At 62.6% G+C, this 57,671-nt stretch carries 52 protein-coding genes, 1 pseudogene and 1 riboswitch; of the genes and pseudogenes, 21 read left to right on the top strand and 32 right to left on the bottom strand.

Annotated features, from left to right (window positions below):
• Positions 1-179: 179 nt before the first annotated feature.
• Positions 180-971 carry a glucose 1-dehydrogenase gene (locus F4Z81_07490; GenBank protein ID MXW04896.1) on the bottom strand — a complete coding sequence of 264 codons (792 nt, stop codon included), beginning with the start codon at positions 969-971 and terminating at the stop codon, positions 180-182.
• 171 nt (positions 972-1,142) lie between these two features.
• Between F4Z81_07490 and F4Z81_07485 the strand changes: the two genes are divergently transcribed.
• Positions 1,143-2,267, top strand: coding sequence for an HNH endonuclease (locus tag F4Z81_07485; protein ID MXW04895.1), 1,125 nt, complete (start codon positions 1,143-1,145; stop codon positions 2,265-2,267).
• 26 nt (positions 2,268-2,293) lie between these two features.
• Here the strand turns inward: F4Z81_07485 and F4Z81_07480 are convergent, their stop codons facing one another.
• The 19 genes from F4Z81_07480 to F4Z81_07390 all read right to left on the bottom strand — a co-directional run bounded on the left by F4Z81_07480 (position 2,294) and on the right by F4Z81_07390 (position 24,806).
• Entirely contained in the window at positions 2,294-3,280 is a 987-nt protein-coding gene (locus F4Z81_07480) for a cyclase family protein (protein MXW04894.1), read from the bottom strand.
• A 91-nt stretch (positions 3,281-3,371) separates the two neighbouring features.
• The gene (locus F4Z81_07475; protein MXW04893.1) at positions 3,372-4,175 is read right to left on the bottom strand and encodes a phytanoyl-CoA dioxygenase family protein; all 804 of its coding nucleotides are present in this window, start codon (positions 4,173-4,175) and stop codon (positions 3,372-3,374) included.
• 11 nt (positions 4,176-4,186) lie between these two features.
• A complete protein-coding gene (locus tag F4Z81_07470; GenBank protein ID MXW04892.1) occupies positions 4,187-4,837 on the bottom strand; it encodes a type I restriction enzyme HsdR N-terminal domain-containing protein in 651 nt (216 codons plus the stop codon).
• Positions 4,671-5,624 carry a Gfo/Idh/MocA family oxidoreductase gene (locus tag F4Z81_07465; GenBank protein MXW04891.1) on the bottom strand — a complete coding sequence of 318 codons (954 nt, stop codon included), beginning with the start codon at positions 5,622-5,624 and terminating at the stop codon, positions 4,671-4,673. Before F4Z81_07465 ends, F4Z81_07470 begins: the two co-directional genes overlap by 167 nt.
• Positions 5,625-5,709: 85 nt before the next feature.
• Positions 5,710-7,227 carry a choline-sulfatase gene (betC, locus tag F4Z81_07460; GenBank protein MXW04890.1) on the bottom strand — a complete coding sequence of 506 codons (1,518 nt, stop codon included), beginning with the start codon at positions 7,225-7,227 and terminating at the stop codon, positions 5,710-5,712.
• 50 nt (positions 7,228-7,277) lie between these two features.
• Positions 7,278-8,129, bottom strand: coding sequence for a hypothetical protein (locus tag F4Z81_07455; protein MXW04889.1), 852 nt, complete (start codon positions 8,127-8,129; stop codon positions 7,278-7,280).
• Positions 8,126-9,763 (bottom strand): hypothetical protein, encoded by a 1,638-nt coding sequence (locus F4Z81_07450; protein MXW04888.1) that lies wholly within the window; start codon positions 9,761-9,763, stop codon positions 8,126-8,128. Before F4Z81_07450 ends, F4Z81_07455 begins: the two co-directional genes overlap by 4 nt.
• A 74-nt stretch (positions 9,764-9,837) precedes the next feature.
• The gene (locus F4Z81_07445) at positions 9,838-10,596 is read right to left on the bottom strand and encodes a pyridoxine 5'-phosphate synthase (protein MXW04887.1); all 759 of its coding nucleotides are present in this window, start codon (positions 10,594-10,596) and stop codon (positions 9,838-9,840) included.
• A gap of 15 nt (positions 10,597-10,611) precedes the next feature.
• A complete protein-coding gene (locus F4Z81_07440) occupies positions 10,612-11,868 on the bottom strand; it encodes a hypothetical protein (protein MXW04886.1) in 1,257 nt (418 codons plus the stop codon).
• An 11-nt stretch (positions 11,869-11,879) separates the two neighbouring features.
• Entirely contained in the window at positions 11,880-12,752 is an 873-nt protein-coding gene (rsmA, locus tag F4Z81_07435; protein ID MXW04885.1) for a ribosomal RNA small subunit methyltransferase A, read from the bottom strand.
• The gene (locus F4Z81_07430) at positions 12,749-13,663 is read right to left on the bottom strand and encodes a TatD family deoxyribonuclease (GenBank protein ID MXW04884.1); all 915 of its coding nucleotides are present in this window, start codon (positions 13,661-13,663) and stop codon (positions 12,749-12,751) included. The genes rsmA and F4Z81_07430 overlap by 4 nt, the downstream gene beginning before the upstream one ends.
• Complete coding sequence (gene metG, locus F4Z81_07425) at positions 13,567-15,630, bottom strand: methionine--tRNA ligase (protein ID MXW04883.1); 2,064 nt, start codon at positions 15,628-15,630, stop codon at positions 13,567-13,569. Before metG ends, F4Z81_07430 begins: the two co-directional genes overlap by 97 nt.
• Positions 15,631-15,720: 90 nt before the next feature.
• Positions 15,721-16,962: a hypothetical protein gene (locus F4Z81_07420; protein MXW04882.1), complete on the bottom strand. Its 1,242-nt coding sequence runs from the start codon at positions 16,960-16,962 to the stop codon at positions 15,721-15,723.
• A gap of 12 nt (positions 16,963-16,974) precedes the next feature.
• Positions 16,975-17,751, bottom strand: coding sequence for a class I SAM-dependent methyltransferase (locus F4Z81_07415; GenBank protein ID MXW04881.1), 777 nt, complete (start codon positions 17,749-17,751; stop codon positions 16,975-16,977).
• 33 nt (positions 17,752-17,784) lie between these two features.
• Positions 17,785-18,072 carry an RNA-binding S4 domain-containing protein gene (locus F4Z81_07410; GenBank protein ID MXW04880.1) on the bottom strand — a complete coding sequence of 96 codons (288 nt, stop codon included), beginning with the start codon at positions 18,070-18,072 and terminating at the stop codon, positions 17,785-17,787.
• Between the two features lie 68 nt (positions 18,073-18,140).
• The gene (locus tag F4Z81_07405; GenBank protein ID MXW04879.1) at positions 18,141-19,454 is read right to left on the bottom strand and encodes a hypothetical protein; all 1,314 of its coding nucleotides are present in this window, start codon (positions 19,452-19,454) and stop codon (positions 18,141-18,143) included.
• Positions 19,455-19,499: 45 nt separating this feature from the next.
• Positions 19,500-20,366: a hypothetical protein gene (locus F4Z81_07400; protein MXW04878.1), complete on the bottom strand. Its 867-nt coding sequence runs from the start codon at positions 20,364-20,366 to the stop codon at positions 19,500-19,502.
• 63 nt (positions 20,367-20,429) lie between these two features.
• Positions 20,430-23,831, bottom strand: coding sequence for a transcription-repair coupling factor (gene mfd / locus F4Z81_07395; GenBank protein MXW04877.1), 3,402 nt, complete (start codon positions 23,829-23,831; stop codon positions 20,430-20,432).
• 15 nt (positions 23,832-23,846) lie between these two features.
• The gene (locus tag F4Z81_07390) at positions 23,847-24,806 is read right to left on the bottom strand and encodes a phosphoribosylaminoimidazolesuccinocarboxamide synthase (protein ID MXW04876.1); all 960 of its coding nucleotides are present in this window, start codon (positions 24,804-24,806) and stop codon (positions 23,847-23,849) included.
• 354 nt (positions 24,807-25,160) lie between these two features.
• Between F4Z81_07390 and F4Z81_07385 the strand changes: the two genes are divergently transcribed.
• The 5 genes from F4Z81_07385 to F4Z81_07365 all read left to right on the top strand — a co-directional run bounded on the left by F4Z81_07385 (position 25,161) and on the right by F4Z81_07365 (position 28,809).
• Positions 25,161-25,703, top strand: coding sequence for a DUF4398 domain-containing protein (locus F4Z81_07385; protein MXW04875.1), 543 nt, complete (start codon positions 25,161-25,163; stop codon positions 25,701-25,703).
• Positions 25,704-25,902: 199 nt separating this feature from the next.
• A complete protein-coding gene (locus F4Z81_07380; GenBank protein MXW04874.1) occupies positions 25,903-26,364 on the top strand; it encodes a PTS sugar transporter subunit IIA in 462 nt (153 codons plus the stop codon).
• Positions 26,365-26,445: 81 nt separating this feature from the next.
• Positions 26,446-27,168 carry a ribonuclease PH gene (gene rph / locus F4Z81_07375; protein MXW04873.1) on the top strand — a complete coding sequence of 241 codons (723 nt, stop codon included), beginning with the start codon at positions 26,446-26,448 and terminating at the stop codon, positions 27,166-27,168.
• Positions 27,169-27,177: 9 nt separating this feature from the next.
• Positions 27,178-27,774 carry an XTP/dITP diphosphatase gene (locus F4Z81_07370; GenBank protein MXW04872.1) on the top strand — a complete coding sequence of 199 codons (597 nt, stop codon included), beginning with the start codon at positions 27,178-27,180 and terminating at the stop codon, positions 27,772-27,774.
• Positions 27,775-27,816: 42 nt separating this feature from the next.
• Positions 27,817-28,809 carry a glycoside hydrolase family 5 protein gene (locus F4Z81_07365; GenBank protein MXW04871.1) on the top strand — a complete coding sequence of 331 codons (993 nt, stop codon included), beginning with the start codon at positions 27,817-27,819 and terminating at the stop codon, positions 28,807-28,809.
• Between the two features lie 4 nt (positions 28,810-28,813).
• On the opposite strand, the gene F4Z81_07360 is transcribed toward F4Z81_07365, so the two are convergent.
• Positions 28,814-30,745: a hypothetical protein gene (locus F4Z81_07360; GenBank protein MXW04870.1), complete on the bottom strand. Its 1,932-nt coding sequence runs from the start codon at positions 30,743-30,745 to the stop codon at positions 28,814-28,816.
• 126 nt (positions 30,746-30,871) lie between these two features.
• The gene (locus tag F4Z81_07355; protein MXW04869.1) at positions 30,872-31,267 is read right to left on the bottom strand and encodes a hypothetical protein; all 396 of its coding nucleotides are present in this window, start codon (positions 31,265-31,267) and stop codon (positions 30,872-30,874) included.
• Between the two features lie 25 nt (positions 31,268-31,292).
• On the opposite strand from F4Z81_07355, the pseudogene F4Z81_07350 reads away from it, so the two are divergent.
• A pseudogene (locus tag F4Z81_07350) lies at positions 31,293-31,376 on the top strand (50S ribosomal protein L25).
• A gap of 125 nt (positions 31,377-31,501) precedes the next feature.
• On the opposite strand, the gene F4Z81_07345 reads toward F4Z81_07350, so the two are convergent.
• Both F4Z81_07345 and F4Z81_07340 read right to left on the bottom strand, forming a co-directional pair.
• On the bottom strand, positions 31,502-32,236 hold the full coding sequence (locus F4Z81_07345; GenBank protein MXW04868.1) for an HAD family hydrolase: 735 nt from the start codon (positions 32,234-32,236) through the stop codon (positions 31,502-31,504).
• Positions 32,212-32,931, bottom strand: coding sequence for a 1-acyl-sn-glycerol-3-phosphate acyltransferase (locus tag F4Z81_07340; protein MXW04867.1), 720 nt, complete (start codon positions 32,929-32,931; stop codon positions 32,212-32,214). The genes F4Z81_07345 and F4Z81_07340 overlap by 25 nt, the downstream gene beginning before the upstream one ends.
• A gap of 192 nt (positions 32,932-33,123) precedes the next feature.
• Here F4Z81_07340 and F4Z81_07335 point away from each other — a divergent pair, with 192 nt between their 5' ends.
• From F4Z81_07335 to F4Z81_07325, 3 genes are all read left to right on the top strand, one after another.
• The gene (locus F4Z81_07335; protein MXW04866.1) at positions 33,124-34,608 is read left to right on the top strand and encodes a DUF2851 family protein; all 1,485 of its coding nucleotides are present in this window, start codon (positions 33,124-33,126) and stop codon (positions 34,606-34,608) included.
• A gap of 6 nt (positions 34,609-34,614) precedes the next feature.
• Positions 34,615-34,890: a hypothetical protein gene (locus F4Z81_07330; GenBank protein ID MXW04865.1), complete on the top strand. Its 276-nt coding sequence runs from the start codon at positions 34,615-34,617 to the stop codon at positions 34,888-34,890.
• 81 nt (positions 34,891-34,971) lie between these two features.
• Entirely contained in the window at positions 34,972-35,757 is a 786-nt protein-coding gene (locus F4Z81_07325) for a hypothetical protein (GenBank protein ID MXW04864.1), read from the top strand.
• 8 nt (positions 35,758-35,765) lie between these two features.
• Here F4Z81_07325 and F4Z81_07320 read toward each other — a convergent pair whose 3' ends face one another.
• From F4Z81_07320 to F4Z81_07285, 8 genes are all read right to left on the bottom strand, one after another.
• Positions 35,766-36,794, bottom strand: coding sequence for a DUF993 family protein (locus tag F4Z81_07320; protein ID MXW04863.1), 1,029 nt, complete (start codon positions 36,792-36,794; stop codon positions 35,766-35,768).
• Positions 36,791-37,450, bottom strand: a complete 660-nt coding sequence (locus tag F4Z81_07315; protein ID MXW04862.1) for an endonuclease III — start codon at positions 37,448-37,450, stop codon at positions 36,791-36,793. Before F4Z81_07315 ends, F4Z81_07320 begins: the two co-directional genes overlap by 4 nt.
• Positions 37,447-38,070, bottom strand: coding sequence for a UbiX family flavin prenyltransferase (locus tag F4Z81_07310; protein MXW04861.1), 624 nt, complete (start codon positions 38,068-38,070; stop codon positions 37,447-37,449). The genes F4Z81_07315 and F4Z81_07310 overlap by 4 nt, the downstream gene beginning before the upstream one ends.
• Entirely contained in the window at positions 38,067-38,780 is a 714-nt protein-coding gene (locus tag F4Z81_07305) for a ubiquinone/menaquinone biosynthesis methyltransferase (GenBank protein MXW04860.1), read from the bottom strand. Before F4Z81_07305 ends, F4Z81_07310 begins: the two co-directional genes overlap by 4 nt.
• Positions 38,777-39,667 (bottom strand): 4-hydroxybenzoate octaprenyltransferase, encoded by an 891-nt coding sequence (locus F4Z81_07300; protein MXW04859.1) that lies wholly within the window; start codon positions 39,665-39,667, stop codon positions 38,777-38,779. The genes F4Z81_07305 and F4Z81_07300 overlap by 4 nt, the downstream gene beginning before the upstream one ends.
• A gap of 28 nt (positions 39,668-39,695) precedes the next feature.
• Positions 39,696-42,560, bottom strand: coding sequence for a hypothetical protein (locus F4Z81_07295; GenBank protein MXW04858.1), 2,865 nt, complete (start codon positions 42,558-42,560; stop codon positions 39,696-39,698).
• Between the two features lie 112 nt (positions 42,561-42,672).
• Entirely contained in the window at positions 42,673-43,554 is an 882-nt protein-coding gene (locus F4Z81_07290; GenBank protein ID MXW04857.1) for a DUF4249 family protein, read from the bottom strand.
• 2 nt (positions 43,555-43,556) lie between these two features.
• Positions 43,557-45,866: a TonB-dependent receptor gene (locus tag F4Z81_07285; GenBank protein MXW04856.1), complete on the bottom strand. Its 2,310-nt coding sequence runs from the start codon at positions 45,864-45,866 to the stop codon at positions 43,557-43,559.
• Here F4Z81_07285 and F4Z81_07280 point away from each other — a divergent pair.
• The 11 genes from F4Z81_07280 (at position 45,791) to thiE (ending at position 57,345) form a co-directional block, all read left to right on the top strand.
• Positions 45,791-46,810, top strand: a complete 1,020-nt coding sequence (locus F4Z81_07280) for a hypothetical protein (protein ID MXW04855.1) — start codon at positions 45,791-45,793, stop codon at positions 46,808-46,810. The two genes, F4Z81_07285 and F4Z81_07280, sit on opposite strands and share 76 nt — an antisense overlap.
• Positions 46,811-47,126: 316 nt before the next feature.
• Complete coding sequence (locus tag F4Z81_07275) at positions 47,127-48,101, top strand: tetratricopeptide repeat protein (protein MXW04854.1); 975 nt, start codon at positions 47,127-47,129, stop codon at positions 48,099-48,101.
• Between the two features lie 119 nt (positions 48,102-48,220).
• Positions 48,221-48,892 carry a sigma-70 family RNA polymerase sigma factor gene (locus tag F4Z81_07270; GenBank protein MXW04853.1) on the top strand — a complete coding sequence of 224 codons (672 nt, stop codon included), beginning with the start codon at positions 48,221-48,223 and terminating at the stop codon, positions 48,890-48,892.
• A gap of 9 nt (positions 48,893-48,901) precedes the next feature.
• On the top strand, positions 48,902-49,393 hold the full coding sequence (locus tag F4Z81_07265; protein ID MXW04852.1) for a hypothetical protein: 492 nt from the start codon (positions 48,902-48,904) through the stop codon (positions 49,391-49,393).
• A 10-nt stretch (positions 49,394-49,403) separates the two neighbouring features.
• The gene (locus F4Z81_07260) at positions 49,404-50,543 is read left to right on the top strand and encodes a hypothetical protein (protein MXW04851.1); all 1,140 of its coding nucleotides are present in this window, start codon (positions 49,404-49,406) and stop codon (positions 50,541-50,543) included.
• 170 nt (positions 50,544-50,713) lie between these two features.
• Complete coding sequence (locus F4Z81_07255; protein ID MXW04850.1) at positions 50,714-52,075, top strand: TolC family protein; 1,362 nt, start codon at positions 50,714-50,716, stop codon at positions 52,073-52,075.
• Between the two features lie 32 nt (positions 52,076-52,107).
• On the top strand, positions 52,108-54,297 hold the full coding sequence (locus F4Z81_07250; protein MXW04849.1) for a hypothetical protein: 2,190 nt from the start codon (positions 52,108-52,110) through the stop codon (positions 54,295-54,297).
• Between the two features lie 99 nt (positions 54,298-54,396).
• Positions 54,397-54,493: riboswitch (TPP riboswitch) on the top strand.
• A gap of 25 nt (positions 54,494-54,518) precedes the next feature.
• Positions 54,519-55,700, top strand: a complete 1,182-nt coding sequence (thiO, locus tag F4Z81_07245) for a glycine oxidase ThiO (GenBank protein ID MXW04848.1) — start codon at positions 54,519-54,521, stop codon at positions 55,698-55,700.
• A complete protein-coding gene (gene thiS, locus F4Z81_07240; GenBank protein MXW04847.1) occupies positions 55,684-55,884 on the top strand; it encodes a sulfur carrier protein ThiS in 201 nt (66 codons plus the stop codon). The genes thiO and thiS overlap by 17 nt, the downstream gene beginning before the upstream one ends.
• Before the next feature lie 49 nt (positions 55,885-55,933).
• Positions 55,934-56,713 (top strand): thiazole synthase, encoded by a 780-nt coding sequence (locus F4Z81_07235; protein ID MXW04846.1) that lies wholly within the window; start codon positions 55,934-55,936, stop codon positions 56,711-56,713.
• A gap of 8 nt (positions 56,714-56,721) precedes the next feature.
• A complete protein-coding gene (thiE, locus tag F4Z81_07230) occupies positions 56,722-57,345 on the top strand; it encodes a thiamine phosphate synthase (GenBank protein ID MXW04845.1) in 624 nt (207 codons plus the stop codon).
• Positions 57,346-57,671 lie beyond the last annotated feature (326 nt).

Raw genomic sequence — 57,671 nt, 5'->3', positions numbered from 1 at the left:
TCCTCCCGGCGTTCAGGTGTGTAAATCATACGGTCGAAACGATCACGACGCTCAGGTCGTGACTTCACGTCCGCATCTGAAACAACTACATCAATTTCAATAGTCGCTGTCATTTGCGGGTTTCTCGTATGAAATAAACAGACCTGATTAGAGATCGAGATTCAGTCTGCGACGCCCACCTAGGCCCACGCTCCCCGGGCCATCAAACCTCCATCCACGTTCACGAACTCACCCGTGATGAAGGAAGCCCGGTCGCTCGCGAGAAAGAGCACCGCGTTGGCGATATCTTCCGGACTGCCCAGGCGGTTCACGGCGTGCCGGGAAGCCATGTCCGTTCGGATTTCACCCTCGTCGCCGCCGATCGAATCGATGGCTTCCTGCAGGAGCGGCGTTTCGATGGTGCCCGGATTGACCGCCACGACGCGGATGTTGTCCTCCGCGTAATCCAGGGCCAGCTGGCGCACCAGCGACAGGTCGCCTCCCTTGCTCGCCGCGTAGGCCGAGATGCCTTTGGCCGACTGCAGACCCTGCACGCTGGCCGTGTTGATGATTACGCCGCCTCCCCGCGCCTTCATCACGGGCACGCAGTACTTCACCATCAGAAACCGGCTCTTGAGGTTCACGTCGATGATTCGGTCCCACTGCTCCTCTGAGAGCTCATGGGCGGGCAGATAGCTCGAGGTGGGCTGGATCCCCACGTTGTTGCACAGGATGTCCACCCCGCTCCAGGAATCCGTCGCTGTCTCCACCAGGGACCGGCACACCTCGCTCGTGGTTACGTCCGCATGGACGTAGCGGATGTTGTCGTTCTCGGCGGCGATTTCAGCGCCGGCGGCATCGTCGATGTCGGCGCAAAGAACATGGGCTCCCTCACCGGCAAAGGCGCGGACGATGCCCCCTCCTATGCCCTTTGCGCCGCCGGTGATGATGACCACTTTCCCTTCGAATGCTGCTTCAGATTTACTCACCATGACCTACCTCCATTCGTGATCCATACCGCATCCCGTTCACGTGTTTCACTCCTTCGGTTACGTAAGGTAACGCGCCTTAGCACAAGGTGAACAGTTTAAAACGTCGTTAACTGTTGGTGAAGTGGAATAAGTACTTGACGGGGTAAAATGTAACGATAGTGTAACTGTTCGATTTGTAAACATGTAGTACAGAGTGTGTACCAATGGCACGGGTTCTCTCAAGCCGCTGGAGGTGTAAAATTGGTGAGAGTATCAGTTTTATCGATTTGTGCGGTAATCCTGGCATGCACTGGTGATTCCAACCCCATAGCCGACTCAGTTACCGTACCCCTGGAACGTACGGTGCAAACCTTACATCCCGTACTTGGCGTCCGTATCGCTGCAGAGGTCGATGACGGTTCCTATGACAGAGATGAATACGATTACCCGAATTCAATTGAGGCTGATATCGTAAATCGACAGGGAGGGTTGTATTCTCCCTACTCGCTCAACTGCTTCGATTCCGCTTCCGAAACGGATATAGAGCATATCGTCGCAACCGCCGAGGCACATGCCAGCGGCATGTATGCCAGGACCGAGGAAGATCGCAGTGCCTACGGCAAGGACCTGGACAACCTCACCCTGGCTGCGCCGAGTGTAAACAGAAACCAGAAATCCGACAAGGATCCGGCAGAATGGATGCCGGATAACAACAGATGCTGGTATGTGGGCAAGTGGGTGGAAATCAAGAAGAAGTACAATTTGACCATGGATCAGGCCGAAGCAGATTCCGTTGTTGCAGTCTATCAGGAATGCGATTCCTTCGAAATGATTGTGCCTGTCTGTGCATCGGGTCTGGCCGAGTCTGACTACTATGATTTCAGATGGAGCAGGTGGAGCGACAGCAAGGAGGAAGTACAATCGACGGAACTCGACACCCTGACATACAGCCAGGTAGATTCCACGCAGGAAACCGGATCGGTCAGGGGAGTGTTGCAGTTCAGTGATGAGATATCCGACACCGTAACCGTATCGTACGTGTTTACGGACAACGCCCTCAGTTCAGGATCGTATGCGTTTGAGACGGATGTGCCATCCAGCAGGCTGGACTCCATTAAAACCGTTCTCGACGAACGTTACGGTGTCAGTGAAGAGTCAGAGGGATATACCGTTTGGAGGCGAAATGAACGCACGTGGGTACGCTTATATGCCGCAACACAAGACGACCCCATGCGAATCGACTATATAGAACGGTCAACAGGCAGCGATTCCAAATATAGCGATCTTCCGTTGCGCGTTGTTATACCTGATATATAGACAGTTAGACTAAACACCCTCTTAATCTACCTGATGGCGATCGGCCGCGCCGGCGATCCCGTCGCCCCCTTGAAGCGGATGGGCGTGTGGATGAAGAGGAACTCGTAGACACCGTCCCCTGAAAGTTCGTCGAAGTTCATGTTCTCGAGGTTCCAGACACCGTTCCGGGTGATGAGTTCCTGGTGTACGGGAAAGGCTTTGCCGATGTCCGGATTGGGTACGACCTCGGTGGTCCACTGGTCCGAGCCGATCATGGAAGCCTGCTTTTCGACTACCCAGCGGGCGACGGCCATTCCGATACCCGGCGGACTGGCGTTGTACGTACCTGGGTCGTTCCAGTGCCGGGCCCATCCGTATCGGAAGAAGTAGGCGTCGCCCGGCTCGAGACTGTCCATCTCGATGCCCTGCCATTCCAGCGCGCCTTCCACGTCCTCCACGGTGACCTCGTAACCGTGATCGAGGGATTCCACGCCCTTGTATGCGGCCACGTCGACCAGGATGCCGCGGGTGATGAAGGGTCCCACGTGCTCGACGCCCAGCTTCACGAGGCCGTAAGGTCCCTTGATCTCCTCATTGGTGTATCCGTTGTAGAAGACGTCCTTCTCCGTTCCGTCCGCCATGGTCATCCGCTCACCGATATGGCCCGGTCCGTCGAACTGCGTGCCGACCTGGCCGATTTCGGCCACCAGGAACTCGTCGTAATAGATCAGGTTGTTCGTCCCCATAGGCTCGCCCGTGGGAGAACCGGGCAGCACCAGGGAATAAGTCCGCTGGCCGAAGAGGGGCATGTCGGCGCTGTACACCTGGCCGATTTCGTAGATCTGTCCCGTCTTCACCAGGCTCAGGGCCTTCAGCACCTTCTCCGGCGTAATCCAGTTGGAACCGCCCGACTGGTCGTCCTTGCCCCAGATGGGATGGGGCCACCACGGGCCTTCTTCCCGCGTCTGGGCGGCAGCCGGAAGAACGTAAAGAATGGTAAGCACCATAACGAGGGTAAACCTGGCGAATATCATTTTAGGTCCTCCTTAATGGGAGCGTTGATTTGTGTTTCGTCGTTGGGCATGCCGTCCTGACGGGCTCGCGTTTCCGCGGGTCCGTGCGGAACTAGTCGTAATTACTCGGTTCATGATCGCCCAACAGCCGGCGCTGGCGGTCCGTGGCGCAGGAGAGTATATCAGGTTCGAACTGGAACCGGTTCAGATAGGGCGGAAACTTCTGCGTGATCATCCGCTGTGCGTAGTGGACCTGGAGCAGGTAGCGCACCCGGTCGCTCGTGTTCGCCGTCCCGCGGTGCCAGACTTCGCAGCGGAACAGGATGGCGTCACCGGCCGAACACATTATGCTCCGCGGTTCGACTCCGCGCCAGGTGGATTCGCCATTGGACGGACAGCGGCCCGCGCGGTGGCTGCCCGGAATGAACTGCGTGGGGCCAAGTTCCTCGTAGATATCGTCGAGATAAAAGTGGGCCGTGGTGATGTAAACCGGCACATGGACACGGGGATCGTCCATAACGTCTTCCGGCAGCTCCAGCGGCTGCCAGTCCACGTGGATGCCCTGGTCCGGCCGGCCCGGTCCCGTCATCCACGCCGTCATGCCGATAACGTGACAGTCCGGTCCATGGGCGGCTTCGACCACGTCGATGACCTCCGGGCGGTCCAGATAGGACAGAAACAGCGGGTCCCGGTTAAATACGTTGTTGATGGACTTGTTGAGAAAACCGTGGGAATCTGGATTTGTGTGCCGGTCGAACTCTTCGGGACGCGCTTCCAGCCGGTCCATGGCATCGCGCAGTTCGACAACTTCATCATCTGCAAGCGCACTTGGAAAATAGGCGTAGCCGTCCTGGTCCAGGGCTTCCAACCGCTGTTCCAGCGTTTCTTTCGCGACGAGTTCCAGTCCTTCCGGCATACTTGAACTCCTCAGGCTTCTCCGTCACGCTCGAATTCGGGCAGTTCCGGCAGAAAGGCATATCCTCCACCGGCCTTGTGCTCGCAGCAAAAGTGCGACTTGCCGTTGGTGGCCACCAGGAACCGGGCGTTGATGACCGAATTGTACCGTGCCAGCTGCTCGAACACCGCTTCGGTCACCCGGACGTCCGGCGCCTTGCATTCGCCCATGAGCACCGGCCGTCCCTTCAGGTCGTGCATGATCACGTCGGCGCGAACGGCCGTTCCGGCGTACTGAAATCCCTTTTCCACGGCGGCAAAACCCGCGGGAAAGCCCCGGTCCTCCACCAGGTACCTCACCAGATGCTGCCGGACCCACTCCTCGGGCGTCAGCCGGACGAACCTGCGCCGGATCGGGTCGAAAATGATCCTGCGGCCCGATTCATCCGAATCGATTTCGAATCCGTATTCCGGGAAATTGAGCCGTTCCATGATGTAGACGTAGACGGTCTGGCGGCTAGTCGGGGCACTGTCCCGTTTCGATCCAGTCCACGAGCCGGATGGTATGTATGACGTCCCGAAGATCGCTGACGGGGATGGTCCGGTTGCGTACGGATTCCACGAAATGCTCGTGCATGGCGAGCGCACCCTCGTAACGGGGCGTATCTTCCGGGTCGTCGCCATTGATCTCCCAGCCCTGCAGTACGGTCTGCCGATCGTCCTCCCGGATGTCGATTTCCTCGGGCAGCTTCATGTAGCAACCGATGCCCACGCCGTGCAGCTCCGCACTCAACACACGGCCGCCGGAGGCCCGGTTTCCGAAGACGACGCCCGTGGACCCGCTGGCAAAACGGACGAGCGCCGTGTAGTGGTTCCAGTCGACCGAATCGAACTTGTCGCGGTAGCGGGTTACCTCGACGGGCTCGCTCCCCACCATGTACCGCAACAGGTCCACGACATGGGTCACGTCGTTCCACAGCGTCGTCGTGTACTCCGGGCGGTCGAGCAGCATTTTCTTGTTGAAGGTGGTCACGGCATGGGAGACCGGTCCCCTCGCGCGTATGCGGCGCATGGCCTCGCGGACCACCGTGGTGTACCGTCGTTGGTAGCCCACCATGGCGTACACGTCCCGCTCTACGGCCGCGTCCAGCAGTTGGCGCGTTTCAGCGCTGTTCTTCCCCGGAGGTTTCTCGATGAAGATGTGCTTGCCTGCGCGCAGACTGTCCAAGGCGGGTTGGAGCAGCCACTTCTCGTGCATGACACAGTAGACTACGTCCAGTTCCACTTCCGCCAGCATGGCGCGATGGTCGTTATAGACATGAGGGAAGTCGTAGCGGTCGATGACCTGGGCCAGGCGCGTCTCGTCCAGTTCGCACACGGCGGTCATCTCCACGTCCGGCAAACGGGCGACCGCCGGATAGTGGGCGCTCTGGGAACGGCCCCCGGCACCGATAAAACCTGCGCGCAGCATGGACTTTCCTCCCTGGGTAAGCCCGCCCGTTACGACGGGCCGGTTACGGGTTCTTCTATTGTCCGGACGGTGGCACGTACTGGTTTCACGGTTGTCCGGACGGCGGCACGTACTGGTTCATGGCGCCCCGTCGGTGATCGAATTCCGGATCGTGGCTCCACGTCCGTCCGTGACGCGCCATGGTGTCCCGGATCAGACGCCGCCGGTACAGGCTGGACAGGTTTGCGTCCGCGATGGCATCCGGATCGAAGCGATCGAGGATCCGCCCGCGAAGCCGGGATTCCACCTGGTGGTGCGCGTCGTCGCCCGCGAGATCATGCCATTCCCCCGGATCGTCGTCCAGATCGAAAAGACGGGGCGCGTACCCATGGATGTACTGGTACTTGTACCGTCCCTGCCGCGCCATGATGCAGGGCATGCCCACGGCCTCGTGGGCCTGGGCGAAGACCACGCGGTCCGCTTCGTCCGGGGAGGATGATACCAGGCTCTCGCCGTCGTGGGACAGCCGGTCCTCCACGCCCGCGAGATCGCAGAAGGTCGGCAGCAGATCGATCAGGGACACGGGATGGGCACAGGTCGTCCCCGCCCGCCAGCCGTCCGGATAGCGGACGATGAGCGGCACCCGGCAGGACCACTCGTAGAAACACCGCTTCTGCACCATGCCTCGTTCGCACAGCATGTCGCCGTGATCGCTGGCGAATACCACCACCGTGTTCTCCGCCAGGCCGGTCTCGTCCAGGGTATCCAGCAGGCCGCCGACCTTGTCGTCCATGTAACTTACAAGCGCGTAGTAGGCGCGGCGAAGCCGGTAGAGACCCTCTTCGTCCCGCAGGTCGTAACGGCCGGTACCATGATAGGCGTTCAGGTTCCGGTCCATCATGGAATGGCGTTCTTCCAGGTCGGCCGGAAACCCGGGCAGCTCGATCTCCGCATCTTCGTACCGGGCCCAATAGGACTCGGGCGGCCAGAACGGTTCGTGGGGATGGTGATAGGACGCGCATAGCAGGAACGGTTCTCCTCCCCCGCCCGGCTTCCTGGACCGCAGGTACTCGACCGCGCGGAAATGCGTTTCCTCATCGTAGCTGAGGGCGTTGTGCCAGACGCCTATGCGCACGCCGTCGCCCGTGTATCCCGCCGCGTTGTAGGCCGGCCGGTCGGCCATCACCCGCTCGCAGTCCTCGCCTCCGGTCTCCTTCAGTCGGATCCACTCCGGCTTGACCCAGTCAAAATCCGAAGAATAGATGTCGGTCGTCAGCCGCATCCTGAACCCGTGCAGCTGGTCCGGACCGATGAAGTGCATCTTGCCGGACAGCACGGTATCGTAACCCGCGCAGGCCAGATAGTGGGCAAAGGTCGGCTGGTCGGCGGCCAGCAATGCGCCGTTGTCCCATGCGCCGATTTCCGATGCATGCCGTCCCGTCATCAGGCAGGCCCGGCCGGGCGCGCAGAGGGGAAAAGGGGTGTAGGCGGCGTCGTACCGCACGCCGGATTCCACCATGCGGTCCAGGTTGGGGGTCCGTACGACGGGATGACCATAGGCTCCGGTCAAAGCGGCGACCATCTGGTCGGAAATGATAAGGAGGATGTTGGGCTGGTCGGCCATGGTACTCCAGGCGGCCTGGGGAAATTGTCCGGTGGGCCATTTACGGGCGCCTACCGCTGCCGGCGGCCCCCGCGCCGTGCGGTTGGGCCGGCCTCGAACTGAACGTTCCGGGTCATCGCGGCGAGCGGAATCGCGGACATCAATGCGGCGCAAGCGCCGATCGGACCGCCGACCATCAGGTACATGCCGAAATCACGCAAGGGACCGTCCGTGACGACGGCCAGCGGGGCGGCAATCAACAGCACGGCCAGGCCGGCCAGCACCAGAAAGGGCATGGCCTGCACCATGCCGGTACGCACGGAATGGCTGACCGGTTCCCGACGAGCGGATTCAATCCGGCTTCTGACCAGGCTGTAACCGAGAAAGGACAATACCACCGCCAGGGTCCCCACGGCCGTAAGCGCCAGTATGCCCGGCACCGTAATCCGATCTGCCAGGCCAAGGGTTATCCCCGCCGTGACGAACATGGTGTAGAGCGCGCAACCCATGGCCGTCACGGCGAATCGGGCGCCTATGCGGAGCGAAAGATAGAGGGTGATGATGATGATGCCGATCATGACCCCGTTCCATTCCGCCAGCCAGCCGATAGAAAGGGCAAAGGGGAGCAGCATCCGCACGATACTTCCGGCCGCCAGTACACCGAGGGTCAGCGCGATGCACTTGCCCGGCCGGTCGTCGATCCGGGCGCCGACAATGACCAGTACGATCAGCATGGTTACGAACAGGCCGAAGAGCATGTCGCCGGACAATAACAGCGCCACCAGGCCATCGTCGACGGCGTGTTCCGTCTTCATCGCCGTTCCGGCAATCCCCGCCGCGGCCAGTATGGCGGCGAAGGCATATACGACACCCGGTCGGTCGATCAGATTACCATACAGTGCGGTGAGTCCGTTTCCCATCATACACTCAACTTCCTGATCTGCCAGTCCGCCACCAGGGAGGACAGCAGCATGTTCGTCCAGCACATACAGGTGAGCAGGCTGCCGGCTGTACCGGAAAATAGCACAAGGCCGAAATTGACGACGGCGTCGGTGCCGACTACGACCAGGCTCACCGATACGAGCAGCAGCATGACATGGGTCCAGACCAGGACCGGCCTGATCTTCTCGAGCGAGCCCATGACGTCCTGGCGGACCGATGATTCCGTTCCGGACTCCGCCCGAAGGTATTCGAAGATCCAGAGATGCACGGAGGCGAAGACGAGGACCGCTCCGAGCAAACCCACCGCGCCGGCGAGCGTGAAATACGGCGCAATCCCGGCGATGTTCCACAGCCTCAGCACCGCTCCGGTCATGATCAGGTAGTGCAGCATCCCGGTAACGAAAAGCAGGCCGGCGGCCCGGTACCGAATAACGAACAATGCGCAAAGCAGTCCGAGACCGATCGCGCCGGCGCCGGCCGCGCTTACCGCGGCCCCTTCACCGAGCGGCGAGGGCGCATCCTTTGCCTGATCCAGGAGCGCCACGTCCAGCGGCGGCGACTCGGATTCCAGGATGACCGCCAGGGCGCGGGCCTCTTCCAGCGAGTCTCCGCCGGGTACTTCTATACGTCCGTCGGGTATTCTGCCCTGTATATTCAACGTTACGTACACCTGGCCGTTCATCTTGATGGCCACGCGGTTGCCCGCGTTGGCGCTGGACAGGTTGGCCAGACTCTCCCTGCCCTCGTCCTGCAGGAACAGGCGTACCGCGTATGCGCCCCGGTTCGCCGTTACCGAAGCGTCGCTGACCACGGCCGACGCCACCGGCTGCACGTTGAGGTCGATATCCTGGTTGATGAAGTAAAGTGGATGGAACAGCCTGCCTCCGCGTTCCACCGGTACGGAAGCCCATGAGAAGGCGCCGGCGGGCGGATTGGCCAGGTTGAAGGCCCGAATTCCGGCCTGAACCGTCGAATCGGCCAGAATGGCCCTTACGGCATCCAGGTTGTCTTCCCGGACCGCGATGTCCCCGATCCCTTCCTCCGCCGTAATGCTTGCAAGCAGCGCGCTGAATTCCCCTGGTCCGGCCGATTCCGGTCCTCCTGGAATCGCCGATTCCTGGCCGTCATCTCCGGCGGACGCGGTCGCGGCTGTAAGGGCTGAGGTCCGCTCACGAAGCGCATCGTCAATGCGTTGCCGCAACGCCTGCACTTCCGCGCCGTCCTTGAACAAATGCAGTGTGATCTCGCCCGATTCCCGGATAATCCTGCTTACGAGACCGGTGTCCGCGCCCAGGGGAACGACGATCTCGAACGTGTCGTTCTCCCGCGCGGTAATGACAGGTTCGGTGATCCCGAAGGCGTTCAGGCGCCGTCGCCAGTTCTCGACCAGGGCTTCCACCGCCCGGACCCTGCCCCGTTCCGTGAACCGGGACAGGTCCATGCTTACGGCGAGACGGTAACCGCCGGCCAGATCGAAGCCCGGTACCGTGGACTGGCTGTAAAGCGCTTTCCTTTCTTCGGGCGCAAGCGCTTCGATGGACTCGGGAGACGAAAACCACAGCCTGATGGTCGGGGAGACCAGGACCGCGCCTAACAGGGTGACGGCGAGAAACACCAGGAATGAAATGCGCTTGTGAATGGTACTGTTCCTTTCGGGACCGCTTCTTTAGTGCGGCGCGGTTGGTCGCGTTACCAGTCTGCCTGGGACCTCGGCGCGTGGCGGATGATGCCGACCAGGTCGCGGACGGCTTGCTCGAACCCGATGGTCATCGCCCGCACGGCCACGGCGTAGCCCACCACCATTTCCTCCACCTCGGCGATACCCGCCAGATCCGCCGCCGTCCGGTAATCGACGCCCCGTCCCAGGGAAACGCCCATGTTCAACCGGGCCGCGGTCCTGGCCGTACCGGCGATTTCCTGGAACATCCGGCCCTTCTCTTCGGGGTCGGCGGCCTGTACGAACCGGCTTGCGTCAAGGTGGACGTAGTCTGCCTTGAATTCGGCGCACTGCCGGACGTGCGAAGCGGTGGGCGTGATCAATATGCTCGTCAGGATCCCTTCTTCCTGCAGGGCCTTCAGCATGCGTTCCACCGGCCGTTCCAGGGAGTCGACTTCGGGCCATGGCGAATCGGACCAGTCGTTATTCAGGCCGGCGTGCCCGTAGCCCTCGGGAACAAGGGTAACCATATCGGGCGAAATCGTCAAGATACTACGCAGGACTTCCAGGTCCGGCGGCGCGATCAGGTTAAGGTGCGTGTGCACGAGCTGCCTGATGATGGCATATTCCCCGCCCAGGTAGAGCGAATCGTCGGCAGCCCACGAAATCGTTACGGCGTCCGCCCCGCTCACCTGGGACATCATGACCGCGGTCATTGGATCGGGTTCCCCCCGTTTCACGATATTTCGCAGGGCGGCGACCTGGTCTACGCATACACTCAGTTTTACCATGGGTAATCTCCGGTGTCAGTTGTCCACGAGGTCGGAAACCCGAACGAACTCAATCCCTCTGATTTCAAGATACCTCATCCGGTCCATCAGCACCTGAAGGGAGTGGGGCCTGGCATCGGTGACGACGACGGCGCGGGTGTCGTCCAGGGCGGATAGCGACGCGCGGTCCAGGTTCATGGATATGATAACGGGGTTGTACAATGGGTCGAGCACGCCCCAGGCCCGAAGCCGGCCGCTTCCCCCGCCCTGATCCTCCGAGCTGCGTGGCCCGTCCAGCGTGCCTGGACCACTTGACCCACCCGGTCCGCCCGGGTTGTCCAGGTAGTACAGGTTCCGCTTGACCAGTTCGTCCAGTACGGGGGCCAGCACCTCGGCTTCATTTCCCATGCGGCCGGCAGGATAACGCAGGACGCCCTGGGCCTCGGGCAGGGTGGCGAGGGCGTCTTCCACGACCCGGCGGTTGGTCAGCTCCGAGTGCGTGGACGACACGGATCTCCTCCAGGGCCGACCGGCGGCGTCAGATGCCGGTTGAACGGGCAGCAGTGCCATCACCTCGTGATCGCCGCGCGTAAGTTCGGCAGCCATTACGTTTGCGCCGTCTGCCCAGGGAAACAGGGCGAAAGTGAGGGGCCGGGTGAATTCGGAGAGTTCCTCGACCACACCCCGCTGATCGCCGTCCGTATAGGCGATCACGACGGCAAGCCGACCGGTTTTACGGTGCACAGCCGGATCGCGGGTTATATTGAGGCGATGGGTTACGTCGCCATCGAAGGAGATTTCGAGCATCAACTCCCCGGTCCTGGTCCGTTCCTCCGCGCGGGAGACCCTTCCGCCCGCCCGGACGACGGCCCTGGCGATCTCGAGATTGCATTCGGTAATCGAATAGGTACCCGAAACGATGATCCTTCGTTCCAAGGGCCTCCAACGGCCCGTGGCCGTCGCAGTGCGCGGCGCGGTGTCCCGTATTCGGTCCGGTGTGACCTGCAGATTCATGAACGCACCGTACAGTGCCGCTTCCATCGCGTGAAACGCCTGCTGGTCCGTTTTCCAGGCGGACGTTCGTTCGAACTCGGGCACGGCAACCGGAATGGGCCGGTCCAGCAACCAGTCCACGACCTTCCTGGCCTGGTTTTGATACAGCATGATCCACACGGCGAGGACCAGCAGCACGACCGCGGCCGTTCCGAGGAGGGCGTTCCGGGCGTAAGTCCGGCGCTGGCTCTTTGTGATCGCCATCCGGGTTCTGGCCGAATGTGAAAAGCGAAAGCGCATAGTGCGGTCCGTCAGCAGTCGTCCTGGTGGTGGTCCCGGAACGCCCGAAGCGCGTCGGCAAGCACCGCGAACTCGTTCAGGTCCAGGGTTTCACCGCGGCGTTTCAGGTCGATGCCGGTATGATCCGAAAGATAGCCGGCGGAACCGGGTACCAGGCGATTCATCGCGTGGTGGAGCATCTTGCGCCGATGTTGAAAGGCCGCCTTGATCACGTCGTTCAACAGGCCAGCGTCCCTGACCGAAACGGGCGGCCGTTCATGGGGCGTCAACCGGAGGACGACCGAATCCACAGCCGGACGGGGAACGAACCGGTCGCCGCCCACCCGGAACAGCGATTCCACGGCGTAGTGGTACGCCATGATAGCGGTGATCGCGCCGTAGGCCTTCGTACCCGTCCGTGCCGTCAGGCGTCCGCCCACTTCGTGCTGAACCATGATGACCGCGCACCTGATCATTCCACGATGGGCGATCAGCCGGTTAAGGACGGGACCCGTAATCCCGTAGGGCAGATTGGCCACGAGCACGAACCCGGGCTCGCCATACTTCCCCATCAGATCGGGAAGGTCCAGATCGAGCACGTCCCCGTTCACGATGGTCAGGTGGTCGTATCGACCGTAGGCTTCCTGGAGGACTTCTGCCAGCCTTGAATCGATTTCCACGGCGGTCACGGCGCCGGCCAGGGTGACGAGGTGGCGTGTCAACGCGCCGGCCCCCGGACCTATTTCGAGTACGGCCGTATCCTTCGTTACCCCCGCCGATTCGATGATGCGTCGGGCGATGGACGTATCGTTCAGGAAGTGCTGACCCTTCGACCTGGATGGGCGAAAATCCGATCGTCGCAGGCTGGCCAGCAGGTCTTCAGGAGGATCGAGCACCGTACTCAATGGATTCGAAACACCTTGTTCGCGTTCTGGGTTGTGGTCCGCGCCAGCTCATCCACGGAAACGGCCCGGTGACGGGCGACCGCTTCGGCCGTGTTCACGAGGTATGATGGTTCGTTCCGTCGTCCACGATGGGGTACGGGCGCGAGATAGGGTGCGTCTGTTTCGACAAGGATGCACTCCGCCGGCAACCCGGAGACCACCTCGCCCACCGTCGAGTTCTTGAACGTCGCGATACCGCCGAACCCCAGGAAGCATCCCATGGAAACAGCCCTCTCGGCCATGGCGACGTCCCCGGTAAAGCAGTGCAGGATCGCGGTCGTTTCGTCGCCGGGAAACTCGTCCAGCATGGCCATGACCTCGGCGTGGGCGTCCCGGTCGTGCACGATAACCGGCAGTCCCGTGCTTCCGCCCCACTCCATGTGTCTTCTGAACGATGTCTCCTGCCGAGGGTAGGTGGACCGGTCGTAATGCAGGTCGATGCCCGTTTCGCCCACGGCGATGACGGTCGGATGTTCCAGCAGTTTCTCGATTTCCCCATAGTCCTCTTCTCGCGCTTCGTGGACATGGCAGGGGTGGATGCCCGCGGCGGCGTACACGGAATCCCGGTTTTCGGCGAGCGCCACGGCGGCCCTGCTGCTCTCCAGATCGTACCCTACCGCGACCATGCGCTCCACGCCCGCGTCCAGCGCCCGTTGGATCACGTCGGCGCGGTCGTCGTCGAATGCTTCGTCCGTGAGATGGGTATGCGTATCGAACAGCAAGGCAGTGATTGGTTGCAGGTTATTGTATGACGTACGTTCCGTGTGGCCGGATTTCAGGTAACCGATGAACCGGATTGGACGCGGACGTCCGGACCGAGGAGGATGGGGGCGCCGTCGTCGTCTTCGGCCGCGAGCAGCATGCCCCTGGATTCCACGCCGCGGATTTTTGCGGGCTCCAGGTTCGCCACCACCACGATCTGCCGGCCGACCAGTTTCTCCGGCGTATACCCGGGGGCAATCCCGGACACGATCTGCCGCTCCTCCGCGCCGATGCGCAGCTGCAGCCTGAGCAGCCGGTCCGTTCCGGGTACCGGTTCCGCCGCCACGATGTCCGCGATGCGCAAATCGATCTCACGGAACGCGTCGATCGATACGAGTTCGTTTCGTTCCGCCCCGGCGGATTCCGCTTCGACGGATTTCGTTCCGTCGTCCTTTCGAGCATCGGACCGGCCCAGCCTTGCGATCTGCGCGTCGATCGTATCGTCCTCGATCTTGTGGAACAGGATTTCGATTTCGCCGATGGGTCGGCCGGACAGCGACGCATCGATCTCGATTTCGTCCCACATCTGCGCATCGACGCGTCCTTCCAGGCCCGCCATCTTCCACAGCCGCTCTGCGCTGAACGGCAGGATGGGAGACATGACCACGGCGAGGACTCTCACCGCCTGCATGCACACGTGGAGCGTGGCGGCGCAACGCGCCCGGTCGGTCTTGCGCGTGTTCCAGGGCGCCTGGTCGTTGAAGTACCGGTTGCACTGATTTCCCAGGGCGATCAGCTCCCGTACGGCACCCCGCACCTGGAACGATTCGAAACAGGCGCCCACACGGTCCGGGGCGCCGGCCACCGACGCCAGCATCTCCCGGTCCTCCGGCGAAAAGGTCCCCGGTTCCGGGATCACGCCATCGAAATACCGGTTGATGAAGGTCAGCGTCCGGTTCACGAAATTTCCGAAGATATCGGCCAGTTCGTTGTTGTTGCGCGCCTGAAAGTCCTTCCAGGTAAAGTCGGAGTCCTTGGTCTCGGGCGAAATAGACGCCAGGCAGTAACGCATCGGATCGGGCGGGAAGTCCTCGAGGTACTCGTCCAGCCATACCGCCCAGTTCCGGCTCGTGGACAGCTTCTGGCCCTCGATGTTGAGAAACTCGTTAGCCGGGATCTCCGAAGGCAGGACGAAATCACCGTGCTCCATGATCATGGCCGGCCAGAGGATCGCGTGGAAGACGATGTTGTCCTTGCCGAGGAAGTTGACGAGCTTGCAGTCCGGGTTCAGCCAGTAGTCCTTCCACCGGTCGGGGTCGCCCTGCGCCACCGCCCATTCCCGGGTGGACGACACGTAGCCCAGCGTGTTCTCGAACCAGACGTACATGACCTTGCCCACCGCGTCTTCTATCGGCAGCGCCACGCCCCAGTCCAGATCGCGGGAGATGGGCCGGTCGGACAGCCCCTCGTTGAACCAGCCCTGGCAGTAATTGCGCACGTTGACCTTCCAGTGCGTCTTCGTATCGATCCAGGCCTGCAGCCGGTCGGACATGCGGGCGAGCTTGAAATACCAGTGGTTGGCCGGTCTTACCTCGAGGGATCCCTTGCAGACATCGCTGTGGGGATCGATAAGCTGCGTGGCGTCCAGGATGGTGCCGCAGGCCTCGCACTGGTCTCCCCGGGCCCGGTCGGAACCGCAGTGGGGACAGGTGCCCTCCACGTAGCGGTCGGGTAGAAAGCGTCCATTTGCCGGACAGTAGATCTGGTCGACCTCGCGCACGTCGAAACAGCCCTTCTCCTCCAAGCGGCGGAAATAGTCCCGGGCCGTCTCGTGGTGGATCGGGCGGGAGGTCTGGGAGAAATTGTCGTAGACGATGCCGAAGTCTTCGAGCGCGCCCCGGATGACGGGATAGTACTTGTCCACCAGTTCCTTGGGCGTGATCCCCTGCTTCTCGGCCGCCAGGGTGATGGCCACGCCGTGGTCGTCCGATCCGCTGACGTGCACGACGTCCCGGCCCTTCAGCCGCTGGTAGCGAACATAGATGTTGCCGGGCAGATGGACGCCTGCGATATGGCCGATGTGCAGCTTGCCGTTCGCGTAGGGCAACGCGTCTGTAACAAGTATTTTCTCTGCCACGACAGCCTCTCGGACGCGGGTAGATCATTCCTGGCGGACCGGTTTTGTTCCAGCATCAGAATAGGGGGTGGAAGGGGGTTTGTCAACGGATCAATCGGCGGCGGGCAGAGCATGGGACGATGTTTCACCGGATGGTCTCTTGCGGGATGGCGCCTGGGTGGCAGGCGACTGCTGGGGACCTGCGTATCTACGGTTCATTCTGAGTCTGAGGACGAGTACGAGGAGGGCAAGCTGGACGTGGGCGTTGCGCGCGATGTCCCGCCTGGCTTCCTCGACGGTGGCGATGCCCTTTTCGATTTCCTCCGCTTCCATCCCGGATGCCCGTTCCCGCAGCGGCTCCGCGCGGTCCGCGTTCGAAAGCGTCTGGGACCCACCTGCCGAGGAGAGGACGAACAGGTCGCGGTACAGCGAAAGCAGGTGGTCGAGTATCTTCTCCACGACCGGTTCTTCGCGGTGAGACGCGGCGAGGGATTCTACCTGCTCGAACAGGCTCAGCGGTGTCTCGTCGTATATACATTCAAGCAAGGCGAAGGCGTCTTCACGGATCTTCGAACCCCGCTCCGAACTGGCCGTCAGCGCTTCGGAAAGGCGGCCTTCGGACCTGCGCGCGAGTTCCCAGGCTGCTTCCGGGGCAACGTCATATCGCTCGATCAGCGCCGATTTCACCTCGTCTTCCCGCAGGCGCGAAAGAAAAACGGGTTGGCAACGGGACAAGATGGTCGGCAGCAGCCTGCCGGTCCGGGACGCCGTCAAAATGAGCATCAGGGAACCCGGAGGCTCTTCGAGCGTCTTGAGCAGCGCGTTCGAGGCCGCGGCGTTCATGCGGTCCGCCGCGACGATGACCGCCACCTTCCTCCGTCCTTCGTAAGGTTTGGCCGATGCCTCCCTTCGCAGCGACCGGACGTCTTCCACGGAAAGCATATCGTTCATGCCGAAGGGCGGGGCGCCGTAGGGGTCTTCGGCCAACCGGTCGGCCAGGCCCTGCCTGCGTTTATCCCTGGCGTTCGCGCGGCCGGACGAGCCCTCGCCGCGGCCGGAAGACCGATCCGGTGGCGGGGCGGATGAAGAGGGGATCAGGAGGTGCAGGTCGGGGTGCTGGAGCGCGCGAATCCGCCGGCAATGGCGGCATGGGACGCGCGGGCCATGCTGAGCACAGGGCTCCCCGGGGCCGTATTCGCAATTGACCGCGCAGGCGAGCTCAATGGCCAGTGCCTCGGCGCCCACGCCGGGCGGACCGGAGAACAGGTACCCGTGGGCAAGACGGTCCTGCTTTACGGCCTCCATGAGCCGTTGCCGCTGCTTCTCGTGACCTATAACGCAATCGAAAGCCATAGTGACGGTCCGTCAGGCGGGGCGGACCACGTAGTGGACCCTGTTGGATCGCTCCGACGCTTCCTGGAAACCGAAGCCGTCGAACGCGCCGAGTACGTGATAGCCGGATTGCCGGCAGATCTCCGCCAGCCGGGCCACGGGATAGATCCGCTGTTCGTGGCGTTCCCGGGTGGAAAACCGCTTCCCGCCGCGGTGGAAGGTTAACTGGAATTCATTGACCTGCACGCGCGACTCGGGGACATACTCACAGCGCCGGACATAGGAGTAATCCCCGTTGCTTTCCTGGTCGACCTGGTTATGGAAGTACCTGCGCGAGTTGATTTCAGTGCAGACGTCGAATACGAAAAGGCCGCCGGCGTTCAGCAACCCGCGCAAACCATTCATCATGGCGGCGATGTCCGCTTCATCCATGATATAGTTGATGCTGTCGTACAGGCACAATACCGCGTCATAGCTTCCCGAAACGGGCATGTCTACCATGTCGCCGGCCTGAAACGCGATGGACCGGCGGCCGTCCAGGGCTTTCTGCCTGGCGACGGCGATCATGCTCTCCGACCGGTCCATGCCCGTCATCCGGTATCCACGGTCATCCAGGATACACGCCATTACGCCGGTACCGCAGGCCAGTTCAAGGATGTCCTTCGGCGTCGCCCCGAACCGTTCGAATATCGACTGGATGTAGTCGGCCCACCGATCGTAGTCCACGTGACGCATCACGTGATCGTATATCGGGGCCAACTGGTTATAGGGAAGCTCCGGATCAGCCGGGTGGGTTTTCCTGTGGCGCATGCTCAAGGGATCTCGCGTCCGGGCGGGCGTTCATCAACAGGCTTCGAAGCCTGAAACGTCATCGTTCAGGCGTTCGTCGCTGAGGACGTGATACATGGATTGCGCCCGGTCTTTCGAAACGTTGCCTTCCGGGACGTTCAACACTTCGAATTCCAGCCTTCTGTCGGGCCAGGCCACGACGACGATGTCCTTCGCCGCGACCTGGTGGCCGGGTTTCGCGGACCTTCCGGAAATGGTGACCATACCCCGGTCGCAGGCCTTCTTGGCGGCGTCCCGCTGTTTGATGATGCGGGACCGTTTCAGAAAGAGATCTACTCTCATCTCACGGGATGTCGCAGGTTGGTCACGCGCTAGACGCGCGTTGCGGATCTCGGTTCAGGGCAGGGCATTCAGGGCAGGGTGTCCAGGCCGCGCTCGTCGATGTACAACTCGCGGCGAAGATCCTTGAGCCACCGTTCCCTCTCCTCGCTCCACTTGGCGAATTTGGCCAGATTCGTGATTTCCTGAAAGTGGTCGTCCAGGGTGAACTTGTCGCCCCCGGTCCTGTCGTTCAGCCGCATGATGTGATAGGAGACGGCGCCCTGGTCCACCACTTTGATGGGTTCGGTCATTTCGTCGATGGAGACGGCGTTGAGGGCGGTCTGGTACTGGGGCAGCAACTGGTCGAGCATGAACTCCCCGATGTGGCCGCCTTCGGAAGCGGAGGCCAGGTCTTCCGAGTACTTCGCCGCGGCATCGGAAAAAGTCTCGTCGCCGTCGAGAATCCGCTGCCGCAGCATGGAAATCGTCTCCAGCGCCCGGTGATCGTCTTCATCCGTCTTCGGGATCTGGACCAGTATGTGCCGCACGCGGATCTGGTCGTCTCTCCGATCCTCCAGCTTGATGATATGAAGGCCCACGTCCGTCTGCACCGTGGGGCTGACGCTGCCCGTCTCCAGGGCGAAAGCCGCCTCTTCGAAATCGGCCATGAACGTGCCGCGGGTGAAGAATCCCAGGTCTCCGCCGTTTCTGGCGCTGTTCAGGTCTTCCGAATACCGCCGCGCCATCTCGCCGAAATCCTCGCCGTCGGCTATGCGGCGCCGTATCTCCTCGATCCGCGCGTTCATGGCGGTCACGACTTCCGGGTCCGGGCGTGACGTGATCATGATATGGCTCAGGTCAAGCTGGATGGGATTCGACGGTATGCTGTCATAATGTGTCTCATAGTACCGGGCTACTTCCAGGCCGGTAACGCGGACTTCGCCGAAGCGGTCTTCCTCGAGCCTGCGCTGCAGCAGTTCCTCCTCCTTCTGGCGCCGGAGTAGCCGGTTCCAGTCCCGCATGGTCATGCCCGAACTGGCCACCAGTTGTTCCAGGGCGTCCTCGGAACCGAGCCGTTCCGTGTACTGGTCGATGATCTGGCGCACCGCGCCGTTTACCTGTTCAGCGGGTACCCTCACGCTGTCCCTGCGCGCGTACGCGAGCACGACGCGCGTGTCGATCATGTCCTTTAACAACTGGTTCGGGAGGTCTTCCGGCTCCTGCTCCGTCTCCTGCATGCGGTACATCTTCACCGCTTCGAGGACGTCGGAGTAGAGGATGATCTCGTTGTCCACGACGGCGACGACGTAGTCCACCAGTTGCTGGCCCTGGGCCGGGCGTCCCGCCAGAACCAGGGCAAGTAACAGCAGCGGGAAATACCGGGGGATCGATCGGAAGGTCATGCTCCTCCTGTGCCGGTCTGCGGCGCTTGTTCTACGGCGCCGGTTCTACGGCGCGCCGGGTTCCGGCCGCATCAGGTTCCCGTCATGGATTTCCACGTCGGCCGATTGCCGCAACGCATCGACGTACCGCCTGACCAGTTCGCGGCGCTTGTCCCGCAGTACCCGGTTGACGATCTCGCCGCGGACCTCGTCCAGCGGCGGCAGCGTGCCGGCTTCGCGACGCTCCGCGACCCTGAATATAAACGAACCGTTTTCCGAAAGTACGGGCCGCGAAACCTGGCCGGCACTCAGGGAAAAGACGATTTCCTGCACCGAAACGTCGCTGATATCCGCCCTTTTCAGGAAACCCAGGTCCCCGCCATCGACCGAAGACGCGTGAATGGACCGCGTCCGCGCCAGTTCCTCGAAGGTAGCGCTCCGGCGCGACAACTGGTTACGGACCTGCCGGGCCGTGGTCTCGTCCGGTAGAACGATCACCGAGACCCTGAGTTCCGGTACGAGGTAAACGAACTCCTGTCGATTGGTCTCGAAATAGGCCTCGACCTCTTCGTCGGACACCACGATCGCCGAATCGGCGGCCATGTGTTCCAGCATGACGTTGGCCAGGTGCTCCCGGCGCATCCTGTCCAGGTCCCGGACCGTCTTGACGTCGCTGTCCAGATTCAGCCGCAGGGCTTCCTGGTAGAGCAGCTCGGTCCGGATCCAGTCGGACACCCGGTCCTTTCTCATCTGGGGCGTAGCGGCGAACAACGCCGTGGCTTCCAGTTCGGCATCCAGTTCATCGACTGTCAGCGTGGACTGGTTCACCCTCGCGACAACCGAATCGGGGTCTTCCGGAATCGAGCTGCACTGGCACTGTGTCAAGACAAGCGCCACGTTCAGCATAACGGTACAACAGACCGCGGATTTCATGCTGATATTCTTACTCCAACGGGCAGGTCAAACTTCGGCAATCGGGCATGTATCATTAACCAATTACAGGAGTTTGAGCAACAGGTTTTTGGCCAGATCGACCCGTTCGGCTTCCGTTTCGCCGGTCAGTCCGGCCCTGATCCGGAAACCGTCTCCATGGGGGAATTCGATGTCCAGCGCGGGATCGTCCGTCACCCGGGCGATACGGTCGCGCGATGGATAGAGACCGTCCCGGTAGGCCACGGTCATCTCGCTCCCGCGCACCCTGAGCTGCTGCAATCCGATCCTCGCCGCGATCTGCCGAATGGAAACCAGGTCGAAGAGGACGCGCACCGGATCGGGCAACCGGCCGAACCGGTCCTGCATCTCTTCACGCAGCGAGGCGACCTCCTGCTCGTCTTCCACCCGGGAAAGCCGCTGGTAGAAGCCAACCTTGAGCTTCCGGTCCGCGATATAGTCATCGGGGATGAAAGCACCTACCTGCAGTTCGACTTCGGCTTCCGGCGCTTCTTCCCGCGTCTCGCCCTTTAGGTCCTGCATCGCCTCTTTCAACAGACGGCAGTACAGATCGAAACCGATGGAGGAGATGAACCCGTGCTGCTCCGTGCCCAGCAGGTTGCCGGCGCCCCGGATCTCCAGGTCCCGCATGGCGATGTGGAACCCCGATCCGAGCGCGGTATACTCGGCGATCACGGCCAGCCGCTTGCGGGCGTCGGGGGTCACCGTGCCGGCGGCGGGTATCATCAGGTAGGCGTAGGCCCGGTGATTGGACCGCCCTACGCGTCCCCGGAGCTGGTACAGCTGGGCCAGTCCGAACCGGTCCGCGCGGTTTACCAGGATGGTATTCACGCTGGGGATGTCCAGTCCGGATTCGATGATCATGGTGGACACGAGGCAGTCGTACTTGCGGTCCAGGAAATCGATCATGACCTGTTCCAGTTCCCTTTCCTGCATCTGTCCGTGGCCCACGACGAAAGACACCTGGGGCAGAAGGCGCCGGAGAAACTCGGCGACCGCCTCGATGGACTGGACCCGGTTGTGGACGAAGAAGACCTGTCCGCCGCGGTCCACCTCCCGCATGATCGCCTCGCAGATCACCTCCTCGTTGAAACGCACCACCTCGGTGTGTACCGGCAGCCGGTCCCTGGGCGGGGTGGTGATGAGGGACATGTCGCGGGCGGAGACCAGCGACATGTGGAGCGTCCGCGGGATGGGCGTAGCGGTCATGGTCATGACGTCCACGGAGGTCTTCAGCTGCTTGAGCCGTTCCTTGTGGACCACGCCGAATCGCTGTTCCTCGTCGACCACGAGCAGGCCCATGTCGCTGAAGTCGATGTCGCCGGAAATGAGCCGATGGGTGCCGATGACGATATCCACATCGCCCTTCCTGAGCCCCGCGACAACGGCTTTCTGCTCATTCGGCGGGACGAACCGGCTCAGCATGCGGATGTTCACCGGGTAGTCCGCGAGCCGTTCGGTGAAGGTGGTCAGGTGCTGTTGCGCCAGGATGGTGGTCGGCGCCAGCACCGCGACCTGTTTCCCGTCCTGCACCGCCTTGAACGCGGCGCGGATCGCCACTTCGGTCTTCCCGTAGCCCACGTCGCCGCAGATCAGCCGGTCCATGGGCACCGCCTGCTCCATGTCCGACTTCACGTCCGTGGAGGCCTGCTCCTGGTCCGGCGTATCCACGTAGATGAAGGAGTCTTCCATTTCCCGCTGCCAGGGGGTGTCGGCCGAGAAGGCGAACCCGGGACTGGCCTGCCGGGCTGCATAGAGCTTGACCAGGTCTTCGGCGATCACCCGGACCGCCTTGCGCGTACGCTTCTTGGCCTGTTCCCAGGCTCTCCCGCCCAGTTTCGACAGCGAGGGCGCCTCGCCGTCGGATCCGACGTACTTCTGGACCCGGTGCAACTGCTCGATGGGGATGAAGACCCGGTCGTCCCCGGCGTAGATCAGGGTCAGGCAGTCCCTTTCCCGTTCATCCACGTTAATGCGCTTCAGCCCGACGTACCGGCCGATACCGTGGTCGATATGGACGACGAAGTCTCCCTCTCTGAGGCTGGTGAAATCCTCGATCACCACGCCTTCCTTGAAGACCTTGCGGCGGCGTCTCCGGTACCGGTTGAAGATCTCCGCGTCGGTCAGCACGACCAGCGGCAGGTCCGGCAGAATGAACCCGGCGTGCATCGGCCCGACCGGCATGTCGATATCGGGGGCGTCCGGGCCCAGGATCTCGCGCAGCCTCTCCGCCTGTCCTTCGTTGTCGCAGACCACCACGACCCGGGCGCCAGCCGCCTTCCATTCCTTAAGCCGGGACTTCAGTACGTCCATCGCTCCCTGGTACACGCCGGAGGCCTCGGCGCCGACCGCGAGCCACCCATCGGCCGCCCGCGTGCCGCGCACCATGTCCATCGTCCCGTAGTAGGCCGATTCCTCCATTATACCGGGCCAGTGCAGGATCGCATGTTCCGGCCCGGGGACCAGGTCGTCCGCCTCGGTTCTTCGCTGGTGGGTTTCTTCGTATTCCGCCTCGAACGACTCGGCTTCGCGCGCCAGCTCATCGGGTTCGCAGCGGACGATCAACGTACGGTCCGGGAGGTAGTTCATGATGGTGGCGGCGGAGGGATGGAAGTAGGGCAGGTAGCGTTCGCTGCCTTCGAACAGGCCGCCGTCCTCGATATGGGACACCAGTTCGGACGCGTCGATCGAATGCGATGCTCCGGCCAACTTTACCCTTTGTATCACGTCGTCGCGCGTTTCCGGGTCGTCGATCATTTCCCGGTTAGGAAGCACCGTCATCTCGCCGATGTTCCGCGACGACCGCTGGGTGTATATATCGAACAGGCGAATCGATTCCACCTCGTCGCCGAAGAACTCGATTCTGCACGGCTGTTCCATCCCGTGGGGATAGACGTCGACGATACCTCCCCGCACGCTGAAGTGGCCCGGCGCCTGCACCATGTCCGTCCGTTCGTAACCGAGCCGGTTGCACCGCGCCGTAAGTTCGTACAAGGGGATGGTGGCGCCCGCTACGACCTGGAGGACGGCGCCGGCGAGCACGGACGGCGGCATGGTGCGCTGCATGACGGCCCGGACCGTCGCGACGACGAACAGCGGCCGGTTGTTCATCAGGGCGTGCAGCGCGCCCAGGCGCCTTCCCGACAGGTCCCCCGGCGGCGATACCTGGTCGTAGGGCAACACCTCCCAGGGAGGAAACAACGCCACGTCATCGGGGTCCAGCAGGCTGGAGACATCCTCGTACATCTCCTCGGCGGCGTCCGTGTCCTCCACGATGACTAGCGTCGCGCCGCCCCGTTTCCGGTGCGCGTGGGCGAGCAGCAGAGACCGCGAAGAGCCGGCGAGCCCCGACACCCGCGCGGTGCGGGCGTCATCGGCGGCCAGCGTGAGATACCGCTGTACGACGGGGGATGCTTCCGTGATGTCCAGGAGGGTTGGCAGGCGCATACGAGAGCGGTTCGGCTACATGGGGTTCCGCAGCCGGTGGGTGATCCGCTGCAACACATCCTCGTTCCGGGCTTCGAAAGCCCTGGCGGTGATCATCTCGTAGGCTGTAATGTAACGGCGGGCGGCTTCGATCCTGATCTCGTCCGGTATATGCGGTATGGGACCGTCGCCGCGAAAACCGCGGTCGGCGAGCCATCCGCGGACGTATTCCTTGTCCATCTTCTCCGGTTCCTCGCCGCGGCGGAATCGATCTTCATAGGTATCCTTGATCCAGAACCTGGAAGAGTCGGGGGTGTGAATCTCGTCGATCAACACGACCCGGTCCTCGAAGAGGCCGAATTCGTACTTGGTGTCCACCAGGATCAGGTTGTTGGCGGCCGCCCGTTCGGTCCCGAAGGCGAAAAGCGCCAGGGCCGCCCTTTCCATCTCGCGGTACGCGCCTTCGTCCACGAGGCCCCTGCGAAGCACCTCTTCCGCCGAGATGGACTCGTCGTGCGCACCTTTCTCCGGCTTCGTCGAAGGGGTAATGATGGGCCGGTCGAAGGCCTGGTTCTTTTTCATGCCGTCCGGCAGCGCGTTGCCGCAGAAGTCGCGGCTCCCCCGGGAATAGTGGTACCAGGCCGACGTCGTGGTGACGCCGGTCAGATACCCCCGGACGACCATCTCGACCGGAATCAGCTGACATTCCCTGGCTACGAGCAGGTTCGGATCGGGCACGTCGATCAGGTGGTTCTCAATGATATGCCGGGTCCGTTCGAACCAGTAGACCGCGGTCTGGTTGATGACCTGGCCCTTGAAGGGAAGGGCGCACAGCACCCGGTCGAAGGCGGAAATCCGATCGGTGGTCACGATGATCCGTTTCCCGTTGAGCCGGTAGTTGTCCCTGACCTTGCCTTCGAATTTCTCACCCAGGTCGAAGCTGGTATCCTGCAGCACGAAATCCAACTGCTTCCTGAGGAGGTCTTCAGACACCATGATTCGCGTTGGTCCTTTCGGCGTATGGACGGCTCTCGCAACGGTTCGTCCATCGAGACGAGACCGCTTCCGAATCGAACCCTTCACACTAAGGTCGGCAGGCCGGAAAGTCAAGGGTAATCACGGCCCCGTTCACCCCTTCGGCGCGCCTGGCAACCACGGACCCAGCCCACCGGATTCATCCCCCCGGCAGGCCATGTTTTTTGTGCCTGACGCCTTTTTTGCTGGACACCTTTTCGAACCGTTCTATTATATTTGAGTTATACTGCTGAAGTATTGCCTTACCCGGTCATTCGATTCCGATTCAAGCGATCCGACATACTTCATTTACCGGTTCGAACAGGAGGTTCTATCATGTCCAAGCAGGCCTATCTGACCGCGATGAGCGTCGTCGCATGCCTCTTCGTGGCCGCTGCATGCGCGGGACCGCCCACCGAGGCCATGAACGGGGCCGAGGATGCCATGGCCGCCGCCATGGAAGCCGAGGTCGACAAGTACGCACCGGCTGAATACGAAGCGGCGGCCGCCGAACTCGAGATGGCCAGGACGCACATGGACGCGGAGGAATACGGCGACGCGAAGACCGCCGCCGAAAACGCCATGTCGCTCTTCGAATCGGCCAGCCAGGAATCCGTGGTGCAGAAGGAGTTGACCAAACGCGAGGTCGATGAAGCCCTGCCGGCATTCCTGGAACGCTGGGGAGAGATTTCGGGCAGCATCGAGCGGGGACGCGGCCAGGCCGCCCGTGCGCTCGCCCAGGAAGCCTCGGCATTCGCCGACTCGCTGACGGTGCAATTGAATGAACTGAATGCGGCTGAGAAATGGCACGATCTCAAAACGCTTCTCGAGTCAGCCAACATGACGGCCGACAGTTTCGCGGAACGGGCCGGCGGCTGAACCGGCGCACTGCCGAAGAATGCCAGGGAACAAGAAGCCGTCTGACGACGTAGTCAGGCGGCTTTTTATTGTCCGCTTCACCGTCGGACCCGGAAGCCGTCCAAATCGTTATTGACAATTCCGGGGCGGGTACATAGAATCACACAGGTTTTTGTAGCGATTCCGTTTTAATGGATGGATCGGTATTCAGGAGTACGGCATGAGCTTGACGGAACTGTTGGATGAAAAGGCTATCCTGGTCAACCTTAAGGCCACGCAGAAACAGGAAGTGATCGAGGAACTGGCCTCGGCACTGACCGCGTCCGGCCGGATCAGCGACAACCGGGAAGTGCTCCAGGCCGTCCTGGAACGCGAGAAAATCATGAGCACCGGGATCGGGAAGGGGGTCGCCATTCCCCACGGCAAGTGCAAAGCCGTCGACAGGCTGGTCGGGGTGCTCGGGATCAAGAAGGAGGGCGTGGATTTCCAGTCCCTCGACGAACAGCCGGTCTACCTCTTCTTCCTGCTCGTGTCCCCCTTGAACGTCTCCGGTCCCCACATCCGGGCGCTCGCCCACATTTCCCGCCTGCTTCGGCACGACAACCTGCGAAAACAGCTGATCGCCGCGGAAGACCCCCGCGACGCCCTCGCGCTCATCGCGGAAGAGGAAGAGAACATGTAGCGCGGTCTCCGTGCCGCGGTACCGTCCGTACGTCCACACAAAAGCATTCACGCAAAAGTAAAGGATGAAGCAGTGACGCCTGTGTCCAGGATCGATGGCCGGGAGACCGACCAGTTGCGTCCCGTCGAGATCCGGCGCAACTACCTTCGGCACGCTGAGGGATCCGCACTGATTTCCATGGGCGGAACGACCGTGCTTTGTTCAGCGAGCGTGGATGAGAGCGTCCCGCCTTTTCTGAAAGGGAGCGGCAGGGGCTGGGTCACGGCGGAATACGGCATGCTGCCGCGAAGCACGAACACGCGGGTGTCCCGCGACGGCCGGCGCGGCAGCGTCTCCGGGCGCACGCAGGAGATCCAGCGGCTCATCGGGCGGTCGCTCCGCGCCGTATTCGATCTGGACGGCCTGGGTGAACGGTCCATCCTCATTGATTGCGACGTCATCGAAGCCGACGGGGGAACCCGGACCGCGTCGATCACTGGCAGTTTCGTGGCGCTTCGCGACGCAGTGTCCTGGCTTTCGCGGCAAGGGCTGATCGATCGCGACCCCGTCCGTGACTCGGTCGCCGCCATCAGCGTAGGCATCATCGGCGGCGTGCCCATGCTTGATCTGTGCTACGACGAAGACTCCACGGCGGACGTCGACATGAACCTCGTCATGACCGGCGACGGCGACCTGGTGGAAATCCAGGGCACCGCCGAGCACCACCCCTTCTCAACGGATCAGCTGGCCGCCATGCTCGACCTCGGCAAACAGGGCGTAAACCGGCTGATTGACCTTCAGAAACAGGCGCTGGCCCGGGACTAGACCACGAACATGACCCTCGTCCTGGCCACGCGCAACCCGGGTAAGATCTCCGAGATCAAGGCTTTGCTTCCCGGCATGCGGGTCGCGCCGGCCGCGTCTTTTGCCGGCTGTCCCGAGCCGGAAGAGTCGGGCCGAACCTTCGAGGAGAACGCCCTCATCAAGGCGCGGACCGTCTCGTCGTACACCGGAAGAACCGCGCTGGCGGACGATTCAGGCCTGGAGGTGGACGCCCTGGACGGGGCGCCCGGCGTACACTCGGCACGGTACGCCGGCAGGGACGCCACCGACCAGGACAACATCCGGCGTCTGCTCGACGCCCTGGACGGGATCACCGACGCCGACCGCACGGCCCGTTTTCGATGCGTCGTGGCGGTCGTGGTTCCCGACGGACGCACCTGGACCGCGGTAGGGGCCTGTGAGGGCCGGATCCTTCAGGCGCCGCGGGGCGACGCGGGGTTCGGCTACGATCCGCTGTTCGTGCCCGCGGGCTACGAAAACACCTTCGCCGAACTGGACGCGGAGGAGAAAAACCGGATCAGCCACCGGGCCCAGGCGCTTCGACGGATCGCGGACGTGCTGGAGGCCCTTGCGGATCTTCCGGACTGAAGGCGCAGCCCGACGTTCGTGCAAGAATCGGAAAGGCATGTCATGACCAGATGGTCCACAGAAAAAGCCCACGCATGGTACCGTGACACAGGCGTCATACGCGGTTGCAACTACCTGCCGCGCACGGCCGTGAACATGACCGAGATGTGGCAGGCGCTTACTTTCGACCCGGAAACCATCGACCAGGAACTGGGCTGGGCCGCCGCGGCGGGCTACAACAGCGTGCGGATCTTCGTGCAGTACCTGGTCTGGGAAGACGACCCCGAGGGTCTGAAGGAGCGGATGGACCGGTTCCTGTCCATCGCGTCTCGGCACGGTATCAGCACCATGGTCATCCTCTTCTGCGATTGCTTCTTCGGGGGACGCGACCCTTACCTGGGACCCCAGGACGGCCCGGTGCCCGGCGTGCACAACAGCCAGTGGGTGCCGAGTCCGGGGTTCGAACGCCTGGCCGACCGGGACACCTGGCCGGGTCTCGAGCGCTACGTGAAGGACATCGTGGGCCGCTTCGGATCGGACCCGCGCGTGCTGGTGTGGGACCTGTACAACGAACCGGACGACGACCTGCGGAGCCAGCCGCTCGTCGAGGACGCCTTCACCTGGGCGCGGGCTGTCGACCCCATGCAGCCGCTCACCACGGGGCCGTGGATCTGGAACGCCTTCGAAGATGATCTCTCCGCATTGCTGTTCGAGCTGTCCGACGTCGTCACCTTCCACTACTACGGGGCGGCCGAAGACATCGGTCCCAGCCTCGCCCGGTGCAATGCGCACGGCCGGCCCGTGATCTGCACCGAATGGCTGCGGCGGCACCACGGCAACACCTTCGCGGAGATGCTTCCCGTTTTCGCGGAAAACCGGATCGCCTGGTACAACTGGGGGCTCGTGGCGGGGAGGACGCAGACCTACCTGGCCTGGGAGTCGAAGCAGGGCGATCCCACCCCGGCGGTCTGGCAGCACGACATGATGCATCCCGACGGCACCCCGCTCGACCCAGGGGAGCTGGACCTCATCCGCCGGTTCGAATTCACCGGATGATCGCTCAGGCGGTTTCGTACCGAGGCCGGTTTACGTACCGGGCCATCTCCAGGTCCAGGTGGATCCGGGTGGCCGGTGGCAGCACCACGCGTAGACGCGAATCGTCGACCCGCAGCGACTGGCGGAGTACAGAGGCCTTCGGCGCGGCGTAGGCGCCCGTGGCGCCGGGGTACGGCGTGTCGGTCGCATCGTAAGAAGCACTGCGAAAGGCGTGCTCGGACAGGGCGCCGGCCTGCAGGACGACCCGCCTGGTTTCCGCGGGGTGCAGATTGACCAGGTGCACGCCCACGCTGGACGGTTCGATCCGGTCCACGAGGGCGGCCGTGTCGGCCGGCAGCCCCGGTCGTTTGCGGTCGGCGTCAAAGTAGCGCAGCCGCGCGTTGGGGATGCCGCCGTAGTAGATGACCTGGGGACATCCCATGGTGAGCTGCACGAGGGCCTCGGTGGTCACGGGCTGCAACTGCTGCCACAGATGAATGCCCGGTCCGGCTTCCAGATCCGAATCATCGGCGCGGATCTGTGCCAGCCGATGGCAGACCAGGGCGTGGGCGGCCGCCAGCATCCGTTCAGGGTAATCCGGATTCTCTCCCCGCAGGTAGAGCAGCCAGGGCTCGTCGTGATGCATGTCGCCCTTGTCCCTGAAGGGCACCACGGCCGACCAGTCGTAGCCGCTGCGCTCGCGCAGGAAATCCATGCGCGCCCGGTCCTCGTCGGCCTCCGACACGTTCCACACGTTCAGGGGATAGGTCACGGGCATGGGCTGGTAATCCATCCAGCCCTGGTCGCCGTAGCGGTACGGCGTGAGGAAGGTCCGCCGGTCGGGACCAAGGCTGCGGTCGACACCGATGTAGTGATCCCGTATGCTGATCTGGGCTGCCATTTCGTCGAAATCCGCGTCGATTCCCTCCTCCAGCACGCGGTCGATCATGCCCCGCGGCAGATCGAACCAGCCGGCGTCCCCGGAGAGCAGGTAGGCGTTGTTGGCCGAGGTGATGGCGGCGAACCCCAGGTTATAGAACCCGTGGGGCCACGTCCAGCCGTACAGGCCGCCGTACCATTTCCCGTTGTGCAGGGCTCCCACGCGCCCGTCCAGTCCCACGTTGTCCGGCATGAGCCCGCCGTTCTCCCGGGCCCGGTCCAGCCAGGCCCCGGCATACTCCAGCAGCCAGTCCCGGTACTTGTCGTCGCCGGTCATCAGATAGGCATTCATGATGAGTCCGTTGACGCTAAGGTTGTTCGCCACGTCGCCCTCGCGGAACCGCTCGGCCATGGCCCTGCCCATGGCCCGCGCCTTTGCCGGGTCCTGGAGATCGTCCACGTGCGTGATCCCCGGTACGTCACTCAGCGGCAGGCCGTAGACCCGCATGCCGGCGCCGGGATTGTACGTAAGCCCGCGGTCGTCCTCGCTCATCCCCCAGGCGGGTCCACCGCTGCCGTTGTGGGGCGCCCGGATGATGCGATGCACCGGATCGTAGTTCATTGCGTCGGGGAATTCGTTCAGGTAGAAGCCGGCGAACCGCCTGGCGCGGTCGTGCAGCTTGGGATTGGCGGGGTCGGCAAGGCAGAGATGGTAGAAGTAGATGTAGCTCTCGCTCTGGTGAAACTGGTCGTATCCCCGTTCATACTCCCGGTAGATCCGCCCGAATCGGGACAGCTGCCGGGTGATGGCGTCCCAGTGCCGGTCCGCCGCCTCCAGCAGATGGTCGCCGCCACCCAGGCTGTAGCACTGGGCGAAATTGGTGAAGGCTTCGTAGAAATCATCCATCCCGTCCCGGCTACCGGACCAGGTATCCGCCCAGATCAGCGACCCGTCCGGGCGGGTGTACTTCTCGATGTAGGGATGGACCGCTTCGTCTATCGTGTCGATGAGCTTGCGTTCGAGGATCGCCCACGGCGGCGTGATCTCGTAGTGGACGCTTGCCGTTACGGTGTGCATCGATAGTTCCGTTCGTTCAGTGGAGGAAACACCGGCCAGCCGGACCGCCCGGGCCAGCCGAACCGCCCGGGCCAGCCGGACCGCCCGGGCGATCATTCGGCGACCGGATGGATCCCGCGCGGTCGATCAGGGCACATCCGAATCCGCCGGCGCCGCCACGCCTACCTGCACGATGCGCGCCTGGTCCACCCCGGCCGCACCCACGTACTTGAAGACCATGCCGTCCAGTTCACGGGGCATGAAATTCTGGTCGACGACAGACTGGCTGCCGGTCAGCAGCGCCGCGAACGGCGCCGCCTGGGATTCGTCGTCCGGGTCGGTGGGGAAAGCGAACTCCACTCCGGGGACATTCGTATACACCACCCGGCCGGTCTCGTCGCTTACCCAGAATTCACTGATGGCGGACCCATCGGCGACCGAGGCCAGTGCGCCGTTAATCTCCTCCGTGCTCATGCCCGCCTTTACCGCGGCCGCCACGAAGTGCGCCGTCAGCATAGCTTCGGCGGCCATGTGATCCGACAAGAGGCCATCCGTTTCCGTGCCGGATGCCGCACCCGCATCCGGGGCCGTCGCGTCCGCATCCGGGGCAGCCGAGCCCGCATCCGAGGCAGCCGCGCCCGCATCCGGGGCCGTCGCCGTCACTTCTACGGGTGGGGTATCTTCCGCGCAGCCGGGCACGAAGAGGGCGATGCATAGGGCCAATTGCCAGATCTGGGGTGAACGTCTCATTTGACATAATCTCCTTGCAAAGGTGATTTAGTTACAGGCGTCAAGACCGATGACCAGGTCCGACAGCTCCCTGAGATCGGAAACGACCAGGTCACACAAAGCGTCATCGGGATCTTCCACCTCTCCTTTCCTCATGTAGACCGTCATCATACCGGCGTTCCTGGCGCCGGCTATGTCGTGCTCCATGCTGTCCCCCACGAAAACGGACTGGTCGGGCGCGGTGTTCAACCGGGACAGCGCCTGCCGAAATATGCGGGGGTCCGGCTTGGCGATGCCCACTTCCCCGGAAACAAACACCACTTCGAAATACCTCGACGCTTCCAGGGCTTCGATTTTGTCTCGCTGGGATTTAGAACCATTGGTGATCACGGCCATGGGGTGCTTTCTGGTCTGAAGGCATCTCAACAGCGTCTCGGCTCCATCTGCCCAGGTGGTGTAGGTTGCGAGCCTGCTGCGCATCAGCTCTACGAAGACCGTAGCCGGCATGACCGGACGCTCACCGAATAGATAGTCGTGGATCGCGACCTTGCTGCCCCGCCCTCCCCGATCGAGGCCGCGCAGCATGTCCATGCGTTCGGACCAGGGGGTTCCTTCCGGCTCAAGGTCCGGGAAGTATGTAGTCAACAGAAACGTAAAGAACCGGTCTCGCGCCCGGTCTCGGTCGGCCAGGGTGTCATCGAGATCGAACAGGACCGCGTTGCCTGCTTTGAAAACCGAGCCCGCCGGGCGCGCCATCCCTACCGGCCTTCCCGCCGCAGGCATTCTTCGACGGCCTCCCGCGCCTGCTCGGCCAACCCGCGCCGGTCCTTCGTCGTATAGCCTTCGGTCGCGATGGGCCTGCCGATACGCACGGCGACCTGCGCGTCCGGCCGGATTCTCAAACTGCCGCGGACGAGGATGTCGAAGCTGCCGGATATCCCCACGGGCACGACGGGCACGCCGGATTCTATGGCCAGCAGGAAAGCGCCGGCCTTGAAGGGCTGCAGTTCGCCGGTCCGCGTTCTCGTGCCTTCCGGGAAGACCACCGCGGGAAATCCTTCCTTGATTTGCCGGGCCGCCTTCTTGAGACTCCGCATGGCCTTCTTCGGATTGGTGCGGTTGATGCTGATGTAGCCGGCCAGCCGCATGCACCATCCCAGGACCGGAATGTGGAACAGGGAATCCTTGGCGATGATCCTGAACTGGATGGGCAGCGAACCGAACAGGATGGGTATGTCCGCCGCGCTCGCATGATTGGAAACCAGCACGCACGGCTGCTCCCCGGGGATATTGTCCAGCCCTTCCAGGCGGACCGGCACGCGGCCCACCCACAACAGGGTTCGCGCCCACCAGCGGGCGAACCAGTGGACCAGACGTCCCGAAGGATTGAATGGGGACAGCAACATGGCCGACAGCCCGAACAACAGGGTGAAGACCAGCACGCTGATGATCTGCAGGATGGAATAGGCTGCGGTCACGCGGTCACCGGACTCGTGAGATTCGGATGAACGTGGCGCTTTCCGGCTTCAAACCGGATTATAACCCAATCGCCAGAAAAAACCAGTGCCATTTGTCTGATGTCCCGGACAACCGAAGGGCCGCACATCGCCTTCGGACTGCGACATGCGAGACTGATGATGTTCTTCCGACTATTGGGTTAGAGACCAGGCATGAAAGAACTAGCTGAAACAGGTAATATGCTTCAAATAGCCGATTCGGATATCGCAGAAGCGCTCATCTGGCATCTGTGGCAGAGGGAACTGTCGCGGACGGGGCGGACCGGGCAGTCCGGAAGACTCCGGCTCACCGACGGCCGAACACTCAGGGTCCATCATCCCGGCACCTTGAATCCCGACAGCGGCCCCGATTTCCTCCAGGCGGTCCTGTCCTTCGGACCCGGGAAGCGCCTCAGGGGAGACGTGGAAATCCATATCAAACCCGCCGACTGGCGGCGGCACGGCCATACGAATGACCCGCTTTACAACAATGTCATGCTGCATGTCGTCCTGTGGCACGACGAGAAGCTTCCGGCCGTCAGGAAACAGAACGGGCAGTACGTCCCCACACTGGTGTTATCCGAGCACCTCAGGCACGGCCTGGACCGGATACAAAAACAATACCGGCTAAAAACGGAGGACCCGGCCCCTGCCAGCTACCCCTGCCAGAACCTGATGAAACTGCTGTCGGTCGAGCGCGTTCACGCGTTGCTGGACCAGAAGGGGTCCGACCGGTTTCGGAAGAAGGCGGCGGAAATGTCCGGGAGGATGAAACAGGTTTCTGCGGAACAGACGCTCTATGAGTACGCCATGCGGGCCGCGGGTTACACGAAGAATACCGATGCCTGCCAGTCGCTTGCCCGGCGCCTGCCCCTGGCGACGATCCGCGCCCAGATCGGCACAGGGGGCGGCCATCGCATCATCGATCTGCAGGCCTTGCTTTTCGGGGCAGCCGGGCTGCTACCCTCACAGCGGCTCTCATACGGCGGCGAAATCCCGGACGACCCGTACGTCAGGGAAATAGAAACGCGCTGGGAAGCCTTCCGCCCGTCCATTCCCGCCCGTCCCATGCGGGAACATGACTGGTTGTTTTTCCGGCTGAGACCCTTTAACTTCCCCACGGTCCGGCTTGCCGCCATGAGTTATTTTATCGCGTCGGGCCTGCGGGATGGCCTGGACACGCTGATCGCCGGTCCGATGACCGCCGGCGCCGACCGGGGATCCGTCGCCTTGCTGCGGCAGACCGCGCGGAAGCTCGAGGCAATGATCCGGCCGTCGCCCGGCGACTATTGGTTGAGACACACGGTGTTCGGGGAGACCTCGCGAACGGCGCGTAAAGCGCTGATCGGCCGCGACCGCCAGCGGGGCATGATGGTCGACGTGGTCCTTCCATTCATCTACGCCCTGGCCGACAGGGACAGCCAGTCGGACCGGATGAACCTCGTCCGGGAAATGTATACTGGTTACGGCCGGCAGGCCAACAACAGCGTGATTCAGGCCATGTCGAACCTGCTTTTCATCGATACGCCTGAAAAAAAGGCCTCCATCGACCGGGCCGTCCTCCAGCAGGGCCTGCTGCAGATCGATCTCGAGACCTGCCGCAACAAGGACTGCGGCCAATGCGTGATGAGCGGATCGACGCACTTCACACGGAGTTGAAGTAACATGGCGGACCCGGAAGGCGTCGAATGCAGGACGGAATTCAAAGGCCATGAAATCAGGGCGTTCAGCACCTGGACCCAGGACGCCCGGCTGTACGTCGACGGAGTCTGCAGGGACCGCAGCATCCGCCGCGTGTCGTTGCGGAAAACGCGTATTTTGAGCACGAATCTGCGGATCGGCACCGACGAACACCGCGTGGAAGTATTTGCCAAAGCGCTGTTGAGCGTTAGATTGCAGTTGCGAATTGACGGCAGGCAGGTAGCCGGTGAGGTTTTCTAGGTAACGACGGACGATCCGAGCTCGAAAACAAGCGGGAACAAGGGCTTGCGGGCAGGATATTTACAAGCGCGGGAGGAGAAGATGCCGGAGACGCAGTGGATGACCTTGATGGAAACTGCGGACATGATGAAGCGGTTGCCCGACCAGGTGACGCAGATGTGCGAAGACGGCAAGCTGGAATACTACGTGGAAGACGGCAGGTACTTCGTGTCCAGGGAATCCATCGACCTGTTCATGCATCCGCCGATCGACCAACCGGCGACGGTGAATCCCGATTCTAACGGTACACTGCGCCGTCAGTACGGCCGGGCGCCCCAAGATATCGAGCCATCACCGGAGTCTTCCTCCGAATCGCAAGCCGGAATCGGTCCGGACGAGGTGAACGCCGCTGGCGGACCAGCGTCTGAAGACGACATGGAAGAAACGTCCGGACGGGGCGACGAAATCGTGGAAACGGCGGAAGACGCCCAGCCCGGGGACGACCCGGCGGTCACGGATCACGAGGAAACGGTCGAAGATCTGGCGGAAACGGCGGAAGACCTGGTAGAAACGGCGGAAGATGCGCAGCCCGCGGAAGATCTGGTGGAAGCGGAAGGCGCGGAAGCTGCGGAAGAACTGTTGGATGCTGAAGCCACGCAGACCACGGAAGCCTCGGAGGACCCCGGCGAACCTGATATGAGGGCGGCGGCGATACTCGCCGACCTGCGCGCCGCGCTCACCAGACATGCCCGGGAACACAAGGCCTTTTGCGATGAGATCGCCGCCCTGGCGGACGCCCTAGAAAGCACGCTTTCGCACGACGACGACAAGACGAGCGAACTGACCCGGGAGATCTCGAGTCTCCTGGCGCGGTACACCCGGAGGTAGCGACCGCTTTAGCCGCAGGGAATGTCCAGGTTTTCGAGGGCTTCCCGCAGCGCTTCCCGGTGCGACTCGTCCCGCCTGAGGGGATTGTCGGGCAGCACGTAGTCCGTGGGGTACCAGCCGCGCATCTTCTTCACCATGGCCGCACTGTGCTTATAGGCCGGCACGGGCGGCTGGAACGCGACCCGTCCCAGGAACTCCATCCGGTTCCCCAGGTCGTGGTACCGCGCAAGGTCGCCGTCCCGCAAGGCATCCCCAAGCGCTCTGAACTTGTCGGGCATGAAGGTCGCGATACCCAGCAGCGCGTCGCTTCCGTTGAAGATCATGGAGGCGAAATCGTAGTCGTTACCCGTGTACAGCTTCTTTCCGATTCGATGGACCTTCCGCAGCAGCACCCATTCCATGGAAGGATCCAGGGACGAGTGTTTCGCGCCCGCCCACTTGTCCCCGGCCAGGATCTCGATCAGCGCATCATCCGGGAACATCCAGCCGTTCGGCGCGAAGACCGGGCTTAGTTCGAATGCCTTCAGGCCGCCGCGGGAGGCTTCTGCCAGCCCCTCGTAGACGTGGATCACGGTAGCGGCGTCCGCGTTTTTCAAACGCTCGGTCTGGAATACGATCGGACTCGCGCCGTAACGGTTCTCCAGCTGCTCTATCTTGGCCTGGTACGCCCGGATGATGTCCTCGATCCCGTCTCCCCGGATCTCGTCCTCTACGTAGACACCCGCGGTAAAAGCCCGCCCGTTCATGACTTCCCGCGTCGTTTCCAACCCCCTGACCTGATCCTCCAGCGTGCAGTGGTTGATCTGGTAGGTATCCATGAGCACCGCGGGTTCTATCCCGTATCCCGCGGTTCTTTCCAGGTCCCGGGCGAATACTTCGAAGTCGATTTCACCTGCTTCGCTCACGGGTACGGACAACGCCGCGATGATATGAGGCGCGCGGCCGAGCCCCCTGGGCGTATTCAGTGATGCTTCCATTGATGCCTCTCCTCTATTAAACCGGATACGCGAAACCGGATACGCGGATTCCGCCGTCATCTGTGTTTCTCCACGCCGACCCGTTCACAGTAGGGCGACAGGCGGCAGCGGCTGCAAAAGGGCGAAACGGGTTTGCACAGGTTCTGGCCATACATGACGAGCAGGTCATTATACCGGATCCAGTATTCGGAAGGCAACTTCTCTCTCAAGGCCCATTCCGACTGGTCCGGATTCCGGGTGGCGATATATCCCCAGCGGTTGGAGATGCGGTGCACGTGGGTGTCGACGCAAATGCCCGGCTTTCCGTAACCGATCGTGACCACGAGGTTCGCGGTCTTCCTGCCCACGCCGGGGAGCGTAACCAGCGTGTCGATCTCGTCCGGCACGGTGCCCCCGTATTCCTCCACGAGGATCCGGCAGATCTGCAGGATGTTGCGCGCCTTCGTGGCATGGAACCCCACGGGATAGATGGCGCGGTCCACGGTCTCCTCGGGCAGGGCCCGCATGGCCGCGGGCGTGTCGGCCAGCCCGAAGAGCCGCTCGCAGGCCGCCGCGGTCGTCTCGTCCTTCGTCCGGAGGCTGAGCACGGTGCCGATCAGTATGCGGAACGGATCGCGCCGGGTCTGCTCCGCCACCAGCGTCAACGCCGTTTCGGTCCACCTGGAAGTCTCGTCCTCAAGGATGGAGATCGCCTGGTGAATATCCCGGTCTTTCATTCCGCGGACTCCCCTTCGCCGGATGGCGCGTCCCAGGGGGTAAAGAGGCTCTGTTCGATGCCGAGCAGGTTCAGCACCCGTCCTGCTATGAAGTCGGCCAGATCGTCGAAACTGGAAGGCTTCTGGTAAAACGCCGGCATGGCCGGCACGATGCGGGCGCCCGCCTCCGCGGCGGCGAGCAGGTTGCGCAAGTGGATGACGTTCAGGGGCGTTTCCCGGGGTACCAGCACGAGGGGCCTGGCCTCCTTGAGCGTGACGTCCGCGGCCCGCTCGATCAGGGAGGAAGAGGTGCCGTGGGCAATGGCTGACAGCGTCTTCATGGAGCACGGTATGACGACCATTCCGTCGGTGCGCACCGACCCGCTTGCGATCGACGCCGCCAGGTCCCCGATCTTGAATTCCGTGAGCGTGCCCTTCCTCACCTGGTCGCCGTAGAGGCCGGACAGTCCGTCCTGCAGGTCGCCGCCCGTTCCCAGACCGGTTTCTTCCCTGAGTACGTACCGGCCGAAGCCGGACAGCACGACGCTGACCCGGTGGCCGCCGGACAACAAAGCCCGCAGGAGCCGGAGCGCGTACAGGCCGCCGCTGGCGCCGGTGACGGCGACGATGACATGTTTCATGACCGCTTGTCTCCCCAGTAGACCGTGGCCACCCCCAGCGTAAGGTCGCGCCAGCCCGTGTCCACGAAACCCGCGTCCTCCATGAGCGTTCGGAAACGCTCCCGTTCAGGAAACGCTTCCACCGAAACCTGCAGGTACCGGTAAGCGTCCGCGTCTCCCGAGATCACGCCGCCGATCCAGGGAATCGCGTGCATGGCATAGAGACGGTACAACAGGCGAATCACCGGATAGCGGGGAACGGAAAGCTCCAGCACCACCAGCCTGCCCCCGGGCTTCAACACGCGCCGGATGCTCCGCAGACCCGCGGCGCGGTCGGTGAAGTTCCGCACGCCAAACGCCACCATCGCGCCGTCGAAGACCCCGGACCGCAGGGGCAGGGCTTCGGCGCTTCCCCCGACGAACCGGATAGCCCGCCGCTCGGGATGCGCCGACTTCTTCCGGCCAATCCGCATCATCCCCATCGCCGCGTCCACCCCCACGATCAACCGCGGCTTCCGACGGCCATTCAGTGCTTCCAACGCCAGGTCGCCCGTGCCGATGCCCACGTCGAGCAGCAGGTCGTCCGCGGACACGTTCAGCGCGCGGACCGCGGCCCTGCGCCACCGGACATCGCCATATCCGCTCAGCAGGCGGTTGAGCAGGTCGTACCGGTGCCCGATGCGATCGAACATGCGCCGGATGTGCCGGGACTTTTCGTCTGCGGTACTCATATCGGCCACAGGATATCGCCCAGCAAGAAAACGAAATAGACGACACTGACCAGGCCATTCGTGTTGAAGAATGCGACATCGATCTTCGAAAGGTCGTCCGGCTTGACGAGCGTGTGTTCGTAAACCAGCATCCCGGTTGCCAGCACGGTGCCGCACACATAAAGCGCGTGCAGATCGAAAACCTGATGGACGGCCAGCAGGAACACGACCGTGGCCGCGTGGAGCAGGCGGGCTGCCATCAAAGCCGGCCGGATCCCGAAGCGGCGGGGTATCGAGTGGACGCCCTGCGCGACGTCGAATTCGTAGTCCTGGCAGGCGTATATTATATCAAAGCCCGCCACCCAGGTCAACACGGCCGCCGCCAGCCAGAGCGGCGCGGGATCGAAGGCGCCGGTCACGGCAATCCACGCGCCTACCGGAGCGATGGCGAGGGCAAGGCCCAGGACCAGGTGAGTGGCCCAGGTGAAGCGCTTGAAATAGGAGTACGACAGGATCACCAGCAGGGCGATCGGCGACAGCCTGAGGCACAGTTCGTTGAGCTGGTAGGCGGAAAAGACGAACAGCGCGCAGCACGCGCCCACGATAAGGGCGACGGCGCGGGGCGCGATCCGTCCCTTCGGCAACGCCCGGTCCCACGTGCGGGGGTTCTTCCCGTCGATCACACGATCGGCGAGCCGGTTGAATCCCATGGCCGCGCTCCGGGCGGACACCATGGCGATGACGATCCACACCAGTTGCAGCCCTTCGATCCCATGACTCCGAGCGGCCAGGGCCACGCCGGCCATAGCGAAGGGCAGTGCAAAAATACTGTGGGAAAGCTTGATCATCCTGCCGAATACGACCACGGATCCGATCGCGGACAGGTGCGATGGCGACTTCTGATTCATAACGTAAAACTTGTGTATAGCGTGCAACCTACGTGATGTAAGTACCGCGTTCGACCCGGCGTTTATCTCTCGCGCGGAACCAGTAGGTCACCCCCTCTACCAGGCCGTCCGCATCGGGGTAGATCTCCGATCCCGCCGGCAGGGATTCCAGGAACAAGCGTCCGTACGCCGTACCGACGACGCGCTGGTCCAGTATGGTGACGACGCCGTAGTCCCGGGTGGAACGGATGAGCCGGCCGAAGCCCTGCCTGAACTTGATGACCGCCTCCGGTACCTGGAATTCAAAAAAACTGTTGCGCCCCGCGTCTTCCAGGCGTTCCACCTGCGCCTGGACCAGCGGTTCGGTCGGCACCGCGAAGGGCAGCTTGACCAGAATGACCATCTCCAGCGCCTTTCCCGGTACATCGACCCCCTCCCAGAAGCTGTCGGTGCCCAGCAGAACGGCGGTATCGGACCTGCGGAAACGATCCAGCAGCGCCGAGCGCGGTCCGGACGTGCCCTGCGCCAGCACGGCCACGCCGTGTTCCGCCAGGTCCGGTTCGATGTCCTGGTAGGTCCGGTTCAACTGGGTGTACGAGGTGAACAAAACCAGGGTGCTCCGCATGGTGGAAACGACCAAGTCCAGGATGAGCCGGCTGACCGAGTCTTGAAAAGCATCGGATCTGGGCGTCGGAAAGGCGGCGGGCACGCAGACCAGCACCTGGTCCGCGTAATCGAAGGGCGAACCGATGCCCCGCACCTGGAGCCGCCGGGGATCGATCCGGTCGAGCCCCAGCCGTTCGAGCTGATAGTCGAAACGGTCTCCGACCGTCAGCGTGGCCGATGTGAGCACGGCCGTGCGCAAAGGGCGGAAAAGGTCGTCGTGCAGGCGGTCCGCCACCCGGAGCGGCGCGGCGGTCAGGACGCACGACAGGGGTTGGGACCTGGCGGCTTCAACCCAGTAGACGCGCTCTCCCTCGTTCGCCTCCGTCAGTACGAAGAGTGCCTCTTCCATTGCCGAGCAGAAGTCCATGGCGGCCACAATGGCGTTCCCGCGCGATTCCCGGTCGTCCAGCCACGAATCGTGGACCTGGTCCAGCGTCGCGTGGAGCATGCCGAGGGACTCGCGCAGGCCGGCGAGACCCTCGATGAGCACCCGCGCCGATGACTTCAGGATACCGGCATACTCGTCTTCGGCCCGGTACCTCAGTTTGGTCCGACGGACCGACCCATCGTCCGACTGGCCGAACGCTTCGTCGCTGGCGATGCGGAAGAAGTCCTCGATCCGGCGGTTCACCTCCGTGATCCGGTCGATGGCCATGCGGGTGCCCGCCTCCAGCGGAGTCTTCCAATCCAGGTTGTCCGCCGCTTTTTTGGCCAGTCTGTCCAGCCCTGCCAGCACACCGGTCCCGCCCCATTCGGGTGCATGCATCCTGCCCAGTACGCGGCGCATGCGCCAGCCTCCCACTTCCAGGGTCAGGTGCTGCACGGCGGCGCGCTCCAGGTTGTGGGCTTCGTCGATGATGAGATGGCTGTACCGGGACAGCACGGCATGGTCGGACTGGAGATCGGCAAAGAGCAAAGCGTGGTTGATGATCACCACGTGGGAAGCCATGGCCGCCCTTCGGACACGGTTGACGAAACAAGCTTCCTTGAGCACGCACCGTGGGCAGGCGGTCCCCTCGCCGTTGATTTTCTCCCACAGGCCGGCTCCGGCGCCCCGGTTGAATCCCGCGTGCTCGGAAATGTCCCCCGTCTGCGTTTCCCGCGCCCACACGGCCAGGGGGATCGCGGCTTCCCGTTCCTCCGCGGTCAGATGGTCCGCGGGCCGCCGGGTGACCTGCCGCCACCGGTCCAGGCACAGGTAGTTGGACCGGCCCTTGAGGAGGGTGGCGCGGAAGGGCAGCCCCAGATTCTCCAGCAGGAAGGGCAGGTCCTTGTAGAACAGCTGTTCCTGCAGGTTCCTCGTGTTGGTGGATACGATGACCCGCTGATCGTTTCGCACCGCCCAGATCAGGGCCGGCGTCAGGTAGGAAAGCGATTTCCCCGTGCCCGTACCCGCTTCCACCAGCAACACCTCGCCATCGTTGAACGCGCAGGCGACGCTGCGGACCATGGATACCTGCTGCGGCCGTTGCTCGTAACCTTCCATGCTGCTTTCGAACAGCCCGCCGGTCTCAAACATGCGGGCCAGCTCCTCCGTGTCCATCGGATCGAGATCACCGTCCGCTTCGTCGGTATCGCACGAACCGTCGCCGATCGTGGGCGGACCGAGTGCGGTATGGGCGATCGACGGACTTTCCCCCGAAGTAGACGGAATGTCCTTACGGGACCCGTTACCACCGAGGCCGGCCGGCCGGGCCGTCTGGACCGTCCGGGCTGCCTGGACCGTCATCCGGGCAAGCAGACGCTCCAGCCCCGTTCCGGTGCCCTCCGCGAGCAGGATCAGCGTTTCTACGGTGTCGGGATGCTGGGACGCCAGCAAATCCAGCAGTACCCGGCACAGCACCGCCGTCTTCAGCGCGTCCCCGGTCCCCGACGTTTTCGGTTCGACGCATCGTTCGACCGTTGCGCGTTCGTAGTCCCTCAGCCCGGGCAGCAGGATCCGGGCGAGCAGGCGCACGTCCAGCACAACGGCGTCGATGCCGGCCGCGATCTGCCAGAGACGCTCGGTCAGGTGGTCTTCCGGCCCATAGGCGGCGAGCAGAGGTCCGGAGGCGTCCGCAGCGGCCAGGTCCCCGATCGCTTCCAGGTCCAGGCCGGTACGTACCTCCGGTTTTTCATCGTACCGGAGGAGCACTACCGTAAAGGACTCGGCCTGTCGCGAGGACAGGTCATCCGGTTGGATCGCCAGAATCGTAAACGGGAGGGAGAACTCGCTGGCGGGGATGTTGTTGGGCGTTGGTGCAGACATGAATCCGCGCAGTTCGGTGGAAGGTCTGGTTCAACGAAAGGAACGGGCAATGGAAGATAGGCTGCGGAGCGGGATTTGTCAAAGCAACGGACCGCCAGGAAGCCGGGTCGCTTCAACTTTCCGGAATGACGAAGAAGCCGAAGGAATCCAGGGAGGCCGAACCGAATACGCCGATCCCGCCGTCGAGATTGAAAACCGGTCTTTCGAAGGTATCGCCCGCCAGGCTGCCGAAGCCGAAGGCGTTCTGTCCTGAGGCCTCCACGCTTCTGAGGAAATCGAACAGGTTCCGGTCCAGCGCGTACACTTCGACTTTGTGTTCTCCGGACGAGCCAATGGCGAACCAGGGCAGCAGCAGCCGGCCGTCCCGCGCTTCCAGGGGAGGAGAACCCCCGTCCTCGGAACCGGGTTCCAGGACGATCACCTGGTAGGCTTCCACGTCGAGCGGATCGAAACGGACCTCGATCAGCCCCTCCTGATAGGCGATCCTGTTCCCTTCGGCGGAATCGGGATCCAGAAGGCGGATCACCTCCATGGATGGCTCTTCGAGTACGGCGATCTCATCGATGACCAGGGGGGCCGGTGTGCTCGTGACCCCACGGACTTCCTTTCCAAGCGCCCGCACGCGAAGCCGGTATTCGGTGTTGGGGCGTACCCTCGGCGCACCGGGCGGCGGGAGGTAACGGCCCAGGTGACCGACACTCGCGTACCTGTACTCCGCAAGTCCTTGTATGACGGTAACTTCGGCATCGTTCACCGAGGTGGCCTCCCGGGTCGACACCGCATCGGCCGTGCGGGTCCGTGTGACGATGATCTCAGGCAGAATGCGATCGACATACAGTACGGCATCCACGACGATCGTTTCGCGCTCGTCCGGACCGAAGAGCGTCGCCGGATCCCGCTCCCCCGAACAACCCGGATGGGCGGCGATACCGGCGAGCAGGACGGCCGTCAGGACGGGTGTGATGCAGCGGGGCAGCCTGGTCGTTTTACTCATGGTCAGAAGTTGTAGTTCAGCCCGACGGTGGGCACGATGGGCAGCATCTTGACGACTTCCGCGGTAGTGACCTCTTCGTCTTCCGTATCATACTGGACAAACCATTCGTTGCGATGGTTGTACGCGTTGAACACCTGCAGATACCACTGAAAGTCCCGGTCGAACAGGCGGAAGTCCTGCTTGACGCTCAGGTCCATTCTGTGGTATGGCAGCAGCCGCGAGGTGTTGCGGTCCGCGGGCAGGAAGTAGTCCTCCCGTATGCCGGTCCGCGCCGATTCCCGCAATTCGTACCGGGCGGAGGCGGGCGTGAAAGCCTGTCCGGTCGCGAAGATCACATTGCCGCCGAATGACCAGCGGCCAGCCCGGTAGTTGGCCGATACCACGAGATCGTGGCGGCGGTCGTATTTCGGAGAATACCATTTGCCCTGGTTCACTTCCGGAAACTGCCGTCGCGTCCACCCGAGCGTGTAGCCGATCCATCCGGTCAACCTGCCCGACATGCGCTCCACGAACGCCTCCACGCCCGTGGCATAGCCTTTTCCACCGGTGATGAACACATCCTCCGACCGGGTTTCGTCGCCGCCCACCGCCCGCGTGTTGTCCACGACCACCAGGTTGCCCAGCCGCTGATAGTAGGATTCGAGCGAGAGCCGGTAACTCGGCGCCGGATCCCAACTCGCCCCGATAACGTAGTGCCACGCCTGTCCGGGGGACACGCTACCGTCGAGCGGCACCCAGAAATCACCGCCGCTGAAGCCTTCCGTCGTGATGAGCTGCAGATACTGGTGGTACCGCCCGCCGCCCGCCTTCAGGCGCAGTCCTTCGGACAGCCGGTGGCTGATGGACAGGCGAGGTTCCAGGTCTATCGTTTCGCGTTCACTGTAGTAGTTCGCGCGCAACCCGAGGCGTACCGAGGTGGAAGCCCGGGCCTGCCACTGATCCTGGGCATATACCGAGATCACATAGGGTTTCAGCCTGAGGTCGAGCTGGTCATCCTGGTTGAAGCTTCTGATGAAACTGAACCGGTATGCCGAAGCGCGGAAACCTCCCTTCAGCGCGTGCGCCCCATCGGCGACGTAGTCCAGGTCGCCCTTGACGCTGATGTCTCGAATGCTGTTCCTGAACAGGATCTCCGTGCCGTCGAAATTCGCCGAAAGCCGGCTCGTGTAGTCACTGCCGGATACCATGAAATTGCCGAAGAGCGTCGGCGAGAACAGGTGCGTCCATTTGCCCGTGACCGCCGAGTTGCCCCAGCGAACGTTGAAGAGGTCGTCCTCGCTGGTCTCGAGATTGAGATCGTCCCGGCCGAAGTATCCGCTCAGGACCAGGTTGTCGGAGTAGGACAGATTCTGGTTGATTTTTGCATTTACATCATAGAAATAATATCTTGGGATATCCTCCACGCGCGACCGGATATAGGCCAGGATCGGTTCCAGGTACGTACGCCGTCCCGAGACCATGAACGAGCCGCTCGCAAGGGGGCCTTCGATCATGGTACGCATCGAGATGAGGCTGATCCCGCCCGAACCGCCGAGTTTGTTTCGGTTGCCGTCGCGGTTGGTCACGTCGAGGACCGCGCCGAGGTTGCCGCCGTAACTGGCGGGATAGGCGCTCTTGTGCAGGCGCATGTCCTTGATGGCTTCCGGGTTGAAGATGGAAAAGAAACCGAATGCGTGCGAAGGGTTATAGAGGGGGATCTGGTCGAGCAGGATCTGGGTCTGGTCGGGGCCGCCTCCCCGTATGTACAGGCCGCTGCTGATGTCCGAGGAGGCCTGTATGCCCGGGAGGAGCTGAAGGCTGCGCAACAGATCGGTTTCTCCGATGGCGGGCAACTCTTTCAAGACCGCGGCCTGGAGGGCGACGAACCCGGGTTGCGCAAGCCGCTCGTCCCGGTATCTTTCCGCTTCTACGACGGTTTCGTCGCCGATTATCAGGGTCGGTACGAGTTCCACGTCCCGTCGGAGATAGGCATCGGGACCGAGGCTCAGCGTATCCCGGAACGTCTCGTATCCGATGAAAGACACGACGAGTTCGTAGGAACCCTCGGGGATCCCGGTAATCGCGTAGAAGCCGTTATCATTGCTCAGGGCGCCGAGGGACGTGCCGCTCAGGAACACGTTGGCGGCAAGCAGGTACTCGCCGCTGTTGCGGTCCGTGACGAATCCGCTTATCGTGGCGGCTTGCGCCGAGGCGGGGATCAACAGCAGGGAAAACAGTACCGCGTAGCACTTCATAGATGCCGATCGGACCTGCACCAGGTTCGTCGATTCGAATATACTACGTAACCGGACCAGCCATGCCCCGGGACGCATTCAAAAGAAACCTAAGCCATCTTCGTCTCGAAGTCAACGAGGGGAAGGGCTTCGAGGTCTACGCGGGCCGGAGCGGCGGCCAGTTGCTGTGCCGGTACAATGCCGCGACCGGCCATCTGCCCCGGGACGAGTCGCCCAAACCCTGTTTTCATCCGGTTTACACCTCTTCCGGCGGTTTGATCAGTGAATACCGCCCCGAGGACCACACCTGGCATCTGGGGTTGTATTTCGGCTGGGTACACGTTAACGATACGAATTTCTGGGGCGGTTCATGGTACCTTCCGGAGCACGGCAAGTACGTTCCCGTTCCCGGCAGCCACGGCGTGCAGCGTCACGATGAGTTCATAGAGGTTGCCGACCTCGAATCCGGCGTCGCCGTCGGCGAGCGCCTCACCTGGCTGGACCGCAACGATCACCCGGTAATCCGGGAGACGCGCCGGTTCGATTTCCTGAAGACCGCGGCGGTCAGCGAGCCTGGCCAGGCTGACCAGGCTGGCCGCTGCCTCTGGCTCATCGACTCGGTGATCACCCCCGTCGAGGAAGAAGTCACCCTGGGCGCGTCACGCGCCGCCCGTTACAGCGGGCTGATCCTGCGCATGGGACCGCCCTTCGCCGATGCGCACCATACCAGCGGCAGCGGCCTCAGCGGTCACGAAGCCATCATGAGAACGCGGGACAGATGGGTCGCCGCCGCGGGCGCCCAGGGCGGCATGGTGGTCATGATGGACCATCCGCGGAACCTTCGCCACCCGGTGCAGTGGTTTACCCGGCGCAATCTCCTGGGCACCGGGCCGCTCATGGAAGAAGACCTTACGATCCCCGCATCGGACAGCCTCCATCTCCGTTACGGATTCCTGGTGCTTGACGAGGTAGCCGGCGAAGGAGAAATCGAAGACCTGTACCGGTACTACGTGTCCGCATCCGACGAGCGATCCCCGACGTAACGTCCGTGCGCGCCTATCGTCAGGCGTCTCACCGGCGGCCAAATGTGCGCGCGCCGTTCATTCTTGCTTGACATGCGGCCGGGAACGGCCGATTTTCGGAGTCACGACAGATTCACCTCACAGTCAATCGATTCAGGCAAGCGCTCGCGTGCCTGGCCACCGGATAATCTCATCGGTTAATCCCGTGTAACCTCACCGGCGTATGCCGTCGTTCGGCGGCCGATGATCCGCGGGAACGGCCACTTCGGGAACGGCCACTTCGGGAGCGGGTACTTCGGAAGTGGTCGCGGCTTCGCCCCGGCACAATCGGAGCATAATGAACAGAGATTCGCTTGTAAAAGAAGTGGCATCCGATTTGCAGGTATCCAGGCACAAGGTAAGAGTCGTGCTGAACGGACTCCTGTCGGAAGTTACCGAGGCGATGCACCGGGACGAGCGGGTGAATCTGCACCGTTTCGGCGCCTTCAACGTGAAGGTCAGAAAAGCACGTACGGCCCGGGACCTGAATACCAACGTGGAATTGCGGCTGAACGACCGCCGAATCCCCCACTTCATGCCCTTCGATACGTTGAAGGACATCGTCGCGCAGCAGTCTCCCGTTTCCGCGGAACAAACCGGACCGGTGGCCGCCGACACGGTGCAACAGGTCGAGGAGACGCCCAGAGAACGGTCCGACGATATCTCCGCCATGATGACCAGGGCTGAAGTCCTCGCGAACAAAGGCAAAATCGAACAGGCGATCCAGCAGTACAGGCGCATACTCGAACGGCAGCCGAGACACGCCACCGCGACGGGCAGCCTGGGCAGGATGTTCTTTCGCCTCGGCGCCCAGGAAACCGCCCTCCAGCACTATAACCGCGCGCTGGGAAACGATCCCGGCCACCTGGAAACGCTGGTCGACCGGGCGGAGTTGTTCGTGGAGATGGGGCAGTACGAGGATGCCAGGACCGACCTGCTTCGCGTCCTGGAATACGACCCGTATTCCTACCGGGCCTGCTACCTGCTCGGCGTGCTCTACATCACCATAGGTACCTACGACGACGCGATCAGGGTGCTCTCCCGCGCGCTGGACGTGGACCGGACGAAATCCGAGGTGCACCTGCAGCTGGGCAAGGCTTACTGTCACGTGGAGAAGCACACGGAAGCGATCGAGCACTTTGAAGCCCTGCTTCGCCATGACCCGCGCAACGGGCAGGCGTATCGGTATCTCGGCACGATCTACGACAAAAGCAAGCAGGCCGACAAGGCGCTCGAGATGTACCGAAAATCCAACGAAATAGGCCTGGTCTGATTTTCGATACCGCGGAAGGGCTCTGGTCAGGCTGAATTGTTGAAGATAACAAACATAAATATGTATACGGGTTTAATTAACGGGCAGGAAAGGGAAGGATCAGGAGGGTCTGTAACCGGATGAACACCGTCAAGAACGTGCATTTGGTCGAGGGACGGAAAAAACCGGCTGCGCGCGGCGCGGGCGAAGACCGGCGCGAAGAAGAACGCGGGTTGATGGAACGGGCTAAAGCGGGTGACGGTCCGGCCTTCGACGAAATGACGAGGCGCTACAGCGAGAAGGCGTATTCCGTGGCATACCAGATGCTCGCGAGTCACGATGACGCGCGCGATCTCGTCCAGGACGCGTTCCTCGAAGTATTCAGGACGCGGGAGCGGTTCAACACGCAGTACAGGTTTTCGACCTGGCTGTACCGCATACTGATAAATAAGTGCATCAACTTCCGCAAGCGGGAAGCCCGCCGCCGCATGTTCTCCTTTACGGATTACGGCTCGCGGAACGGCGGCGCCGGCCAACAGTTTCTGGTTTCCAATCTGGCCTCTTCCGAGAAGAACCCGCACGAGGTACTGGAAAGCGATGAATTGAAGCGGTCGATCATGGCCGCGCTGGATACCCTGTCGGAGCGGCACAGGACTGTTGTCGTGCTGTTCGACCTGGAAGGTCTCTCGCACAGGCAGATCGCGGAAATCCTCCAGTGTCCCGAAGGTACGGTGATGTCCCGGCTGCATCACGGACGGCTCAAGTTGAAGCGCGTGCTGTCCAAGCGACTGGCCGGACACCTTGATCTATAGGAACGCGCCATGAACTGCAACCAGATAAAGAAGCGCCTCACCCGATACCTGGAGCGCATGTGCGACAACCAGGAGGTCGCCGAGATTGCGCGTCATATCGAGTCCTGCCCTGATTGCGCGCGGGAACTGCGCGGATTGCAGTCCGTCCGCGGCATGTTGCGCTGCTGCCGTCCGAAGAAACCCGAGGCGGTAACAATAGCGGAAGTCCAGACCGCGGTGCTCGAGCGCACGACGCATGCCCATATGGTGCCGGGCATGAAGGGAAGGGACGCGCCTGTTCGCGAGCAGCCCGGCCGGTTCGTTGCAGCGGCGGCCGTGCTGTTGCTGGTGGCGGGAGGGCTTATCTGGCAGTCGATCCAGCCGGTCGAGCCTCCGTCCGTCCAGCGCACGCTTTCGGATGACGATATGTTCTTCATCCTGCAGGAACACGCCCTGATCGAGGACCAGAGCGTATTTACCAGCGGTACCCTGGGTTCCGTCATGGTCAACTACAAGGAATAGGTGATACGAGATGCGGTTACGGCCTTTATTCCTTTGTTTCGTCACGACGGCGTGTATCGCGATGATCGCGCCGGCCCGCGGCATCGATCCGGACATCACCTTTCAGAAGATCATGGAAGCCCCGGACCGGGTGAGCTACCACGCCACCCTGACGAAACAGCGGTTCAGCGCAGACGGGGATACCGCCCGTTACGTCCAGATCATCACCCATCAGCGTCCTGACCGGGACCGCATCGACATCCCCGATGCCGAAGGCCGGATCCGCGAGATCATCATCCGCGTCGACCATGACATATACCGGCGCACGGCCTCAGGGGATTCGCTCTCCTACTCGCATCGCCGCCAGTCGAACTCGAACGTGCTCGACATGAACCTGGAGTTCAGCAGTCTCGACCTGCTCCAGACCAACTACGACCTCGAGATCACCGGCGCCGATCGGCTTCTCGACCGTCCGGTGGCCGTCCTGGCCTTCAAGCCCCGCCATCCCGGCAGGATGACCATGACGGCCTGGATCGACGAGGAGACGGGCCTGGTGATGCGCACGGAAGAACGGAACGAGGCGGGCGTGCTGGTCGAGGAAGTCTTCCTGACGGAATTCGAGCAGGACCCGCGGATTTCACCGGACCTCTTCGATACGGAAGAATGGACGGGCAAGTCCGTCGAAATCAACCAGGTCATTGCCTGCGGTTCCATCAGCGAAGTACAGAAGGAGGCGGATTTCAAGTTGAACGCCCCGGTCTACATTCCTCCGGGGTTCATCCTGCAGCAACGCCGCGTCATGCAGCACCACGGCCAACCGCTCGTGCATTTCATGTACAGCGACGGCCTCTCGCGCATCTCGCTCTTCCAGCGGATCGCATCCTCTGAAGCGTCGCACCGGTCTCCCAGGGGTACGCCCGAAATGCATGGCGACGTGCGTGTCTGGGAACGAGGCCCCTATTCCATTCTGCGACGCCACTACGACGGAAAGCTCTTCACTCTGATCGGCGACGTGGCCGTGAGCGAATCCGTCGAATTGCTCACTTCGCTCTGCACGATCAATCCGGCGGTCACCGCATCTCCAGTTCCCACGGGCTACACCTCGTGGATCGGTGCGGGCGCGGGACTCCTCGTGGTCGGCCTGTGGATTCTCTGGCGTCGCCGCATGTGACGGGTGTTGGCCCTACCTCTCCTTCTCAGTTACCCGGAAACCTTCCACGCTGTCTGCGGTCTAACAGATAAACCGATCTGTTGCGCGGGATTTCGCGTGGAATTCCGTCTAATCGATTATAGGGAACCTCATATGGTACTTCGTCGATCACCGTAACAAGGAGCTATTTCATGAAGACGCGACATGCCATTGGCTGGGCTGTCCTGATCACGGCCGGCCTGTTCACCCAGGGAGAAGCGGCACGCGGGCAGGTCACCGGATCCGCCGCGACAGCGGGCGGTCCGTACACACTGGAGCAGTGTATTCAGATCGCAATGCAGAACAATCCCCAGATCGAGATCGCCCGGAAAGGGGTGGAGGTCCAGCAGGCGAATCTCTTCAGTTCGTATTCCGGCGTCATGCCACGGGTAAACGCAAACATCATCGGCGCCAATCGCACGACGTCGGGCGACAGGCCCGTTATCGTAGAAGGCGTTGTGCTCAGGGAAGCGCCAGGCACTACTCGTACGGACTACCGTAATAACGTGTTCCTGAATATGGACCTGTACAACGGCGGCCGGAACTGGAACACGATCCGGCAGGCCATGCAGGAATCCGAAAGCGAGGAGTTCGCTCAGACCAATACCGAGAACCAGGTCATCGTGAACGTGAAGACCGGTTATTACGGCCTGCTGCGGGCTCTGCGGCTCAAGGAAGTGACGGAAGAAAGCGTCCGTCTGAACGAGGAACAACTGCGCCGGACCCAGAGTATGTACGAGATCGGATCCGTGGCCCGCGTGGAGGTGCTCCAGACCACGGCTCAACTCGGCGCAGCACGGATCGACCTGCGTAACCAGGAAAATGCGGTATTGCAGGCCCGGGCCGAACTGGCCAACGTCATGGGCATCGAGTCAAATGAAGCCTTCGAAATCGTAGATCCTTTGGATGGCGGGTCGCTCGACACGACGGCGCTCATGTCCCTCCAGGACGCGCTTCGGCTGGCCAACCTCACCAATCCCGCCATCCAGCGGGACGAGGGCGGCATCCGTTCCGCGATGCTCGGGACGAAAATAGCCAGGGGATTGCTCTGGCCCACGGTATCCGGCAGCATAGGCTACAGCCGGTCCGGTATTCGGTTCCAGGATGTATACGGCACCTATGACAAGAACTGGAACCTGTCTTTCGGCGTGAATCTAAGCCTGCCGATCCTGAACGGCACGCAGACCTACGCCGATATCTCGCGGGCACAGGCGCAGCAGTTGATCGCGGAGGAAACGCTTCGCCAGACGCGGAGGACTACCTCACTGACTATCCGGAACGCCTTGCTCGACCTGGAAACGGCCCGGGAAGTCATCACGCTCAGTAACGACAACATCGTGGCCTCGGAGGAGAGTCTCCGGCTGGCGGAGGAACGTTACAGGGTGGGTTCCGGCACGCTGCTGGAGGTGTTTACGGCACAGGAGGCCCTGGTCCGGGCAAAATCCAACCTGGCCGGCGCGCAGTATGATTACCTGATCGCGCAGGCGACGCTGGACGGCGCCCTGGGAAAGTAACCGTACCCGATCATTAACACCGGAACTCTTGTATGCCCGTGGATATCCAAACGGCTTCCCTGATCTGGATCCTCATCGCCTTCATCATTGCGGGAATCCTGATCTACGGGCTTTCCCGGCGGCTGTTCAGCCTGTTGTCACCGGCCGCCGCCTGGGGTCTCATCGGCCTGCGGATCGCGGCGGCCGCCGCGGCGCTGGCGGTTCTGAGCGATCCCGTCTCGAAAATGGTGCTGGAAAGGTCCGAGTTACCTCGTCTGGCCATACTCGTCGACACCTCGGCGAGCATGGGCCTGACGGACCGGCTGGGCAGGCGGGACGAAGTCCTGGCCTCGGTCCTTTCCGGCGACGCCTTGCATGCCCTTGAGACCCGTCACCGCGTCCATCGCTACCGGTTCGCGGAAGACCTTTCGCCCCTGACCGAGGACTTGACCGATTCCCTGTCCACAGAAGGCGCGGGTACTGACATCGGCGGCGCCATGGCCTTTCTCGAAGGCGGTTCAGGCGCCGGCCGTTTCGCCGCCGCCGTCCTGGTCACCGACGGGAATTTCACCGCCGGGCGCGATCCGCTCAGGGTCGCCGAGGATCTCGATATGCCCGTGTACACGGTGGGGATCGGCGACACGCTGGGCGTCCGGGACATAAGCGTTTCCCATTTGACGGTGAACGAAGTGGTTTACACCGGGAGCAATGTACCCGTCGAAGTCGGCGTGCGTGCCCGCGGGTTTGGCAACGTGCGCGTACCCGTCACCCTGCGGAAAGAAGGCCGCATCCTCCGAAGCGAGGAAGTCACGCTGGATGGCCGGGAAGAGGAACGGACCGTCGTTTTTCACGTCGTCCCCGAGACTGAAGGCATTCACCGGTACCAGGTGGAAGTGCCCGAACTGGATGGCGAGATCACCGCGGGGAACAACCACCGAGAATTCGCGATCAAAGCGCTGAAGTCCGTACTGCGGGTGCTGTATATCGAAGGCGCTCCCCGTGCCGACATGGGCTTCCTGAGGCGCTCGATGGAGAAGGACGCCAACCTGGAAGTGACCGGCATCCTGCTTCGGCCGGACGGTCGGACTTTTCCCGAACCCATGCCTGCTTCGCGGTCGGCCTGGTTCTCCTATGACCTCGTCATCCTGGGCAGTGTGGACTATGAACGCATCCGGCCATGGGCACCATTCCTGGTAGCCTTCGTCGAGGAAAGGGGCGGCGGATTGATCGCCTTCGGCGGTCCGCACAGCTTTGAAATGGGTGGATACGCCGGAACGCCCGTCGGTGATCTGATGCCCTTCGCCATTGCCGCGTCGGCCAGGGGCCTGTCCGAAGAGGCCTTCGTACCGGACCTGACAGCAGCCGGCCGCACGCATCCGATTACCCGTCTGGATGATGACCCGGCCGAATCGGAGCGGCGTTGGCTGGAACTGCCGCCGCTGCCCGGCGTGAATCAGGTCGGACGCGCGAAACCCGGTGCGACGGTACTCGCCAGGCACCCGACCTGGCGGACCGAAGACGAACGCACGCCGGTAATCGCCGAGCATCGTTACGGGCAGGGCCGGGTACTCGGCATCGCCGCCCAGGGCCTGTGGCGCTGGGACCTGATGATGTGGGGCAGCGGCGGGACCAACGCGGCGTACGAAAGGTTCTGGAACAACGCCGTAAGGTGGATTACCGTGCGCGAGGGCAGCCGCAGGATACGCGTCGTTTCGGACAAGCTTCAGTACCACGGCGGTGAAACGATCCGCTTCGACGGTCAGGTCTACGATGAAAACTACCGGCCGGTCGAAGGGGCCGAACTGACCGTGGCCGTTCGCCCGGCGCAGGACGAAACAGGTGCGCTTCAAATAAATCTTACTTCGACGGGGCAGGGGTTCGGCCGATACGCGGGACGCCTTCAGTTTCTGTCCGTAGGCGCATACTCCTTCGAAGCGTCCGCCGCGCTGAGTGGCGTACCGATCGGGACGGACCGGGGAGGATTCGTCGTGGGTGAAGCCGGCGCCGAGTTTGAGCGAACCCGCATGAACCGGGAACTGCTGGTCCAGCTGGCCGATATGACGGGCGGCGGTTTCTACCTGCCATCGGACATCGATCGCATGGCCGACAATATCGAGCTGGACGAGATCACCGTACAGGAGTCCCGCACCGTCTCGCTGTGGAATCATCCCGGCGTGCTGGCGTTGCTGGTCTGCCTGCTCGCGGCGGAGTGGTTTTACCGGAGGCACCTCGGGATGGTCTGACCGATCGGCCGGGCGGCGCCGGGACGGAATCGCGCCAGCGGGCGGTCCAGGCGGTCCGCAAGTATCCGTTGACACGGCCGTCCGCTTTCCGTACACTTCCTTTACCGTTAGGGGCGGCTCCTCGCGAGCCTGAGAATCACGACCCTTCGAACCTGACCTGGGTTATGCCAGCGTAGGGAAACGGCTGAACGAAGCCGTTTCGCAAAGAAGCGGCTTTTTCTTTGCCGGTGAGGCAGTGGCGGAGTTCCGTGGCGCAGCGATCGGACATCGTGGTCATCGGCGGCGGGATCGTCGGTCTGGCCGTGGCGAGACGGCTGAGTCTCTCCGGACGCGCGGTCACGGTATTGGAACGGCACCGGACCGGCCGCGGAGCGTCCTGGGCCGCCGCGGGCATGCTGGCGCCCCACTGCGAATTCGATGAACCCGATCCCTTATTCGCCCTGTGCAAAGCCGGACTGGAACGCTACGCCGGTTTCATCAAAACGCTCAGGGAGGAAACCGGATGCCCGATCGATTACAACTCGACCGGGGTGGTTTTTCCGGCATTGAGCGACCGGGGACAGGCGCGGCTGGAGACGCGGTATGAACGGCATCTCCGGGACGGCGTACCCGTAGAACGGTTGACCGTACGAGAGGCGCGGCGCCTCGAGCCGAATCTGACGAACGGAATCCGCATGGCGCTGCGCTACCCGGACGACCACCAGGTCGAAAACCGGGACGTCGTCACGGCCCTCGCGCAATCCGTCCTGAAGGGCGGCGGCGTGATCCATGAAGGCGTTACCGCGCGGAAGGTCCTGCTGGACGGCCACCGTGTCGCCGGAGTGGATACGACGGAAGGCACCTGGCAAGCACAGACGGTGGTGAACGCCATGGGTTGCCGGGCGCGCTACTTGGACGGCATTGCGCCCGCCTGGAGAGTCCCCGTCCGGCCGGTGCGCGGGCAGATCCTCGCGTTGCGGGCAGGCAACGCGCCACCGTTCCATCACACGATCTATACCAGCGGCGTATACCTGGTGCCCCGTTCGGATGGACGGTTGATCATTGGCGCTACCGTGGAGGAAGCCGGATTCAGGGACGAGGTCACGCTGGGCGGCGTCATGCAGCTGTTCCGGGACGCCCTCGAACTCGCACCCGGCCTGAAGACCTGGGCGTTGGATTCCACCTGGTCGGGACTGCGGCCGGTGGCGCGGGACGGATGGCCCGTGCTCGGGGCCACGGGGACGCCGGGTCTGTTCGCGGCTTCGGGGCATGGCCGGAACGGCATACTGCTGGCGCCGCTGACCGGAGACCTGCTCGCCGAGGCCATCCTGCACGACCGGGTACCTTCCATCATGCGGCCCTTTCTGCCCGACCGCTTCTACCCGGCCGGTACCGGAGAGACGAACGATGAACGTGACCGTTAACGGAAAGACCAGGAAACTGTCCGGAGCGACGAGCATCGCCGACCTGCTGAAGGAACTCGGCGTGTCTTCCGAGGGAACCGCCGTAGCCCTCAACGGCGCTGTGGTCCCGAGGAAGGAACACGGGACGACCATGCTCGCAGGCGATGACGTGGTCGAGGTGATCCGGGCGGTAGCGGGTGGATGACCACAATACACAGCGGCCCTGGACCGTACAGGCAAAGGAGCAGACCAACATGTGCGCCCTGAAAATAGGCGGTTTGACGTTGGATTCCCGGCTGATACTCGGCACGGGAAAATACGCGAGTTTCGAACTGATGCGGGAATCTTTCGAGGAAAGTGGTACGGGCATGGTTACGTTGGCCATCCGCCGGATCGACCTCGACGATACCTCCGGGCAGTCACTGCTCGACTACATCGACCGCGACCGTTACGAACTGCTGCCCAACACGGCCGGTTGCTACACCGCGAGCGACGCCGTGCTGACCTGCGAGCTGGCGCGGGAGGCGCTGGGGACCGATACGGTAAAGCTCGAGGTCATCGGGGACGAGAAGACCCTGTTTCCCGATAACGAGGCTACGTTGGAAGCCGCGCGCACCCTGGTCGACCGGGGATTCAACGTCATGCCCTATACCATCGACGATCCCATCGTCTGCAAGAAACTCGAGGAGGCGGGCTGCGTCGCGGTCATGCCCCTCGCTGCGCCCATCGGCTCCGGCCTGGGCATCCGCAACCCGCACAACATCGCCATCATCGTGGAGAACAGCCAGGTGCCGGTCATCGTCGACGCGGGGGTCGGGACCGCCTCCGACGCGTCCGTCGCCATGGAACTGGGCTGCGACGGCATACTGATGAATACAGGGGTGGCAGGCGCGAAGGACCCGGTAAAGATGGCCGTCGCCATGCGCAAGGCGGTCGAGGCCGGCCGACTCGCTTACGAAGCGGGACGGATTCCCATGAAGGCCTACGCGTCCGCTTCCAGTCCGCTGAGCGGTGTGATCCACTCATCCTCGTAACAGCCTCCATGGTAGACTTCAGGTTCTATCTGATCGGCGATCGGTCCCGCTGCGCCGGACGATCGCTCGCCTCGGCGTTGGGCCAGGCCTGTCGCGCGGGCGTTCGCGCGTTCCAGATCAGGGAGAAAGACCTGAATACTTCGGACCTGCTGGCGTTGACCGGGGAGGTGAAGGCGGAACTCGAATCGCTTGAGCCCGTGCTGGTGGTCAATGGCAACCTGGAGGTCGCCGCGGCCTGCGGGGCGCAGGGCGTACACCTGCCGGAATCCGGCGTGCCGGTCCGCGAGGCCCGCGAAGCACTTCCCGCCGGCATTCTGATCGGCAGATCGACCCACGGCACGGAAAGCGCGCGCGCCGCCGAAGCGGAAGGGGCCGACTTCGTCACGTTCGGACCGGTATACGATACGCCGTCGAAGGCAGGATATGGACCGCCCCAGGGGATTCGGGCGCTCGCGGAAGCGGCCGGCTCGGTGACGATCCCGGTATTTGCCCTGGGTGGCGTGACCCCTGGCCGCACGAGGGCGTGCCTGGAAGCGGGGGCTTCCGGCGTCGCCGCGATCTCGGCGGTGCTGTCGCAACCCGACATACCCGCGGCCGTCAGAAAGTTCGAAAAGGCCCTCGGCGGCCTGTGACCGTTTGCAGCACCGTTCGAGGCACCGTTCGCGGCATCTAAAATAGTTGTTGACAATTCCGGTAAACTTACCGAAGTTAATCAGGAACCATCAAAAAATCCGGATATCTCAACAGCCTTCCGCTTACTTTATCCCAGAGTGAGGCGATGTATGCGGCGCATATGGAAAGAACTGAATCGAACGCTCCTGATGTCGGGCCTGCTTGCAGGAATGATCGGAATCGCATGCAGTGGTACGTCCGTCGAGGAGGAAGCCACGGTCGTCAGCACCGAGACGATCGGCACCGAGATCGGCCATACGGCGCCGAACTTCGAAGTGTATACTAT

This window comes from Gemmatimonadota bacterium (genome assembly GCA_009835325.1).
Lineage (GTDB): Bacteria > JAAXHH01 > JAAXHH01 > JAAXHH01 > JAAXHH01 > JAAXHH01.
The sequence above is the reverse complement of the archived record's forward strand: the minus strand, read 5'-3'. Positions and strand labels throughout refer to the sequence as shown.

Coding starts and splice junctions, on each gene's coding strand:
- F4Z81_07490 (MXW04896.1), bottom strand. CDS start 971: ATGGTGAGTAAATCTGAAGCAGCATTCGAAGGGAAAGTGGTCATCATC.
- F4Z81_07480 (MXW04894.1), bottom strand. CDS start 3,280: ATGATATTCGCCAGGTTTACCCTCGTTATGGTGCTTACCATTCTTTAC.
- F4Z81_07475 (MXW04893.1), bottom strand. CDS start 4,175: ATGCCGGAAGGACTGGAACTCGTCGCGAAAGAAACGCTGGAACAGCGG.
- F4Z81_07470 (MXW04892.1), bottom strand. CDS start 4,837: ATGGCGACGACCCGGAAGATACGCCCCGTTACGAGGGTGCGCTCGCCA.
- F4Z81_07465 (MXW04891.1), bottom strand. CDS start 5,624: ATGCTGCGCGCAGGTTTTATCGGTGCCGGGGGCCGTTCCCAGAGCGCC.
- betC (MXW04890.1), bottom strand. CDS start 7,227: ATGGCCGACCAGCCCAACATCCTCCTTATCATTTCCGACCAGATGGTC.
- F4Z81_07455 (MXW04889.1), bottom strand. CDS start 8,129: ATGATGGGAAACGGACTCACCGCACTGTATGGTAATCTGATCGACCGA.
- F4Z81_07445 (MXW04887.1), bottom strand. CDS start 10,596: ATGGTAAAACTGAGTGTATGCGTAGACCAGGTCGCCGCCCTGCGAAAT.
- F4Z81_07440 (MXW04886.1), bottom strand. CDS start 11,868: ATGCGCTTTCGCTTTTCACATTCGGCCAGAACCCGGATGGCGATCACA.
- F4Z81_07420 (MXW04882.1), bottom strand. CDS start 16,962: ATGGCTTTCGATTGCGTTATAGGTCACGAGAAGCAGCGGCAACGGCTC.
- F4Z81_07415 (MXW04881.1), bottom strand. CDS start 17,751: ATGCGCCACAGGAAAACCCACCCGGCTGATCCGGAGCTTCCCTATAAC.
- F4Z81_07410 (MXW04880.1), bottom strand. CDS start 18,072: ATGAGAGTAGATCTCTTTCTGAAACGGTCCCGCATCATCAAACAGCGG.
- F4Z81_07405 (MXW04879.1), bottom strand. CDS start 19,454: ATGACCTTCCGATCGATCCCCCGGTATTTCCCGCTGCTGTTACTTGCC.
- F4Z81_07400 (MXW04878.1), bottom strand. CDS start 20,366: ATGAAATCCGCGGTCTGTTGTACCGTTATGCTGAACGTGGCGCTTGTC.
- mfd (MXW04877.1), bottom strand. CDS start 23,831: ATGCGCCTGCCAACCCTCCTGGACATCACGGAAGCATCCCCCGTCGTA.
- F4Z81_07390 (MXW04876.1), bottom strand. CDS start 24,806: ATGGTGTCTGAAGACCTCCTCAGGAAGCAGTTGGATTTCGTGCTGCAG.
- F4Z81_07385 (MXW04875.1), top strand. CDS start 25,161: ATGTCCAAGCAGGCCTATCTGACCGCGATGAGCGTCGTCGCATGCCTC.
- F4Z81_07380 (MXW04874.1), top strand. CDS start 25,903: ATGAGCTTGACGGAACTGTTGGATGAAAAGGCTATCCTGGTCAACCTT.
- F4Z81_07370 (MXW04872.1), top strand. CDS start 27,178: ATGACCCTCGTCCTGGCCACGCGCAACCCGGGTAAGATCTCCGAGATC.
- F4Z81_07365 (MXW04871.1), top strand. CDS start 27,817: ATGACCAGATGGTCCACAGAAAAAGCCCACGCATGGTACCGTGACACA.
- F4Z81_07360 (MXW04870.1), bottom strand. CDS start 30,745: ATGCACACCGTAACGGCAAGCGTCCACTACGAGATCACGCCGCCGTGG.
- F4Z81_07345 (MXW04868.1), bottom strand. CDS start 32,236: ATGCCTGCGGCGGGAAGGCCGGTAGGGATGGCGCGCCCGGCGGGCTCG.
- F4Z81_07335 (MXW04866.1), top strand. CDS start 33,124: ATGAAAGAACTAGCTGAAACAGGTAATATGCTTCAAATAGCCGATTCG.
- F4Z81_07330 (MXW04865.1), top strand. CDS start 34,615: ATGGCGGACCCGGAAGGCGTCGAATGCAGGACGGAATTCAAAGGCCAT.
- F4Z81_07325 (MXW04864.1), top strand. CDS start 34,972: ATGCCGGAGACGCAGTGGATGACCTTGATGGAAACTGCGGACATGATG.
- F4Z81_07320 (MXW04863.1), bottom strand. CDS start 36,794: ATGACGGCGGAATCCGCGTATCCGGTTTCGCGTATCCGGTTTAATAGA.
- F4Z81_07315 (MXW04862.1), bottom strand. CDS start 37,450: ATGAAAGACCGGGATATTCACCAGGCGATCTCCATCCTTGAGGACGAG.
- F4Z81_07310 (MXW04861.1), bottom strand. CDS start 38,070: ATGAAACATGTCATCGTCGCCGTCACCGGCGCCAGCGGCGGCCTGTAC.
- F4Z81_07305 (MXW04860.1), bottom strand. CDS start 38,780: ATGAGTACCGCAGACGAAAAGTCCCGGCACATCCGGCGCATGTTCGAT.
- F4Z81_07300 (MXW04859.1), bottom strand. CDS start 39,667: ATGAATCAGAAGTCGCCATCGCACCTGTCCGCGATCGGATCCGTGGTC.
- F4Z81_07295 (MXW04858.1), bottom strand. CDS start 42,560: ATGTCTGCACCAACGCCCAACAACATCCCCGCCAGCGAGTTCTCCCTC.
- F4Z81_07290 (MXW04857.1), bottom strand. CDS start 43,554: ATGAGTAAAACGACCAGGCTGCCCCGCTGCATCACACCCGTCCTGACG.
- F4Z81_07280 (MXW04855.1), top strand. CDS start 45,791: ATGCCGATCGGACCTGCACCAGGTTCGTCGATTCGAATATACTACGTA.
- F4Z81_07285 (MXW04856.1), bottom strand. CDS start 45,866: ATGCGTCCCGGGGCATGGCTGGTCCGGTTACGTAGTATATTCGAATCG.
- F4Z81_07275 (MXW04854.1), top strand. CDS start 47,127: ATGAACAGAGATTCGCTTGTAAAAGAAGTGGCATCCGATTTGCAGGTA.
- F4Z81_07270 (MXW04853.1), top strand. CDS start 48,221: ATGAACACCGTCAAGAACGTGCATTTGGTCGAGGGACGGAAAAAACCG.
- F4Z81_07265 (MXW04852.1), top strand. CDS start 48,902: ATGAACTGCAACCAGATAAAGAAGCGCCTCACCCGATACCTGGAGCGC.
- F4Z81_07260 (MXW04851.1), top strand. CDS start 49,404: ATGCGGTTACGGCCTTTATTCCTTTGTTTCGTCACGACGGCGTGTATC.
- F4Z81_07255 (MXW04850.1), top strand. CDS start 50,714: ATGAAGACGCGACATGCCATTGGCTGGGCTGTCCTGATCACGGCCGGC.
- F4Z81_07250 (MXW04849.1), top strand. CDS start 52,108: ATGCCCGTGGATATCCAAACGGCTTCCCTGATCTGGATCCTCATCGCC.
- thiS (MXW04847.1), top strand. CDS start 55,684: ATGAACGTGACCGTTAACGGAAAGACCAGGAAACTGTCCGGAGCGACG.
- F4Z81_07235 (MXW04846.1), top strand. CDS start 55,934: ATGTGCGCCCTGAAAATAGGCGGTTTGACGTTGGATTCCCGGCTGATA.
- thiE (MXW04845.1), top strand. CDS start 56,722: ATGGTAGACTTCAGGTTCTATCTGATCGGCGATCGGTCCCGCTGCGCC.